This is a genomic window from Dysgonomonas mossii DSM 22836 (assembly GCF_000213575.1).
In the GTDB taxonomy this organism is placed as follows: Bacteria; Bacteroidota; Bacteroidia; order Bacteroidales; family Dysgonomonadaceae; genus Dysgonomonas; species Dysgonomonas mossii.
Genome location: NZ_GL892008.1, coordinates 63255 through 120925, shown reverse-complemented (window position 1 = coordinate 120925; position 57671 = coordinate 63255). Strand labels below are relative to the sequence as shown.

General features: G+C 39.7%; 41 protein-coding genes and 2 tRNA genes (2 of these 43 cut by a window edge). 13 read left to right on the top strand and 30 right to left on the bottom strand.

The features are described 5' to 3' along the window. Together dnaN and HMPREF9456_RS12295 are read left to right on the top strand one after the other, a co-directional pair. Nucleotides 1–191, top strand: the 3' portion of a protein-coding gene (gene dnaN, locus HMPREF9456_RS12300; RefSeq protein ID WP_006843861.1) for a DNA polymerase III subunit beta. The gene continues 934 nt to the left of window position 1, outside the view; the window shows 191 of its 1125 coding nt (coding positions 935–1125); the start codon falls outside the window, past its left edge; the stop codon is at nucleotides 189–191. A 91-nt stretch (nucleotides 192–282) separates the two neighbouring features. Continuing rightward, entirely contained in the window at nucleotides 283–1053 is a 771-nt protein-coding gene (locus HMPREF9456_RS12295) for a 3'-5' exonuclease (RefSeq protein WP_006843860.1), read from the top strand. A gap of 148 nt (nucleotides 1054–1201) precedes the next feature. Here HMPREF9456_RS12295 and HMPREF9456_RS12290 read toward each other — a convergent pair whose 3' ends face one another. The 8 genes from HMPREF9456_RS12290 to HMPREF9456_RS12255 all read right to left on the bottom strand — a co-directional run bounded on the left by HMPREF9456_RS12290 (nucleotide 1202) and on the right by HMPREF9456_RS12255 (nucleotide 15755). Continuing rightward, nucleotides 1202–3145 carry a glycoside hydrolase family 97 protein gene (locus HMPREF9456_RS12290; protein WP_006843859.1) on the bottom strand — a complete coding sequence of 648 codons (1944 nt, stop codon included), beginning with the start codon at nucleotides 3143–3145 and terminating at the stop codon, nucleotides 1202–1204. Between the two features lie 78 nt (nucleotides 3146–3223). Continuing rightward, the gene (locus HMPREF9456_RS12285; RefSeq protein WP_006843858.1) at nucleotides 3224–5872 is read right to left on the bottom strand and encodes an alpha-L-rhamnosidase; all 2649 of its coding nucleotides are present in this window, start codon (nucleotides 5870–5872) and stop codon (nucleotides 3224–3226) included. Nucleotides 5873–5880: 8 nt separating this feature from the next. Then, nucleotides 5881–7359 (bottom strand): glycoside hydrolase family 125 protein, encoded by a 1479-nt coding sequence (locus HMPREF9456_RS12280; RefSeq protein ID WP_006843857.1) that lies wholly within the window; start codon nucleotides 7357–7359, stop codon nucleotides 5881–5883. A 23-nt stretch (nucleotides 7360–7382) separates the two neighbouring features. Then, entirely contained in the window at nucleotides 7383–8570 is a 1188-nt protein-coding gene (locus HMPREF9456_RS12275; RefSeq protein ID WP_006843856.1) for a glycoside hydrolase family 76 protein, read from the bottom strand. 6 nt (nucleotides 8571–8576) lie between these two features. Continuing rightward, on the bottom strand, nucleotides 8577–9728 hold the full coding sequence (locus HMPREF9456_RS12270) for a glycoside hydrolase family 76 protein (protein ID WP_006843855.1): 1152 nt from the start codon (nucleotides 9726–9728) through the stop codon (nucleotides 8577–8579). 86 nt (nucleotides 9729–9814) lie between these two features. Continuing rightward, on the bottom strand, nucleotides 9815–10942 hold the full coding sequence (locus HMPREF9456_RS12265) for a SusE domain-containing protein (RefSeq protein ID WP_006843854.1): 1128 nt from the start codon (nucleotides 10940–10942) through the stop codon (nucleotides 9815–9817). A 39-nt stretch (nucleotides 10943–10981) separates the two neighbouring features. Further along, complete coding sequence (locus HMPREF9456_RS12260) at nucleotides 10982–12610, bottom strand: RagB/SusD family nutrient uptake outer membrane protein (RefSeq protein WP_006843853.1); 1629 nt, start codon at nucleotides 12608–12610, stop codon at nucleotides 10982–10984. A 19-nt stretch (nucleotides 12611–12629) separates the two neighbouring features. Then, nucleotides 12630–15755: a SusC/RagA family TonB-linked outer membrane protein gene (locus tag HMPREF9456_RS12255; RefSeq protein WP_006843852.1), complete on the bottom strand. Its 3126-nt coding sequence runs from the start codon at nucleotides 15753–15755 to the stop codon at nucleotides 12630–12632. 373 nt (nucleotides 15756–16128) lie between these two features. Between HMPREF9456_RS12255 and HMPREF9456_RS12250 the strand changes: the two genes are divergently transcribed. Next, the gene (locus HMPREF9456_RS12250) at nucleotides 16129–20175 is read left to right on the top strand and encodes a two-component regulator propeller domain-containing protein (protein WP_006843851.1); all 4047 of its coding nucleotides are present in this window, start codon (nucleotides 16129–16131) and stop codon (nucleotides 20173–20175) included. Between the two features lie 84 nt (nucleotides 20176–20259). Here HMPREF9456_RS12250 and HMPREF9456_RS12245 read toward each other — a convergent pair whose 3' ends face one another. From HMPREF9456_RS12245 to dut, 16 genes are all read right to left on the bottom strand, one after another. Next, nucleotides 20260–20763, bottom strand: a complete 504-nt coding sequence (locus HMPREF9456_RS12245) for an OmpH/Skp family outer membrane protein (protein ID WP_006843850.1) — start codon at nucleotides 20761–20763, stop codon at nucleotides 20260–20262. 55 nt (nucleotides 20764–20818) lie between these two features. After that, nucleotides 20819–21334 (bottom strand): OmpH/Skp family outer membrane protein, encoded by a 516-nt coding sequence (locus HMPREF9456_RS12240; RefSeq protein ID WP_006843849.1) that lies wholly within the window; start codon nucleotides 21332–21334, stop codon nucleotides 20819–20821. A gap of 90 nt (nucleotides 21335–21424) precedes the next feature. Further along, nucleotides 21425–24100, bottom strand: a complete 2676-nt coding sequence (locus HMPREF9456_RS12235; RefSeq protein WP_006843848.1) for a BamA/OMP85 family outer membrane protein — start codon at nucleotides 24098–24100, stop codon at nucleotides 21425–21427. Between the two features lie 66 nt (nucleotides 24101–24166). Continuing rightward, a complete protein-coding gene (locus HMPREF9456_RS12230) occupies nucleotides 24167–24916 on the bottom strand; it encodes an isoprenyl transferase (protein WP_006843847.1) in 750 nt (249 codons plus the stop codon). A 17-nt stretch (nucleotides 24917–24933) separates the two neighbouring features. Further along, nucleotides 24934–25638, bottom strand: coding sequence for a type IX secretion system protein PorG (gene porG / locus HMPREF9456_RS12225; protein ID WP_006843846.1), 705 nt, complete (start codon nucleotides 25636–25638; stop codon nucleotides 24934–24936). An 88-nt stretch (nucleotides 25639–25726) separates the two neighbouring features. Further along, complete coding sequence (locus HMPREF9456_RS12220; RefSeq protein WP_006843845.1) at nucleotides 25727–27109, bottom strand: DUF6242 domain-containing protein; 1383 nt, start codon at nucleotides 27107–27109, stop codon at nucleotides 25727–25729. A gap of 93 nt (nucleotides 27110–27202) precedes the next feature. Then, a complete protein-coding gene (gene ribD / locus HMPREF9456_RS12215) occupies nucleotides 27203–28249 on the bottom strand; it encodes a bifunctional diaminohydroxyphosphoribosylaminopyrimidine deaminase/5-amino-6-(5-phosphoribosylamino)uracil reductase RibD (RefSeq protein WP_006843844.1) in 1047 nt (348 codons plus the stop codon). 74 nt (nucleotides 28250–28323) lie between these two features. Next, nucleotides 28324–28701, bottom strand: a complete 378-nt coding sequence (locus HMPREF9456_RS12210) for a RidA family protein (RefSeq protein WP_006843843.1) — start codon at nucleotides 28699–28701, stop codon at nucleotides 28324–28326. Nucleotides 28702–28727: 26 nt separating this feature from the next. Continuing rightward, nucleotides 28728–29468: a 23S rRNA (guanosine(2251)-2'-O)-methyltransferase RlmB gene (gene rlmB / locus HMPREF9456_RS12205; RefSeq protein ID WP_006843842.1), complete on the bottom strand. Its 741-nt coding sequence runs from the start codon at nucleotides 29466–29468 to the stop codon at nucleotides 28728–28730. A gap of 77 nt (nucleotides 29469–29545) precedes the next feature. Continuing rightward, the gene (locus HMPREF9456_RS12200) at nucleotides 29546–31231 is read right to left on the bottom strand and encodes an amino acid permease (RefSeq protein ID WP_006843841.1); all 1686 of its coding nucleotides are present in this window, start codon (nucleotides 31229–31231) and stop codon (nucleotides 29546–29548) included. A gap of 83 nt (nucleotides 31232–31314) precedes the next feature. Continuing rightward, complete coding sequence (locus HMPREF9456_RS12195) at nucleotides 31315–32250, bottom strand: GNAT family N-acetyltransferase (RefSeq protein ID WP_006843840.1); 936 nt, start codon at nucleotides 32248–32250, stop codon at nucleotides 31315–31317. Then, nucleotides 32240–32968 (bottom strand): sugar 3,4-ketoisomerase, encoded by a 729-nt coding sequence (locus HMPREF9456_RS12190; protein WP_006843839.1) that lies wholly within the window; start codon nucleotides 32966–32968, stop codon nucleotides 32240–32242. The genes HMPREF9456_RS12195 and HMPREF9456_RS12190 overlap by 11 nt, the downstream gene beginning before the upstream one ends. Nucleotides 32969–32974: 6 nt before the next feature. Then, nucleotides 32975–34273 (bottom strand): murein hydrolase activator EnvC family protein, encoded by a 1299-nt coding sequence (locus tag HMPREF9456_RS12185; RefSeq protein ID WP_006843838.1) that lies wholly within the window; start codon nucleotides 34271–34273, stop codon nucleotides 32975–32977. Beyond that, nucleotides 34270–35115, bottom strand: a complete 846-nt coding sequence (gene lolB1 / locus HMPREF9456_RS12180; protein ID WP_006843837.1) for a lipoprotein insertase outer membrane protein LolB1 — start codon at nucleotides 35113–35115, stop codon at nucleotides 34270–34272. Before lolB1 ends, HMPREF9456_RS12185 begins: the two co-directional genes overlap by 4 nt. Continuing rightward, complete coding sequence (locus tag HMPREF9456_RS12175; protein WP_006843836.1) at nucleotides 35112–36893, bottom strand: tetratricopeptide repeat protein; 1782 nt, start codon at nucleotides 36891–36893, stop codon at nucleotides 35112–35114. Before HMPREF9456_RS12175 ends, lolB1 begins: the two co-directional genes overlap by 4 nt. Before the next feature lie 19 nt (nucleotides 36894–36912). Beyond that, a complete protein-coding gene (dut, locus tag HMPREF9456_RS12170) occupies nucleotides 36913–37347 on the bottom strand; it encodes a dUTP diphosphatase (RefSeq protein ID WP_006843835.1) in 435 nt (144 codons plus the stop codon). A gap of 200 nt (nucleotides 37348–37547) precedes the next feature. Between dut and ribH the strand changes: the two genes are divergently transcribed. From ribH to HMPREF9456_RS12145, 5 genes are all read left to right on the top strand, one after another. Further along, a complete protein-coding gene (gene ribH, locus HMPREF9456_RS12165; protein ID WP_006843834.1) occupies nucleotides 37548–38045 on the top strand; it encodes a 6,7-dimethyl-8-ribityllumazine synthase in 498 nt (165 codons plus the stop codon). Between the two features lie 35 nt (nucleotides 38046–38080). Then, a tRNA-Tyr gene (locus tag HMPREF9456_RS12160) sits at nucleotides 38081–38163 on the top strand. A gap of 25 nt (nucleotides 38164–38188) precedes the next feature. Continuing rightward, nucleotides 38189–38261, top strand: a tRNA-Gly gene (locus HMPREF9456_RS12155). 741 nt (nucleotides 38262–39002) lie between these two features. Further along, nucleotides 39003–39440 carry a hypothetical protein gene (locus tag HMPREF9456_RS12150; protein ID WP_006843833.1) on the top strand — a complete coding sequence of 146 codons (438 nt, stop codon included), beginning with the start codon at nucleotides 39003–39005 and terminating at the stop codon, nucleotides 39438–39440. Between the two features lie 165 nt (nucleotides 39441–39605). Beyond that, on the top strand, nucleotides 39606–39947 hold the full coding sequence (locus tag HMPREF9456_RS12145) for a hypothetical protein (RefSeq protein WP_006843832.1): 342 nt from the start codon (nucleotides 39606–39608) through the stop codon (nucleotides 39945–39947). A gap of 95 nt (nucleotides 39948–40042) precedes the next feature. Here the strand turns inward: HMPREF9456_RS12145 and HMPREF9456_RS12140 are convergent, their stop codons facing one another. Further along, nucleotides 40043–41293 (bottom strand): DUF5018 domain-containing protein, encoded by a 1251-nt coding sequence (locus HMPREF9456_RS12140; protein WP_006843831.1) that lies wholly within the window; start codon nucleotides 41291–41293, stop codon nucleotides 40043–40045. A 404-nt stretch (nucleotides 41294–41697) separates the two neighbouring features. On the opposite strand from HMPREF9456_RS12140, the gene HMPREF9456_RS12135 reads away from it, so the two are divergent. Both HMPREF9456_RS12135 and HMPREF9456_RS12130 read left to right on the top strand, forming a co-directional pair. Continuing rightward, a complete protein-coding gene (locus HMPREF9456_RS12135) occupies nucleotides 41698–42960 on the top strand; it encodes an ABC transporter permease (protein ID WP_006843830.1) in 1263 nt (420 codons plus the stop codon). 13 nt (nucleotides 42961–42973) lie between these two features. Continuing rightward, a complete protein-coding gene (locus tag HMPREF9456_RS12130) occupies nucleotides 42974–44239 on the top strand; it encodes an ABC transporter permease (RefSeq protein ID WP_006843829.1) in 1266 nt (421 codons plus the stop codon). 115 nt (nucleotides 44240–44354) lie between these two features. On the opposite strand, the gene HMPREF9456_RS12125 is transcribed toward HMPREF9456_RS12130, so the two are convergent. Together HMPREF9456_RS12125 and asnA are read right to left on the bottom strand one after the other, a co-directional pair. After that, a complete protein-coding gene (locus HMPREF9456_RS12125) occupies nucleotides 44355–46022 on the bottom strand; it encodes a nucleoside kinase (protein WP_006843828.1) in 1668 nt (555 codons plus the stop codon). Between the two features lie 112 nt (nucleotides 46023–46134). Further along, nucleotides 46135–47172 carry an aspartate--ammonia ligase gene (gene asnA / locus HMPREF9456_RS12120; RefSeq protein ID WP_006843827.1) on the bottom strand — a complete coding sequence of 346 codons (1038 nt, stop codon included), beginning with the start codon at nucleotides 47170–47172 and terminating at the stop codon, nucleotides 46135–46137. 752 nt (nucleotides 47173–47924) lie between these two features. On the opposite strand from asnA, the gene HMPREF9456_RS12115 reads away from it, so the two are divergent. The 3 genes from HMPREF9456_RS12115 (at nucleotide 47925) to HMPREF9456_RS12105 (ending at nucleotide 53831) form a co-directional block, all read left to right on the top strand. After that, nucleotides 47925–51329, top strand: a complete 3405-nt coding sequence (locus HMPREF9456_RS12115; protein WP_006843826.1) for a SusC/RagA family TonB-linked outer membrane protein — start codon at nucleotides 47925–47927, stop codon at nucleotides 51327–51329. An 18-nt stretch (nucleotides 51330–51347) separates the two neighbouring features. After that, a complete protein-coding gene (locus tag HMPREF9456_RS12110; protein ID WP_006843825.1) occupies nucleotides 51348–53255 on the top strand; it encodes a SusD/RagB family nutrient-binding outer membrane lipoprotein in 1908 nt (635 codons plus the stop codon). A 144-nt stretch (nucleotides 53256–53399) separates the two neighbouring features. Next, nucleotides 53400–53831, top strand: coding sequence for a hypothetical protein (locus HMPREF9456_RS12105; RefSeq protein ID WP_006843824.1), 432 nt, complete (start codon nucleotides 53400–53402; stop codon nucleotides 53829–53831). Between the two features lie 66 nt (nucleotides 53832–53897). Here the strand turns inward: HMPREF9456_RS12105 and HMPREF9456_RS12100 are convergent, their stop codons facing one another. The 3 genes from HMPREF9456_RS12100 to gcvP all read right to left on the bottom strand — a co-directional run. Further along, a complete protein-coding gene (locus tag HMPREF9456_RS12100) occupies nucleotides 53898–54332 on the bottom strand; it encodes a copper resistance protein NlpE (RefSeq protein ID WP_006843823.1) in 435 nt (144 codons plus the stop codon). Beyond that, nucleotides 54329–54652, bottom strand: coding sequence for a heavy-metal-associated domain-containing protein (locus HMPREF9456_RS12095; RefSeq protein ID WP_245531020.1), 324 nt, complete (start codon nucleotides 54650–54652; stop codon nucleotides 54329–54331). Before HMPREF9456_RS12095 ends, HMPREF9456_RS12100 begins: the two co-directional genes overlap by 4 nt. 170 nt (nucleotides 54653–54822) lie before the next feature. After that, nucleotides 54823–57671: the 3' portion of an aminomethyl-transferring glycine dehydrogenase gene (gene gcvP / locus HMPREF9456_RS12090; RefSeq protein ID WP_006843821.1), read on the bottom strand. Its footprint extends 4 nt past the window's final position; the window shows 2849 of its 2853 coding nt (coding positions 5–2853); its start codon lies off the right edge, out of view — the gene reads right to left on this strand; its stop codon occupies nucleotides 54823–54825.

The following is a 57671-nucleotide window of genomic DNA, read 5'->3' as shown; positions in this document are numbered from 1 at the left end:
ATTATACAGGAACTCCGATGAGCATAGGTTTCAAATCAAGTTTCCTTATCGATATTCTGAATAATATCCCATCGTCTGATATCTCACTCGAACTGTCAGACCCTTCACGTGCAGGACTTATTATCCCTGCCGAAAATGAAGAGAACGAAGATTTGTTGATGCTGCTTATGCCAATGATGCTCAACGACTAAGGAACGTTCTAAATAACAAATATAGATATATGACAACTTTATCATTCTTCTGTAAAAGAGAGGGATGATAAAGTTTTTTAATAAAAAGCTTATGGAACTAAATCTGAGGAATCCGATAATATTCTTTGACTTGGAAACCACCGGAACGGATACGGTGAAAGATCGTATTGTAGAACTATCCTACCTGAAGGTATATCCCAATGGGAAAGAAGAGATGAAGACCAGACGTATCAATCCTGAGATGCCAATCCCCGCAGGTGCAACTGCTATACATGGTATATCCGACGAAGATGTGAAAGATTGCCCGACCTTCAAGCAGATCGCTAAATCTTTGGCCGATCAGATGGAAGGTTGCGACTTGGCAGGGTTCAACTCGAGCCGTTTCGATATTCCTCTCCTTGCGGAAGAATTTCTTCGTGCTGACGTGGATATCGACTTCTCCAAACGTAAAATGATAGATGTACAGATCATCTTCCATAAAAAAGAGCAACGTACGCTCGAGGCTGCATATAAGTTCTATTGCGACAAGGACTTGGACAATGCTCACTCTGCTGAGGCAGATACACTTGCTACTTACGAAGTGTTGAAGGCGCAGTTGGATAAATATCCTGATCTGGAAAATGACATGGAAAAGCTGGCTGCGGAATTTTCTTTCTTTAATAACAATGTAGACCTTGCGGGACGTATTATAAGAGACGAGAATGGCATAGAGGTGTTCAACTTTGGCAAACATAAAGGAAAGCCGGTAGCTGAAGTACTCAAGAGAGAGCCTAGTTTCTATGCGTGGATGATGGATGCCGATTTTCCATTGAATACTAAGCAGGTATTGACTAAGATTAAGTTGAGGGAGATACAAAAGTAATCGCCTCACTCAAAAGATATTAAAAAGGCTGTCTCTTCTAACAGGGGCAGCCTTTTTGATCGTTTAAGTATGGAGCCATCCTTTTGGGACAGCTCCTTAAATAACCAATATCGCTCTTTATTTACAAGAGTTACCTAAATAACTCGTCTTATTCTATTACGGCGGCAAATCCTCCGTTTCTAGCCATTTTTATTTGTATCTTATCACCCGATTTTACGTGTGATTCTTTTCTGCAATAGTCCATAGCCTGACGGCCTGCATTGATTCCGTCTTCGAACGAAGTCATCTTGTATGATGTTCCGGCATTGAGGAAATCAAGGCTTATCTCAAGTTGTCTTTCTGTATTATTTGTCATACCGCCTATATACCACTTATTGCCTTTGCGCTTTGCCACGACCGCATATTCTCCCGCTTTGGCTTGCAGTGCACGGGTTTCGTCCCATGTAACGGGCACATCGGTGATAAATTTGGTACAATCTTCATTTCTGTAATACAGAGTAGGATTGTCTGCCAACATTTGAAGTCCGCTTTCGAAAATGACGAACAGTGCCAACTGGTAAGCTCTGGTTCCTATGCTTGCCGAGTTAGGGCGATTACCGCAGTATCTTTCGGGTTGCATGCTGATCATTGCCCCCGGTGTGTAATCCATAGGACCTACAGCATTGCGCATGAAGGGAAAATAGACACTGTTTTCAGGGGTACAACCTTCCATTTGCTCCATGCCTCTTACTCCTTCGTACGAAAGGATATTCGGATACTTGTATTCGATTCCGGCAGGCTTGAACGAACCATGATAATCAACCAGAATATTGTATTTTGCGGCTTCTTTGGCTATGCGTTCGTAGTAGTTCACCATCCATTGATCGCTTCTATCCATAAAGTCGATTTTAACACCCTTAACACCCCATTCGCTGAATGTTTTGAATATATCGGGATTGTTTTCTACCACTAACCACGTTAGCCATAGTATGATGCCTACATTCTTTTCTTTTCCGTAGCGGATAAGTTCGTGTACATCTACTTTCGGATTTGGAGTGTAAGGGTCGCGTGTGCTTTTAGCCCAACCTTCGTCCATAATAATATACTCGATACCGTATTTGGATGCAAAATCGATGTAATATTTATATGTATCGAGATTGAATCCGGCTACGAAATTCACATCCGGGCCATAAGGTGATGCTTCGTTCCACCATTCCCAACTGACTTGTCCCGGCTTGATCCACGATACGTCTTGCAGTTGGCTTTTGGTAGCTAGCCTGTATGTCATTGTGTTTTCTATAAGCTGCTTGTCGTCTTTTGTAATGACGAAGTAGCGCCACGGAAAATTTCTTTTTCCTGTTGTTTTAGCTATATAATCCGCTTCCTTCACAATCTTCAAGCTACGGTCTCCATCTTCTCCAAATTCGAGTGGAGCTTTTGGAAATGTAGATTGTACTCCGTTTGCTCCATTCCCTTTAAGGAACATGCAAGGATAATCCGACAGGTCTGATTCGGATATCAGTATTTTGTATTTTTTCTTTGTATCTATCAATACCGGCAATACAGACATTCGGTCTGTTGCTTTCCACTCATTGCTCTCAACGTGTGTATACGGTTCTTCGTAGGCTGTTTTAAACCCACCGGGCTGCTGTAAATGAAGTAAATAATTTGCAGGGAAATTGATAGTAAAATCTTCTCCTAAAACTTCTACGTCTCCTTTTTTATTGGTTATAAAACGGTAGGCAATACCATCATCAAAGGCTCTGAATTCGACAGAATAATCTCCATTGAAAGTGAGCAAGAGTGAATTGTACTCATTTTTTACAGATGAGTATTTTAAAGGAACAACAGGAGTAAGAACCTCGTTTACTTTGTTTGCTTTTTGTCCCGATAGTTTGGGATTCAGTCCGAGCGTCTCACTTCCCAAGTTCAGGCTCAAATGATTCTTTTCTAATAGTACATCATTGCTATAAGATATTGTGTAATATATCTTATCTGAGATACTAAGGGATACTTTTATTTCTCCGCTAGGCGATTGTAATTCAGCCTTTTTCTGGGCACTTAGGACGAATGTAATACTGAGAAATAGTAATAATAACAAGTTGCGTTTCATGTCTATTATAGATTAATGTTTAGTTTGTTTTATTATCCCAACAGGAATTCGAACGGGCATTTATCTCCTGCTTATATCTTATTTATTTTCTTTTATTATATATTGGTGAACGCCTGAACCTACAGTATATTCTTTGTCTGCATATATCGTTGCGGTAGATCCGGCAGGAATGGTTACCGAAAGATTTATCTTATCTCCCTCTCTCTCCCACTCCGATTTTATCAAACCTCTCACAGAATTATATTCGCCCTTAACCCATTCCAAGTCTTTCACAAAATGAGGTCTGATGATTACGTTCTGAAATCCGGGTTGGTCTCTATCGAGATTGATTCCCGCCAACGTGTTGTACATCCATGCACTGATATCTCCCATAAATACATGGTTGATAGATGCATCGCGAAACTCAGGGCTAAGTGTCCATGTTTCGGCAAGGGTGCTGTATCCCTGTGTTTCTACCCAGTAGCCCCACGATGGAGCTTCGGTCTTGGTAGCCATTTTGTAAGCGTCTTCTACATATCCGTATTTGGTAAGCATAGCAGGAACGGTTTTGCTGCCCAATAGTCCAAAGTCGAGGAAGTAATTATTTCCTGAAACGGTTTTGTGCAAATTGTCGGCAACGAGCTGTTCTTTTCCTTCGGGAACTATTCCCATATACAGAGCTACCGCCTGAGCTGTTTGAGTACCATTGGCATAAATACCTGTTTCGGCATTGAAGAACTTGTTGTTTATCAGTTTTTTAAGCTGCTCTGCTTTTTGTTGATATGGAGTGGCATTTTTTCCTAAGAGTTTGGCAAAGCGTGCCATCAATACATAGTCGTGATAATAGTAGAGTGTCGATGTATACTCATTCGGTGTTTGAGCTTTATAAAACACCCAGTCTCCCAATCCAAAGTTCAGGTATCCTCCGTCTACTTCTTTTGTTTTCAGATAATCCAGATATTTGACCATAGTAGGGTAGAGGTGTTCTATGCTTCGGGTCTCGCCATAGTAGTCGTACAGCGCATTGGGAATGATAAACATCGCAGCATCCCAAACAGGTCCCGGCCAGTCGCCGAATCCCCATCCCGAAGATGGAATAATACCGGCAATCACACCGTCTTCACGTTGGTTGTCGATGAAGTCGGTCATCCATTTTTCGTATAAGGTGATTCCATTAAAGTTGAGTAATGCCAAGTCGATAGCAACATGTGCATCTGCCGTCCATCCGTTCTTCTCACGCTGAGGACAATCGGTAGGAATACTGTGTAAGTTACCTTGATAACTTTGGTTTGTTGCAGCCCATATCTTGTTCAACAGGTTGTTTGAACTGCTAAAATTACCCACTTGTGGTATATCTGTGTGCAGAAACAATCCTGTCAGGTTATCCACTGTAAGTGTTACAGGGCGATCACTCTCCACTTCTATATACTGGAAACCATGATAGCTGAACTGAGGTGTAAATTCTTCTTCTTTTCCTGTTCCTTTCAATATAAAAACATCTTCTTGAAATACTTCTCCTTTTTTCTCAGGACGATAATAAACATTGATGTTGCCTTGCTCGAGTCGTCCGTCTGCTTTTAGGAGTTCTCCGTGGCGTAGTGTGAATGTCGTACCGGCTTCTCCTTTTACCGAGAAACGGCAAACCCCTGCAATATTTTCTCCCAAGTCGAAGAGGTATATCTTATTTCCGAATGATTTTACCGATTTTGGCTTGATTTCTTTTACAGCACGGATTCCCGGCATTTGCTGAGCTGCCAGTATCGGGGCAGGTTCTTTTGACAGTTGTACTTTGTTCCACTTCGAGTCGTCAAATCCGGCAGAGTTCCACCCTGTTTCTTCGAGGCGGGCATCGTATCTGTCGCCACTGTATATATTGTTGTATGTGTAAGGTCCTGTGTTGGTTTTCCACGTTTCGTCTGTGGATATAATGTCGGTAGAGCCGTCATCGTATACAAGCCTTAGTTCGCTCAACAGCCTAGGGCGTTCGCGCCAGCGGGCTCTTTCGAAGTCCCATACGGCTTTGCTCTGGCAATTGTAAAAACCATTTCCGAGAACTGCCGCAATGGCGTTGTCTCCTTCGGTGATAAGTGATGTTACATCGTGGGTAACATATAATATACGTTTGTCGAAATGTGTGTAACCCGGATCAAGAAAGTTTTCACCTACTCTTTTTCCGTTTATAAACATCTCGTAATATCCTGTACCGCTGACATAGACACGGGCTGAAATTAATTTCTTTGTCGTCTTAAATTCTTTTCTGAATAATGGTGCAGGTTCAAACTCTTTGTCGTGCGAATCTGTGATCCATTTTGCCTGCCAATCAGCTTTCGACATTTTAGCCATTTCGAAATAGCTGACAGGTGATGTGTGGTTTTTTCCTTTCTTGTCCCATACTGTTACAGTCCAATAGTAACGAGTGTGTGAAGTGAGTTTTGTGCCTCCGTTGTATATGGCACGGGGTGTTGTGCTTTCTATTTTGTTGGAAGTCCATATATCCGCTTTGCCCGAAGCAAGTAGTTCTTCGCTGCTGGCTATATGTATCTGGTAAGCTTCTTGCCTGAAATTTTCGGTATCACTACCGAACACCCATGTGAAACGCGGATGTTCGGCATCGATACCTATAGGAGAATCTAAATACTCGCATTGAGCTTTTACGATTTTAGTGTTTTTTGAAACACTGCCACAAGCACTTGCTAAAAAGGCTAAAATAACGGAGACTGCAATTAGGAGCTTTAGATTCTTTTTCATTAAAGGTTTTATTTTATTGCGTTTAACATATCAATTCTACCTTCGTTTACCTGCTTTAAGATCAATTCGCCAAAAAGTGTGTTTTGCCATGCAAACCATGCGCGGGTAAACTTCTCAGGGTTGTCTTTATTGAACGATTCGTGCATAAATCCTGTTCCGGCATCGGTATCCATAAGCATTTTTATACATGTCTGAATTTCTTTTTCGTCACGGCTAGTGAATGCTTTCATCATGATACTCATAGGCCATATCATATCATATCCGATATGGGGACCACCAATACCTTCCCCTGCTGTTCCTTTGAAGAAATATGGATTATCTTTACTCCACACATAATTTCGTGTGTTCTGATAGATAGGGTCATTAGCATCCATATCTCCTAAATAGGGCATTGCCAATAAACTGGGCACATTGGCATCATCCATAAAATACTGGTTTCCAAATCCGTCTACTTCGAAAGCATAGATCTGACCGTATTTAGGATGGTTAAAGATAGCATATTTTTTTAAGGCTGTCTCAACTTCCTGTGCCAAATTTTTACATTTCTCTGCTAACTCAGGCTTCTTGTTTACTGTTGCCAATATTTCGGCTGCTTTTCTTAACGAACTAACAGCAAAAAAGTTAGACGGAACTAAAAACTGAAATGTTGTGGCATCGTCTGACGGGCGGAAGGCCGATGCAATAAGTCCTACGGGATTGACAGGGTTGCCCCATCCGTCGTTGTTCATTGTATCCAGTTGACGCTCTGTTTTGCGTTGGAATTTATACGGGCCATTGCCATTCTTACGTTGTTGTTCGTGGAACGTTTGTAATACCAGTTCGATCGCTTGTAGCCATTCTTCATCAAAAATGCTTGCATCTCCTGTTGTTTTCCAGTAATGGTATGCCAGACGAATTGGGTAGCAAAGCGAGTCTATCTCCCATTTGCGCTCGTGTAACTCCAGCTTCATGTCCGTCATGTCGCTCATCCATTGGTGATCGGGATTCGGGTCGTGCGGATCAAGAAAAGCATTGGCGTATGGGTCGATAATGATACATTTAAATTGTCGGCGGATAACTCCGGCAAGCATTGCCTTCAGTTCGGGATCACTGTTTGCCAATTGCACATAAGGCCACACCTGAGCACCTGAGTCGCGAAGCCACATGGCGTGTATATCTCCGGTGTAGACTACAGTATCGTCTTTACCGTTGGTCTTGCGATAGCGGACAGTGGTGTCCAGCGTGTTTGGAAAACAGTTTTCGAACATCCATGCCAGTTTCGGATTTTTGATCATTTTCTTAATCCGTACTATCTCACTTTCTACAGCCTTCGATTTGAATAATCTTTGATCAACGGGTGGGCGGTTGCTTTTAAAGTCGGTAGGAACGTTATAGCTTACCACCGTATTATCCTTTCGGATAGTCATGTCATGAGCCGCTGCTTTTCCTCCCATTAGTAATGTTGCAGCCGCTACGGCGCATAATCCAATGTTTTTCTTTCTTTTCATACCTTATTTATGTTGATTTTTTTTCATTTGTTGATAGACGCAAGCTTGCCATACATTTCTACCATTGCGGCTTGTGTAAGCAACCACTTCTTTTCATCTTTTTGCTTTCCGCTCCAGTCTGTGTTGAACAGTCCGTTGCCTTCACGCATGTTGTTCCATGCATAGTCCATATTTTTTTGGAAAGCATCTATATATGTTTTGTCATTATCCAAATGATATAATTCAACAAATCCCCTCAGCATAACAGCAATAAACCACACATCACTTTTCTTCAACAGTTTGAATTGTTGTCCGTCAGATGTTGTAAAATCTGTAAAGAAATAATTATATGCAGATTTTGCAATATTTTGGGCATCGGTAAGATAAGCTTCGTCTTTTGTGAGCTTATACAACAGAGCAGCAGATTGTAGCATTTGCCCGCTATTGTATGGAAATTTAGCCTCACCTATTTTTCCGTCCAGCCTTATGTTGTCAAAATACAAGTAGTCGGAAGGGTCTTGCAGGTGTTTTTTTGTCCACTCGTACAGGCTTTTTCCTTGTTTAAAATAAGTGCTGTCTTGGGTTGCTTCAAATAGTTTGAGCGCAAAAACTGCTCCGGGTGCATTGGAACATGTGTTTTTTGACTCTCTTTTTTGTTCGCACCAATAGATTCCGCCGCCGAGATTGTCATCGATACCACTGGCTACGAATTCCCATATCATTTTGGACTTTTGCAGATATTTGTCTTCTTTGGTTAGCGTGTAAGTATCTGTAAAGTCGATACCCAACCATACATTGTCGTCATAAAACCGGTCGGACTGAGGTGCGGTGTTTATGTATGACGCATACCCCGACGGATTCCGCTTCTGATCGAAATACTCTTCCAATCCGGGGAGCACTTTCGAATCAAGGATTTCCTGATATTTCTTATCCTTGGTGGTTTCAAACAAGGCGTTTACAGCAGAGAATGTTCCTGAGTAAGGCCATAGGTACGAATATTGGTTTGGGATATTCGCTTGCTCTTGCGATGCCAGATACGTAGCCGTATACTTGTCATCGAAGGGATAGTTTTCACGCAGCAACCGGGTATCGGGTGCCGAATAATTTTGATACAGAGAGTCCAGCGTTAGCTGGGCTCTCTGTAGGTTAGAACTCGTATTGCCTTTATCTTTTGGGCTACACCCTATGGTGGCAACACTAATTGCAAATAAAAAAATGTACGTAAGTTTCATTATCTTTTACTTTTTCAAATTCTCGTATGCAGCTTTTGCCTCTATCAGCATACAACCACTAGCCTGTGATGTAAGTTGGGTAAAGCTTACCGGAGAAGAATCCCACGAAGAACCAAACAGAAGGTTGTCTTCATATTCTCCTTTTTTGTATACACCGGTAGTCCAAAGTACATAGGCATTGTTGTTTAAGAAAGTGACAAATTTATGACGGTATGCTTCATCCAAGTCGTTCACTTTGATAAGCTCGAGGAAGTAGCGCATGAATATTCCTTTAAACAGACCATTGTCTCCGGTTCCTTCGTCTCTCAATACATTGCTGCTTGAGTTTATAAGCGTAGAGATGGTATAATTTGCTGCTCTTTTTGCATCATTCAAATATACGATATCTTTGGTAATATTATATAATTCTACTCCCGCTCCTACGTAAGTACCTTCGTTGTATGTAAGAGCCGAGCCTTTTACTTCACCCGATTCGACAATGATATTGTCTTTCACCTCACCTGTCGAAGATACTACCAGCGTTTGTTTTTGCCAGTCGTATATTTTCTTCGCCCATTCGAGGTCTTCTTCGTTCTGAGTTATTTGATACAGACGTGCTCCGATAATAGCTGCGGGAGCATTTGAGCAGGCATTCTTTGTGAATGTTACCCACGATCCGGTGCACCATCTGATACCACCGCCAACATCTTCAGACCAGGCATCTTTGATCCAGCCCCACAACTGCTGAGCAGCATCTAAGTATTTTTGATCTTTTGTGATATTATACAGGCGGATCATAGTCAGTGCGTTCCACTCCATATCGTCGACATAGGCATTCTCATAAGTATTTCCGTTTTTTATCTTAACGCCTGCAAACCATTTGTCGAAGTAAGCACTATATTTACTGTCGTTTGTGCGCAGATAAGCATCTATCACTACATCCATTGCATGAGCATTGGGCCAATAGTGGAATGTTAGTTCCTTGTCGTCGTTTCCGTAATTGAAATAGTTGCCTGTTTCGTTCCAGAATTTATTTATCAAAGCATTAGATGCACTATCGGCTGCGGCATTCCAATCGTATTCTATCAAAGTTCCGTACGAATACTCATCCTTGGGATCGCTGCAAGATGATAGGGCTAGCAAAACAAATGCTATAAATCCGAAATATATATTTTTCATAAGTTTCATATTCTTTATATCTAAGGAGATTGACCCTACGGTTTTCTTTCGGGTCAACCTTCCCGATTAATATCAGATTTTATTTATCAGAGAGAAACCTCATGTGTATAAGTATCTCCTGTCATTTTTACAGTAAGAGTTACAGTTTTGCCATTAAATTCGTTTGCAAATTTCCATTTTGGATCAAATTGTCCTGTCGAATTGTATACATTCAGATTATAATATTTTGCTGTCCCTGATGGTTTGCCATCTTCTCCGTAGTTAGCAGGTCCCCAGTCTTCTTGAGACACCTTTCCTTTCGAATCTTTGGTTGTTACTCTAAATTTATAACGTTCATCAAGCCCCCAACCTTCTTGTTTGAAATTTACAGGGCCTGATCCTTTCCATATTCCTTTTCCTTGATAAGTTAACTTCCACTCTATAGTATTATTTGGGCAGAACCAGAAGCCTACTTCTGTTATTTCCACAGGAGTCGATGCAGAAGCAGTACTAAAATCAATTTTGAAGCGATATATGCCGTTTAAAGTGTTAGCTGTACCTTCGGAGCCTTCTTGTAATTTACCATCAGCAATATAATATTCAGCAGGAGTACCAGACTTAGAGTCTACAAATTTGTATACTCCACCCGCAACAAGTCTAACATAGGCTTCGTATTCCCCATCTCCTGATCGATGTAAAGCTATGGCATTAGATAAGTTGCTTCCGGCTTCAGAACCACTTCCTGTGATATAAACCTGTCCCGGATCTTCCAATCCTTGGATTCTTGTAACTGTTATTTTGTTACTTTCTTTACACATTTTCTGATTAATACCTCGAGATGAAGCCACTGTCCAGACCAAGCTAATAGTTTCTCCCGGCTCTGCTCCGGCTAATTTTGCTATTTTATTTAGAATTTTGTGAGAGATATCTGCTCCATTGGAATATCCATTAAGATCTGATGGAAGTACGTAAAGTGGGCTTGAAAAATCTCCTCCTTCTTTGTCAAAATATACTTCGTACAAAGGTGCTCCGCCATCTTGGGCAATGGCAGGTTTCCAAGAGAAGTAAAGAGAACCGCTTGATGTGAGGTTTATTGCTTTTTCCAAAACTGGTTCATATAGCTTTGTGACTTCGGTAACATCTGCGTTTTTAAATTCCATATCGTCTGTTCCGCAGGCAGACATTAGCATAACAAATGAAAGCAATACGAATATGTTGTAAAATATCTTTTTCATAATAGTATGTTTTTTCTATTTAATTAATCTTTAGGTTATTTATTCGGAGTAACCGGGATTGTTTGGTTTTAGATTCGGGTTCTTAACTATTTCTTCGATAGGCACCGACCATAGATAGTCTTTTCCTTCATTGAACTTTCTTGAATCCAATGTTATATACGAAGAATTGTTGTTTGCGAATTTAGCTCCGTTCACTACTCCATTCAGATATTTTGTTCCTTCTTTCCATCTTACGATGTCGTAGTAGCGCAGTCCTTCGAATACTAGCTCTATGCGGCGTTCGCGGTGAATTAATTCACGCATTTCGGCTGTAGATAATGTAGAAGGATAATTCAAGGCACTGGCTGCTGTAAATCCTGCTCTTGTGCGGATTTTCTTAATGGTAGCATCCCATACCGATTGGTTCATCTTGTTTTGTTCAAGCATTGCCTCTGCGTACATTAATAAAACGTCGGCATAACGGAACATGATAATGTTGTTCTCTTGTGCATAGTCTTTTAATGTTTTTCTGGATTGCGGATCAAAATACTTACGTGTATAATAACCAGTTACCGACTTGTTGGAGCTCACACTTTCCCATGAGTCTTTAGTGCCTGTCCCGTAAGCGGTACGTATAGTTGATACCTTTCCGTTCTCATCTACCCAATTGAATCCATCGTAAACAACACTGGCTGTCAGGCGTGGATCTCTGTTGGTATATGGAGAGTTTGGATTGTAAGCAGGGTCTTTGCTGATTGTATAACCATTGATTGTCCAATAGTCGTCTACAAGTGCTTGTACCGGTGCGCATGAGTTTAAGAAAGCACCCAGAGTCATCGGCACGCGGGCATACATCTCAGACCATGTGCGGTTTGTAGTTGCATAGCCATAGTCGAGAATAACCTCGTTGTTGTACTTGTTTTGAGATTGGAACAGGCTTTCGTAATCGCCAAACAGTTCGTAAACACCATATTTGCCTTGCTGATTGATAAGCATATCGGTATATTTTTCGACCATTGGCCAATTGTTTTCATACAGATAAGCTCGTGCCTGAAATGCAACAGCGGCAGCATTGGTTATACGTCCTTTGTTGGTTATCGCACCTTTTGAAGGTAATATGTCAATGATTTCATCAAGCTCGTCATGTACAAACTGCAAAACAACAGACTTTTGTGTGCGTGATATGTTCTTTGCCTGAGCCAGCGTAATATCTTCTGTGAAGAAAGGAACGTCACCGTAAAAATAAGCCAAGCGGAAGAATAGAAAGGCTCTGATGAAGCGAATCTCTGCTTTTCTTGTTGCTTTAAGATTTTCGTCCATGCCGGGTACACGATCTACATTTTCTAAATATTTATGACATGTTTTTATTCCCTCATAAGCCCATTTCCATTCGCTGGCAAATAGCCCGAGAGAAGGTGTTGCCAAGCCATTACGGATTTTGCGCGGATCATTGTCATCTCTGGCCTGAATAACATTGTCGCTCAAGGCTTCGTCTGTCCACATTTTTCCTGCACCATACATTTGGTTGTATGCCATATTGACCAATAGTTCTGAATTTTCAACGGATTGCCAGTATGTTTCATCTGTATGCTTGTCGTAAGGCATTTGGTCGAGGTTGTTACACCCTGTGAATATAAACGCTCCCATTGACAATAAGAACAGATATTTTATTATATGTCTTTTTTTCATTTTTGTATCGTTTCTTTTGTTAGAATTCAATGTCTAATCCAAAACCAAAATACTTGAGGGTAGGATAGTTACGTGCACTGTTGGCACTTCCTCCCATGTTTGAATCAAATTCGGTAGATTCGGGATCGATCCAAGAGTTTTTACTTAATGTAAACAGATTCTGAGCATTTACGTATGCACGTACTCTTTGCAACATCAGTTTATTTGTCAGGCTTTTAGGGATGGTGTATCCTAGTTGTATATTTTTCAGTCTTAGATATTTTCCGTCAAATCGGTTGATTTCCGACCCCATACCATAGTTGTTAGAATTGGAAACCGATCCTATTCCTGCCAAACGAGGGTAAGTGGCATCGGTATTTGTTGGAGACCAAAAGTCTAGCTGATGTTTGTAGATAGCATACGAATAATTGGAATGGAATGGTTCTACCAACTCGCCACGTACCATCATATCACGTTTTCCAACACCTTGAATAAAGAAGTTAAAGTCAAAGCCTTTCCATTCTAGGTTGTAAGTGAATCCGAATGTGTAACGAGGGAATCCATTTCCTAAGACGAAACGGTCTTTTTCGTCGATCACCCCGTCGTTGTTACGGTCTACATATTTTACATCGCCCGGGCGAAGGTCTGAAGATGAAATACCTGCCGGTAAGGCTGATGTTTGGATTTCTTCCATTGTTTTAAAGTAGCTGTCGATTTTATATCCGTAATAAGAACGGAATGGTAGCCCTACTTCTTTCATGATGAAGTATTCGTCAGCTTTCGAAATTTCCCTACCTCCTACAAGTTTTGTGACTTTATTTTGAGAATCTCCTATATTTCCCGAAAAATCATGGGAAAACTCTCCTGTTTTCAGATGATAGTTTAGTGTAATTTCCCAACCGTGATTTTTCATTTCTCCGATGTTTTCGGAGCTAAGAGATGTTCCAAATACAGTAGGTACTTGTGGTGCTAAAAGGATATCTGATGTTGTTTTGTGGAAATAATCGAATGTTCCCGATAGAGCCCCTCTAAGGAATGAGAAGTCTGCTCCGATGTTGAATGTTTTTGATTTTTCCCATTTCAGGTTCTCATTACCAAATTTATATCCTGCTCCACCTACAACGTCATTGTCAAATGCGTACGTGTTTGAGTATAAACTGTAGGTAACAAGGGTTTGATACGGATCTATATTTTGGTTTCCTAAGATACCATACGATCCACGAATTTTAAGATCACCCAGTTTGTCTTTATAGAAGCCCATGAATGATTCGTCGGATATTCTCCATCCCAAAGATAAAGAAGGGAAGAAGCCCCAACGATTTGCTTTCGCAAACTTTGAAGAACCGTCTTCACGGAAGCTAAATTCAGCGTAATATCTCTCCAAATAATTGTAAGAAGCACGTCCGAGTATAGAAGTAATACTTTCTTTTCTTCTGCCTTCAAGCGAAGACTTTCCTGATTCAGGAGTTTCTGTCGGAACGCCTAAGATAGGGTCTGTATTAATGAATTTTACTTCATTGCTTTTGAATGTATACGACTCGTTGGTTGCACCGAATAATAGGGATAGATTGTGAGAATCGTTGAATGTCTTTTGATAATCCGCCAAAAGCTGATAGTTCATCAAGCGTTTATTCTCGTTGTAATCTTCTGTATTTCTTTTGGCATTCATTTTCATATCAGGTGTTGTATTGTTCTCGTTGTTATACAAATCCACCTCTTTTCTTCTTATGAAACGATGAAAAGCGTATATATCAGCGCCTACAACTCCACGCAACTTCAATCCGTCGATGATTTTTACTTCAAGATTAATGTTTGCATTAATGTAGTCGGTATTTCCTTTCTCGTATCCCGATTCTTTTAATCCTGCCAATGGGTTCTGGTCTGTAAGCAAGCTGTTTACAAGGTATTTGCCATTGTCGGCTTGCATTTTAGTCCAGTAGTACGAAGGTATACGAGACGAGTTGATAATCGCATTTCCATCAACTGATTTCTTTCCGTCGTCGCGGGTATATGATAAGATTGAAGAAAGTTTGAATCGTCCTACTTCTGTCGAAAGATTTGAACGCAGATTGTAACGTTGTTTTCCGTAGTTAGGTCCAACAAAGTTACTCTTCTGATCAAAGTAAGCTCCGGAGAATAGGTAAGTTGTATTCTCGTTACCACCCGAAACGCTCATGTTGTACGACTGTTGCATTGCCGATTGTATAATCTTGTCAAAGTTCCAGTACTCTTCGCTTCGGTGATCGTATAAGTCACGTACTTCTGCGGGCGAATACATTGCACTTTGTCCTACATTTGTCAATGACAGGTTCTTCAATATCGCATTTTGGTATCCTTCTACGGGTCTGTACAGAATGGTAGGGTCTTGTGTACCAAGCTGCATTCCGAGACGAACGGTAGGGCGTTGATTTTTCTTCCCACTCTTGGTTGTAACCAATATAACACCATTTGCAGAACGTGACCCATAGATGGCAGCCGTTCCCGCATCTTTCAGTACCGAAACATTATCAATATCGCCGGGGCTTAGTTTGTTCAAACTGGAGTTGTCGGTTACTAATCCATCGATAACGATCAAAGGAGAATTGTTATTCATGGTAGATAGCCCTCGAATGTTGATATTCATGTTGTTGTCATTCGGGTCCATGCTGCGTTGTTGGATTGTCAAACTAGGTGAAGCTCCTTGTAAGGCTTGAGTAACATTGGCCACCGGACGTTCTTCTATCGTTTTTGCCTTTACCTGATCAACGGCACCCACTGCGCTTTTGCGGGTAGTAGTACCGTAACCGATCACAATAACTTCATCCAGAACCTTTTGGTCTTCCTTCAGTTTTATCTGAAAGTTGGAGTTGTTTCCTACTGTAATATCTTGTGTCAAAAATCCGACATAGGATATTTGTAATACATCATTTTTGTTACACGAAATAGAAAAATTACCGTCCAGGTCGGTCATTGTTCCATTTGTTGTCCTTTTTATTACTACACTAACACCAACAAGAGGCTCTCCTGTTTCATCTTTCACAGTTCCTTTTACTGTGATTTTTGCAGAAGGTGATTGTTGATGCTCATTGATATTGCCAGTCTGGGCATTTAAGATGCATGGTGTCCCGATGAATAACAGGGACAAGGCTAAACTGACAAAGTTTTTTTTGTACTTTCTCTTAATCATACCATAGTTAGATTTAAATAAAAGATTGTTTTTGATTAATTCGCTTTAGGTCTAAATTTAGAATAGACATTCTGAGCATTTTGATTAAATTAGATTCGGATTAGGTTGATCACTCTTTAGGTTATATTTTTCATTTTTACAGGTTTTAGAGGTTAGTGGTATTAGTCATCTTTTCCGAAAGCAAATATATCTTCTTCTTAAAACCTGCAGCAATTGCAGAATATTAATTCTGGAGCCATGTCTTAAATCTATACTACATTGTCTCAAATTTATATATGTGGCTTCTGTTAATGCGGATTTGTTTCTCGTTTACTATCTGTAAGATATTTATCTTTGTCATAATCTTATATCAGAATTAGGACAAAATACATCCATGAAAAAAATCGTATTAAACGCTTCATTTTTTCTGATCGGTCTTATATTGTGTCAGAATATAAACGCATATAACCTACGCCAGATATCCAACCATGATGGATTGTCAAACAGTGCGATACTTTCTATTTGTCAGGATAAAGACGGCTTCTTGTGGTTTGGCTCTTGCGATGGACTCAATATGTTTAACGGTCTTAGCATTCGGGTATACAAGCCAACGGATGAGAAGAACAACTTGTCGGGTAATCTTATCGAAAATGTATTGGAAACGGAGGATGGTATCCTTTGGGTGTACACAAACTATGGGCTTAACAGGTTGGATAAACGCACCAAAAAGATTGATTCTTTTAATCAGTTCAAAGGGCGCTATCTGATACAAAAAGATAAGAACAACCATATCTTTATTATAAAAGAGGATGACTGTATCTATTATTATAAAAAGGAGGCCAAAACCTTTGAGAAAATAATATTAAAAGGATTGAAATATGATGATATTCTCAATTTTGTGATCACTTCCGATAACAAGCTTCAGGTGTTTACAAAAGATCAGTCTAATCCGGCATACATGATAAAAGAGAGTAGGGAAGGAGATATAAAGCTGGAAAAAGAAAAGCTGTTTTATCATAATGAAAATCTCCTGTATTGCTTCTACGAAAGAGACGTTTCGGATGTCGTGTACTTTATAGACAATACCTACACCTTGTATGAATATCATTTCGCCGATAAGAAAAAATACTATGTCAGGAATCTGAAAGAGATTATACAGAAGAATGGCGAGATATCTTCGGTAATAAAACATCACAACGATTATTTTATCGGATTCAAGACCAATGGGTTGTTGAGATTGAAATATGTATCCGATAAGCTGGATAATTACCAGCCTGAAGATATAGGTATCAAATCGGGTATTTTCTGTTTGATAAACGACCGCTATCAGGACTTAGTTTGGATAGGTACCGATGGACAAGGGGTGTATATGTATTCGAATGATATGTACTCGATCAGGTCTGCGGTGTTCAATACATTTACGGCGAATATAGAAAAACCGGTGAGAGCTTTGTTTTTAGATAAAGAAAAAACATTGTGGATAGGTACAAAGGGGGATGGGATTGTGAAAATAAAGAATTATGATTTCAATCAGGCTCCTTCTAAATTCTCACTCGAGTATAGTAATACAGGGAATTCTGCCCTGACAGATAATTCAGTATATGCCTTTGCCAAGAGTAAGAAAAACATACTGTGGATTGGTTGCGAAGAAGGACTAAGTTACTATTCGTACAGCGACAGGTCGATAAAGCGAGTACCCCTGATAGCCAACGGAGAACCTGTAAAATACATACACTCTATCTGTGAACTTAACGACTCTACGCTATGGCTGGCGACAGTGGGTACAGGAATTGTAAAAGTGTCAGTGGCAGGAACACAGAATGCTCCTGTATTTACGAAAGCAAGCCGTGTTACGATAAGGGACGGGAGGGACTCTCAGAATTATTTTTTTACAATCTATCAGGAAAACGATTCTATTTTATGGTTCGGAAACCGTGGATATGGCGCATATAGCTTGAATACAAATCAACACAAACTAGATACGCTTGTGCCCGATAAGGGTATAAATCAAACGCTAAATGACATATTCTCCATTATTAAGGACTCGAACAATGCGTTTTGGTTTGGTACCAGTTTTGGTTTGGTTAAGCACGTTTCGGGTAGAAGCGACAAGATATTTAACGAAAGGAACGGTTTCCCTAATAATACGATTCATGGTATATTGGCCGACGAGAGAAATAATCTTTGGCTGAGTACCAATAGAGGAATTATCAAATTTAATATAGAACAAGATAATTTTCAAACATATTCAAATCTTAATGGCTTGCAGATTATAGAGTATAGCGATGGGGCTTATTTCAAGGATGAAGAATCCGATATTTTATTCTTTGGCGGTATCAATGGCTTTGTGGCTATCTCGGAGACGGGTATGGCTCAGCCTGAGTATTTTCCTCGCATTCAGTTTGACAATCTGATGATTTTCGGTCAGGAGAAAAACATATTCGACTTTTTACAATCGAATGGAGAAAATGAGACGCTTGAGCTTAATTACAATCAGAACTTTTTCTCTATATCTTTTACTGCACTCGATTATGTAAATGGGAATAACTACACGTATTATTACAAACTGGATGACCTGAGTAAACAGTGGATTGATAATGGAACGTCTAATAATATTTCGTTTACAAGTTTATCGCCCGGAGAATACACATTGTTTATAAAGTACATGAACCGTCTTACCGGCAAGGAAAGCCCCGTATATTCGATAACAATAAAGATAACACCTCCGTGGTATCTATCCCCGTTGGCGTATGTTTTGTATGCAACAATGATGATATCTGTTATATATTTGCTTATACGAGCAGCTATCATAAAAGACAAGAAGAGAAAATATAAGGCGATGATGAAAATAAAACAACGTCATCAGGAGGAAGTACACGAGTCTAAGCTGCGTTTCTTTACCAATATCGCCCATGAATTTTGTACTCCGCTGACGTTAATATATGGGCCTTGTAACCGTATCTTGTCGCATACGGGTTCCGATAGTTTTGTGAGGAAATATACACAGCTTATACAACGGAATGCCGAACGCCTGAATGACTTGATTCAGGAGCTTATCGAGTTTAGGCGGATCGAAACCGGTAATAAGTCTCCTCAGATAGAAACGCTCTCGATCACAGATATAGCGCATGATATAAGCGACTCTTTCAACGACTTGGCCGAATCGAAAAACATACAATTCAGTAAGGACATTGAAGACTCTTTGGTTTGGAATTCAGATCGGGGATTTATATATACAATCTTGTCCAATTTGGTATCCAATGCATTCAAATATACGGCTACCAATGGGTTTATACAGGTTGAAGTATATCAGGAGAACGATGAGCTGCTGATGATTATATCCAATACAGGGAAAGGGATTAAAGCCGAAAATATAACAAGGATTTTTGACAGATATAGTATCCTCGACGACTTTGAGAATCGTGAAGGCAAGAGAGAGTTCTCCCGCAATGGTTTGGGGTTGGCCATCTCTTATAGTATGGTAAAGCTGCTGGATGGCACGATTGAGGTAAATAGCATACTCGATGAGCGTACCGATTTTATTGTGAAACTACCACAAAAGGAAGTTTCCGATATATTGATTGATAAGAATCAGGCTTTACCCGAAATCACTATCAGAAAAGATTATGAACCGATGATGGAGCTTCCGAAATATGCATTTGATAAGTTGAAGCCAACAATCTTTATTATCGACGATGATGTGGAAATCTTGTGGTTTATCAGCGAGATATTTGCCGATGAGTATAATGTAATTCCTATAGATAAGCCATTGCTTGTAGATGAGTTGCTGACGCAGATACATCCCAATATTATTATTTGTGATGTTATGATGCCCGGCAGAGATGGAATCTCTCTTACGAAGGAAATAAAATCGGATAAAAAGACCGCCCACATTCCGATGATATTGGTTTCGGCAAAACATACCATCGAGGAACAAATAGAGGGATTATCGTCGGGCGCAGAGATGTACCTTGCCAAGCCTTTTAATGCAGATTATTTGCGAACATCTGTAAAGCATCTTATTTCGCGCAAAGAGACGCTGAAGGACTATTTCAGTTCACCGTTAAGTGCATTTGACCTATCGGAAGGTAAGATGACTCATAAGGAGAATACAAAGTTTATTCAGGATATCTACAATATCATCGAAAAGAATATAATGAATAGCAAACTCTCGGCTCAGTTTATTGCCGCAGAACTGAATATGAGCCCACGTCACTTGTATCGTAGGCTGAGCGAAGTAGAAAGCGATAGTCCGGCAGATATGATAAGGGAGAGCCGTTTGTACATAGCCCGAAACTTATTGCTAAATACCAAAATGACAATCGATGAGATAATCTATAAATCGGGATTCTCCAACAGAGCCACCTTCTTCAGGCAGTTTGCTCAAAAGTATGGCTGTACGCCTAAGGAATATAGAGATAGGGAAATGTATGATGTGTAGTGTGAAAATATAAAGTGAAGTCACAATAAAAAAGCTCTGATAAAACTATCAGAGCTTTTTTGTATGATTTATAACTAACGAAGATTAGTTAGTAATGCCTAATTTAGCTTTTACTTTAGGTGAAGCATCTACAGCAGTTGTAGGGCTTGTATAAAGAGTTGCCGCAAAATTAAAGATATAAGTATAGCCATTTTCGTCGCCAACATCTTTGATCGCTTTTCTCAATTTTTCTTGCAATGGAGTGATCAATGCTTGTTGTTCTTTTTCGTATTCTTGTTGGCTTGTTTGCAAGAATGTTTGATATCTGTTTTGCAGATCTTCCAACTGTTTTTGTCTGTCAAGTACGATTGATTCGGTAAGCCCGGTTGTGTCTCCCTTGAAAGCCTCAACTTTATCGTTGTACTCTTTTTCTAAAGCTGTCAGATTTTTTCTTATCGTTTCGCTTTTTGTTGCAAGTTTAGATTCAACTTCTTTTAGTTCCGGCATTTTAGAGAACACTTCTTCTGCATTTATAAATGCCAATTTATCTTGTGCAAATATTGAAACCGGAGCAACAATCAGCAGCAATAAAAATAGTTTTTTTAACATAGTGTATAAGTCTATTTGATTAGTTATTCTTTATTTAGGTGACAAATATAAATAATTATTTTGAATATCCGAGCTTTGCTAAAACTTCATTACTTATATCTATCCTGGGGGAAGCAAAAATAACACTTTCGGCTGATGATCTGTCCATCACTAGCTGATATCCTTTGGCTTCCGATATCTCTTTTATTGCGTTGTAAATGTCGTCTTGTATGGGTTTTACAAGGGCTTCTCTTTTCTTGAAAAGTTCGCCTTCGGGCCCGAAATATTTACGATTCAATTCTTGTAAACTCTTTTCTTTTTCTACAATTTCGTTTTCTCTTTTAGTCTTTTGTTCTCCCGATAGAAAAACAAGGTCAGACTGATACGACTTGTACATGTTTTTTACTTCCTGCTGCACCTTGTCAACTTCTCCCTGCCATTTTTTAGACATTACGTTTAGTTGCTCCTGAGCAGTTTCGTACGTACTTATATTTTTTAATATATATTCCATATCTATCAATGCAAACTTCTGTGCATAGCTTCCGGCTGCAATTCCGATAAATAGAGCAAATAGTAATAATAATCTTTTCATAACTGTCAAATTTAATGTGTTATATCTATTAGACGCACAGTTAATCTTTTAGTTTAGTAACTCGCTTATAAATAATGTTAAAAAGGCTTTTTAGAACTCTTGTCCAATGATAAAGTGGAATTGGCTTCCGCTGTTATCACGAGATCCATTGATCGGGTCGAATCCGTATGCCCAGTCTATACCCATTAGTCCAATCATCGGTAGCATGATACGTGCTCCAAATCCTGCCGAACGTTTAAGATCGAATGGATTGAATTTATTCAGATCGCTCCAAGCGTTACCTGCTTCAACAAAACCCAGTAGATAGATCGTAGACGATGGTTCGAGGATAAGCGGATATCTCAACTCAAGAGCCAGACGAGAATATGCACTGGCCTGTGTGCCTAACGATCCGTTTTCATATCCACGAAGTCCGATTGTTTCTGTTGCGTATGTGCTCGAATACCCTGACATACCATCACCCCCCATATAGAATGTTTCGAATGGAGATTTCTTATTCTTGTTGAAATAACCCACAAATCCATACTCGGCACGAGTCATCAAAACAGGAGTTTTCACTACATCTGATAATGATGTATATGTTCTTGCTTTAAACTTCCATTTGTGGTATTCTATCCATGTGAATTTTTCGCTTGGCTCGTAATAACCATCGATTTTCTTCATCGACGCATAGTCTTTGCCATCCCACAACGAGAATGGAGGTGTTACCTGTAAGCTAAGAGATAGGTCTGTTCCGCGACGTGTGTATATCGGGTTGTCAGTAGATCTTCTGCTCAGTGTAAGATTCAAGCTTAGGTTGTTTGCAATACCATCTTTAACGATGAAGTATGCCCAATCCTTCATGCTATATCTTTGGTAAGACAACTCTGTTTGGAATGTAAAATAGTCATCAGGCCATGTCAAACGTTTTCCGTAACCTACCGATAGTCCGATCATTGTTATCGATTTGTTCGGGTCGGCTGCAAAACTGTAATCTCCGTAGCCACTGCCATAACCACTACCATAGCCACCATAATAGTTGCTTAGAGCAGAATAACCATAACTGTTGTTTATATAGCGGCTGTTTATATCTGTTTGACGAGAATAGTAAGCACCTACAGATAAAGAGTTAGGACGTTTTCCTCCAAACCAAGGATCGAAGAATGAAACGGAATAAGATTGATAATACTTAGCATTTGTTTGTGCGCTAAGAGTCAATGTTTGTCCTTCACCTTGAGGGATAATTCCTTTATATGTACCCGGGTTGAATAAGTTTTTCAGAGAGAAGTTTGTAAACTTCAAACTCAATTTACCTATAATACCTGTTTGTCCCCATCCGGCAGAGAACTCTACCTGGTCGTTTGCTTTAGATACCAACGGTAAACCTACATCAACTGTTCCTGAATCCTGATCCGGTTCTATTTTGGGATTATTTAATTGCTCAGGGTCGAAATGTCCCATTTGGGCAATCTCACGTATCGAACGGATAATGTCATCACGGCTGTATAGAGCTCCCGGTTTTATTCTTAATTCGCGGCGTACGATATCTTCATATACTCTATCGTTACCCGATATTGTTACTTTACGGATTTTAGCTACAGGACCTTCTGTAATACGTATCTCCAGGTCAATAGAGTCATTCTCTATGTTCACCTCTACAGGGTCGGCATTAGAGAATAAATAACCATGATTTTGATAGAATACATTCATCACAGCTCCTTCGTCTACCGAAAGACGCTCGGTTAGTTTTTTCTGATTGTAAACATCACCCGGTTTCATATTCAACTGAGTTTGTAATTGCCATGTTTGATACACGGTGTTACCTACCCATTTGATGTCTTTAATGAAGTATTGTTTACCTTCATCAACTTTTATGTCGATGTTTACCTTGTCAGGTTTGCCTTCTGCATCAGCTGTATATACTGTATCCCAAAGGATTGTAGCATCACGGTAACCCAATTCGTTATATTTGGCGATCAAGTTGTTTTTATCTTCTTCAAAGCTTTCAGGTACATACTTTGTAGAACGGAGGAAGTTGGCAAGCCAAGACTTAAAATTGCTTTTATGTCTGGTCTTTTTCATCGCTTTTTCCAACGTTCTGGTGGCTACTTCTTCATTACCTTCTATGGTGATTCTGTTCACCTTGGTCTTGTTTTTCTTAACCACATCAATGTTAAGAATAACATGATTTTCTTTCGACAAATCAGGCGTTTCAGTCAGAGATATCTCTGCTTTGTTGAATCCTTTTTCGTCAAAGTATTTCTTTATGATTGTTTTGGCTCTGTCCATTTGGTATGGGGTGATTTGCAGATTTTTCACCATCCCTACCTTAGCGGCGATATCCTGACGTTCCGACTTTTTCATTCCTGTATACACGATATCAGAAATACGTGGTCTTTCTTTCAGGTTGATTTCAAGCCATATTTTATTGCCTTCTATTTTTGTAGCGGCAATTTTTACATCCGAGAATAATCCTTGTCTCCAAAAGCGGCGAACTGCATTTGTTACTTCAGGACCGGGTACCTCTATTATATCTCCGACTTGTAGCTGAGCAAAACCAAACAATGTGTAATCTTCATACATCGGATTCACTAAACCGGTGAGTTTAAGGTCGGCAATTTCATACTTCTTACTGGAGTTGTATGTAATTAGCGGTAAATCCTGAACATTTGCTTCAAGAGCCTTATTCACATTTTTGATTTCGGTGCTGTCTACCCCTTGTGCTTGTATTCCTGTGGATACAAGGCATAGAATAACAGTCAGAAAGAATAAACCTTTATTTAACATATTTGGTCTAAGAATTATTATCGAAAATATTTTTATTAGTATTAATGCTACTCTTGTTTTGTGAACTTATGGTTTTGTTGATACCTGTTCACTGGTTTTACCAAAACGGCGTTCCCTGTTTTGGAAGTCTACAACGGCCTTGAATAACGATTCTTCGTTAAAGTCGGGCCAAAGCTCATCTGTGAAATAAAGTTCGGAATAGGCTATTTGCCAAAGAAGAAAATTGCTGATGCGCAACTCGCCTCCGGTTCTTACTAATATATCAGGATCGGGAATTCCTTTCGTAGACAAATACTGTGGAATTAGAGATTCTTCGATGTCTTCCATTTTTATTTTTCCGGCTTCTACATCAGTCGCTATTGTCTTCATGGCCTTTGTCAATTCCCACTTCGAAGAATAACTCAGAGCCAGCACAACTGTAGTACCTGTACATACCGATGTTTCTTTCAAGCAGTAATCCAGCGCTTTCTGTGTGTCGGCGGGCAAACGGTCTATATCACCTATCACCTTTACCCGTATATTGTTTTTTATCAGATCAGGGGTTTCGTTGGCTACAGCCTGTATCATCAATGCCATCAGTGCCTTAACCTCTTCTTCGGGTCTCTTCCAGTTTTCGGTAGAGAATGTGTAAAGGGTTATATAGGCTATTTCGGCTTTGGCCGCTGCCTCTATTGTTCTGCGTACAGCAACAATGCCTTCTTTGTGCCCAAAAGAGCGATCCAGATTTTGACTTTTCGCCCAACGCCCGTTGCCATCCATGATTATGGCTACATGTTTGGGTATTCTAGTTTTATCTATTTGGTCAAAATATGACATTTATATTTTATTTTAAATTAATCAGAATTTAAGCAAGGACACACTCTACGTCCAAAATCCCATGTTATAGTAAACATCGTAAGGGAATACCAATCGTTGTTTTTGAATATACTGCCTTTTATCCCATAAGGGCTATCGAGGTCAAATTTACTGTTTTTCTCGGTGACGTCAAATGAGTCGCTGAATAATTTCCTGAAAGAGAACTCAAATCCTATATTCAAACGGTCTTTCATCTTGTATTTCAGTCCGATGCCTATAGGTATATTTGCATCCAAGAATTTCTTCTCTCCCGAAGCAAAAGTTATTCCTACACCTGTAAACACGTATGGTGTTATCCGTTTGGTGCCAAGGTAACTGAACTTATCACTATAATTAAATAAATTGAACTCAATCTGGCTTCCTAATTCATAAAACATCCTGCTGAAGGATGCTTGCTGATCATGCGGAAATTTATTTCCCATGTTTTTGGTGTCGCCCGATACTTTGCCTATTACAAAGTTGTTTTTTACAGACCATCTTAAGTCTTTATTATATCTGAAAATAACACCGGCCGATAATCCCGGATTCTGATATAATTTCGTCTTATTGGCATCTCCCATATAGAAAGATGTGCCTGCCATTCCGCCAATCTCATATTTGTAGTCGTCTTGTGCGTAGAGTGTGATAGACGAGAAGAGAGAGGCTGAAATAAGTATAAAAATTAGAAGTATCTCTTTTCTCATTATAAATTTATTATTCAATATCTATCTTTATCTAACGCAAAAGTAAGACAATAAGTATATCGACTGCCAGTTTTTAACCTGGGGGAACTTACGGAATAAGACGATTTAAGCGACCTCTCCAGATCTCTTTGACTGGCGTAGATCCTGTTTTTGGTATTCCGCCGAATATCCAAACATAGTTCTCACTATCTACTATTACCGATTGCCCCGAGGCTTTAGGTATACTTGTACTTAAGCTTTCTTTGGATGGAGCTAAAATCCATTTAACCCCCATGCTCTCACTTTTATATAGTATATTTCCGGTTAGTGCAAACAAGTAGGTGTCGTATAAGAAACAACTGATACCGTCATTCGCACCGAATAGTAAGTTAACTTGGTTTGAACCTAGCTCCAGAAGATTATCATCTCCCGCACGTAAAGACCATGTGAGGTTCGATTGCTGATTGTCGAATCTTTTACCTCCTGTGATGGTTAGCACATTGCTGCTCAGATTTGTCCTGTTTACAAAAGTAACGGGAGAGAAACCTGAAGCCGGGAAGCTTTGGCTTATTTCGTTCGAGAATGGATTGCTGCTTAAGTGATTCACAACAACCAATGTTTGCATGTCTGCTGTTTTAGCGAAGTAGTATTTACCGCCTTGCTCTGTAGCTACCAAGAGTGAATCTTTTGCTGCAGTGGCTCCCGGCAATACGCCATAGATAGATTTTACGTCGTTGCTCTTGGCTGTCCAATTGATACCATCGTTAGAACTGTATGATTGATTGTTTTTGTCTACGACATAGAATGTCCCATTGAACAGTGTAACGCTTTCTATTAGAATATTTGCAGCCGAAGGTCCTGTTGTTATTGGATGTTTAGACCATGCAAGAGCGCCTTTTGAAGCTTTATATACAGCTAGATTACCGTCTGCAACAGTAAATGTATAGAAGTCATTGTCTTTCAATACTGTTTTTTGTTGTATGCCAACGGCATCGGGTAGAGTGCCTACCTTGTGCCATATAATTGTGTCGGGGTCTATTTTATGTATTCGTATATCGATTGTATACTCTCTACTGTCCAGACCATTTGCTGCATATACCTTTATTTTAGGATTTAATGCATAGTTGATAGAATCTGTACCGTTCCATTCTGCAATAGAATCGGGATATACAAGCTGAAGCTTACCGATACCGTAAGACGAATATGTGAGCGTTGTGGCAAATTTCTTTATTTTTGTTTTGTATGGCAATGAGTCAATGTTGTAAATGAGGTTTCGACTCTGATCGATTGAAAATTTGGTTTTTGCCATTATAGGATAGTTGACAGAGTCGATAGAAGATACCGGTATGGCTGACAACTTGAACGAATAAATCTGAGCATCGGCAGAACCGCCTTCAGTTGTAGTAGTCGTATTATTATCATTACACGAACTTAATGCAATGAGTGAAAAAGTTACGAAAAATAGTAGGTAAGAAAATTTCTTCAACTTCATTATTTTAATCAGTTTTATTCAATATCAATGTGCAAAAATAGAAAGAATTTCGGCTTATGCGTCAACAAATCTAATATTTATATAATTTTATGGTTAGGCTAAACGTATATGAATGTGTTTAGAAGCCCCCCAATTTATCTCATTTAAGACATGCCCCGCAATGATGGGAGCTCGTACTCCATTGTTGAACGTAATGCCCGAAATTTCAATAAAGGCTTCGTCCCACAATCGTTTATCTATAATACTTTGAAGCAGTTCTTGTCCTCCCTCAACGAGTACCGAAATGATTTTCCGCTTTTTAAGTGTCGTAAATATGTTTTCCAATATGTTTTCGTCGAATGGAATTTGGATGAAAGTAACCTTCTCCAGTTTCGGAGAAGACTCTTTTTCGGTAAATACAATCGTTTCTACTTTTCCATCAAAGATCGTATAATCGAGCGGTATGCGTCCTTGTCTGTCGAGTATAACACGTACGGGGTTTTTTCCATACCAATGTCGTGTTGTAAGTGACGGATTGTCTTTTATTGCTGTATTTGTACCTATCATAATAGCAGGAACAACAGCTCTTTTCTTATGTACAAGCATTTTCGAAAATTCATTCGATATCGGCGTTGGCTGAGGAATGTCTTTTTCGTCTCTGGCTTTGTCTATAAAACCATCCTGAGTCTGTGCCCACTTGAGGTATATATATGGCCTGCCTTTTGTTTGTATGGTAAAGAACTCTTTGTTTAGCTCCCATGCTTCCCGCTCTAATATTCCTACATCAACCTTTATGCCTGCATCTTGCAGCATCTTTATTCCTCGTCCCGAAACAGCGGGGTAGGGGTCGAGACATGCGATTACTACATGCGGAATCTGGTTGTCGATGATCAGTTGCGCACATGGAGGTGTTTTCCCTTGGTGTGCACATGGCTCGAGTGATACATAGATGGTAGACTCTTTGAGCAATGATTTGTCTTTCACGCTGGCGATGGCGTTCACTTCGGCATGGGCTTTGCCATATTCACGGTGGAAGCCTTCTCCTATTATCTTATCGTTGTGAACTACCACAGCACCCACCATGGGATTGGGACTTACAAATCCTTTTCCATTGAGTGCCAGTTGCAGGCAACGATACATATATTTTTCGTCAACAGTCATTCTTTTGAGTTTCTACAACAGAGAAACGCAATTATTACGAGGTTATTTTACTGTAAAGGTTTTTTTATAAAATATTATTTGGCTGCGATTACTTCTATTTCCACCAATGCTCCTTTTGGCAGGTCTTTGACAGCAAAAGCCGAACGTGCGGGGAATGTTCCCGAAAATTGTGTAGCATACACCTCATTCATTGCTCCAAAGTGAGCTATGTCGTTTAGCAATACGGTAGTTTTTATGATATTATCGGTTGTAAGACCTGCTTCGGCAAGGATCGCTTTAATGTTTTTGAAACATTGTTCGGTTTGTTCCTTAGCACCACCTTCGGGAAAATCACCCGTTGCCGGATCGATAGGAAGTTGTCCCGAAAGAAATACCATACCATTTACTTCTACAGCCTGACTGTATGGCCCTATTGCCGCAGGTGCATTATTCGTTGAAATTATTTTTTTCATTGTACGCTGAGTTTGAATGATGAAAATTATTTTATGCCCTTCTGGCGTATAACTTCATAGATCAGTACTCCGGCGGCAACAGATACATTGAGTGAGCCTATTGTGCCGAATTGAGGTATTTTTACAAGATTGTCTGCTATTCGCAAATTGTCGTTCGATACTCCGGTGTCTTCCGCACCCATCACGAAAGCTATAGGACCCGAGTAGTCAACAGCTGTATAGTCGTCAGCACCACGCTCGGTGGCTGCAACTACTTTTATTCCGCTATTTTTCAGGAACTGAATTGCATTGGTAAGGCTTTGCTCCTTGCATACAGGTATTTTGAGCAGTGCTCCTGCTGATGTTTTTATGGCATCGGCATTTACGGTTACACTACCCTTTGCAGGTATAACGATTGCATCTACACCCGCTACTTCACACGTACGTGCAATAGCTCCGAAGTTGCGCACATCGGTGATTCCATCCAGTACCAGAATGAAAGGGTCTTTCCCCTGCTCGTACAAGAAAGGAATGATATCTTCGATATGCTCGTACGTGATAGCCGAAAGGAAGGCAATTACCCCCTGATGGTTTTTGCGTGTAAAACGGTCGAGGCGTTCGTTGGGTACACGTTGCACTGCAATGTCTCGTGATTTTAGCAATGCAAACAACTCCTTCGAAAGGTCTCCTTGAAGTTCACGTTTTACAATTACTTTATCTATTTCTTTTCCGGCTTCTATGGCTTCTATTATAGCACGTATGCCGAAAATCATTTCTTTCTCTTTCATTCTGTTATATTTAGGGTCGCAGACCTATTTGTTATTTTTGTATGTATGGCAACACTGGTTCGTTGAGACTGATAATGTTACATTAAATCTTTCGGGTTGCTTATCCGTTCTCTTTGCAATGCTAATTTACTTTTTTTGTATCCATATCCAAAATATATGAGCAATCCGATTGAAAGCCATATAAGGAACATTACCCAGTTTGACCATCCCAACTCTGTCATCAGATATAAATTGGTAAGGATTCCCAATACGGGCAGCAACGAAAACTTATACCTGAATGCCGCAACAGACAATCCCAACCATACAGCCCAGAAGACTATCAGTAAGGGTTTGCTGAGAATAACCTCTGTATAATCGGTTTTACCAATAAACAAAGATACTCCAACTATGAATAATATGAAAATGATATATTGTCCATTTATGTAGGGAACCTTAAATTTAGCCTTTTTACTTTCTCCTTTATGATCGAGAAACAGTATTCCCGAGCACACAAGGATGAATGCAAAAAATGTGCCTACACTGGTGAGGTCGACCACAAATTGCATGTCGAGAAATAATGAAGGTATACAAACTACAACGCCTGTAATAATAGTGGAAAAGGACGGAGTTTTATATTTGGGATGAATTTTCGAGAACTTAGGCCACAGCAATCCGTCACGGCTCATTGTCATCCATATACGGGGTTGTCCGATCTGGAAGACGAGTATGGCGCTTGTGATGGCAATTATCGCTGTAAAAGATATTACTCCTGCCACAAAATCCATATTTACTAAGTGGAATACGTATGCCAAAGGGTCGTCTACCCCTAAGTTCTTATAGTTTACCATTCCTGTGAGTACAAGTGCTATCGCAACATACAATATGGTACATATTCCCAAGCAGTAAAGCATTGCACGAGGCATGTCCCGTTGTGGGTTTTTGCTTTCTTCGGCTGTGGTAGATATTGAGTCGAAGCCGATGAAGGCAAAGAAGACAGCCGCCACACCGCCAAGAACCCCTTGTATGCCATTTGGCGCAAAAGGAGACCAGTTTTCGGGTTTTACAAAAAATGCTCCGATAAGGATTACGGCAAGTATTATTCCTATCTTGAGATATACCAGCAGATTGTTGAGCGCTTTAGATTCCTTTATCCCCAAGAAGACAAGAAAAGTAAGTGCGGTAACTACAAGTCCCGCAGGGAGGTTGATCAATATTTTTGAGCCGAATAGTTCGGGAGCATTCTGGTATATTTGGGCGGCCTTTAGTATGTGCTCCGGTAGGTCTGTGTCTCCATGCAGCACTGCATTATGGGCTTTGTATGCGGTGGCGTATCCTATGGCAAGCCAGTCGGGCCACTCGATATTGAATCCTTGCAGCAGGGTGGTGAAATATTCCGACCACGAAATTGCTATCACCATATTGGAGACGGCATATTCGAGTATTAGTGCCCAACCTATCGTCCATGCGAATATTTCGCCTAACGATACATAGGTGTATGTGTATGCACTCCCACTCACTGATATCATAGATGCAAACTGAGCATAACACAACGCTGTGAAAATACAGGCTATGGCAACAAAAACAAAAAGGAGCGACACTGCCGGTCCTCCATGAAAAGCTGCACGTCCTATCGTGCTGAAAATGCCTGCGCCCACAATGGCGGCAATACCGAAAAGCGTCAGGTCTCTCACACCGAGTACTCTTTTCATTCCCGAGCCGATAGAATCGCCCCCGCCGGAGATGCTGTCGATGCTCTTTTTTCGTATAAAAGAATTTAAATTCATCTATGTAAATATTCTTTTTCTATATTAAGGATTTGTAGATATATCAGGAAGCGTAAATATATCGCTAATTATAATTTTGATTTTTATAAATTGATCGTATAAATGTCATATACTGTGGCTCTCGCTCCAAAGCCTTCTTTTTGCTCTATCAGTCCTTCGTTCAGATACAGTCCGTTGTCTTCGGTGGAAACGCCATAGTCGAAATATTTCTTGTCGGGATATGCTTCACTTATTATGTGATCTACCAGCAAATCTGTAGCTCCCTTTTTCTTTCCTTCGTCCGATGCTGCAATGTATTGAATATGTGCAACTGTTTTGGTTTCGAAAATAAGGCAGCCTGCAACTATATCCTTATCCGCATTTTTTACGGTAAAGAGATGTATGTTTTTCGGGAATTTCTTTTTCAATAAAAGAATTTCCTCTAGAGAATGTATCGGCTGCTTGTTGTATCGTGTTTGCAGATTGTGCTCCAAGATTTTCCAAAAACCTTCCCAGTCGTCAGATTTCTTTACTTTCAGATCGCTCTTTTCGGCTTTTTTTATTCCTCGTTTTCGTAGTTCCGAATATTTTATTTTTTCGGAGATGAGTATCGATGATGATATATTTCGTTCTGTAAGCTCTGCTTTGTTGCGAAAAAGGGCATACAGGTCTTCTTCTGCGGGTTGCTGATGATAGATATGAGGGATAGCTTTGTAAACAATCTTCTTTATTCCTTGCCTGCGAAATGTGACGGTAAGGTACTCAAATGCAGATAATATGTTTTTTGCTTTTGTGTCCTTACTCATTATCATGCCGCCGTATGTCAATCCCTTGTGAGAATAAAAAATTTTGTTTTCGAGATGTCCGGGCAAAAGGGCAATCAATTTCTCTTTTTCGAAGAAGAGTAAAGAATAGTCTCTAAAGCGGTTGCCGTGATATTCTATAAAATCCCGATATAAAAGAAATGTCCCGTTTTTCGAATTGCGAACAAAATTATCCCATTCGAGCTTGAAGTCGGACGTGTATATTTTAATTTCCATCCTGACGGTATTTGATGAAATCTGAATAAGAATGAATGTAATTCATAGGATCATATTCGTCGGATGCTAATGCCATACATCTTGCGTTGGGCGAATACTCTGTCTCTGCCGCCCATATGCCGGGAGGGATATGAAGCCCGTAAGAAGAGCTATCAAGGGTAACTGTTTTTTTATTTACCCCGTCATTCAGTTCTACTTCGAAGCTGCCATTTATAGCAATCAGTATTTCGTGACAAAGCTTATGGGCATGCATCCCTCTTCTTTCTCCTTCGGGGATATCATAGATATAGAAAACACGCTTTACGGCAAAGGGGATATCGTTTGCTATATTTATATTCTCCTCCAGAGGGATCAGCGCACAATCTGATACTGTATATTTATTTGACGAAGAAGCTTTTTTAGCGGAAGCTTTAGTATTCTTTTCTGATGAAATAATCAAACCAACAGCATTGTTGGATATGTTTTTTATCTCGCTCTTGTCTTGAATATAAAGCGCTTGGTGAGGCTTGTCGAGTGTATATCTTCTATCGTGAACGGATATTTCTACAGAGCCTTGCAAAGCAATCAAAATCTGTTCGTTCTCTTCTAAGTCTTGCTTTTGCGTAATCAGCGAAACAGATGAAATGTCGAAGGGTATATGCTGCCCTATTTCGGCAAAGGTAAGCTTGCCCCGATGGTCTGTGATGGTTGGTAATTCGATAAAACTGTCTCTCTCCATATCCAATTATCTTAGCCAAGGTTCAGGATTCATCTTGTTTGTACCTTGCCAGAGTTGGAAGTGCATTTGAGAGTAGCCCGTGTCGGGATCGGTATATACTTTACCCAACGACTGACCTGTTTTTACGGTATCACCTTGTTTTACATATATGCCCTGTATATTGCCATAGAAGGTGTAATAGTTTCCATGACGGACAATGATACAGGTATTGTATCCCGGAATTGCGGCCACATAAGTTACTTCACCATTAAAGACTGATTTGGCATCAGCTCCCGCCTGAGACCGGATGTCTATACCTCCGCTCGAAGTGGTTACATTCCATTTGCTGTGCTGGTGTGTACCAAAACGTGTGGTGATGGTTGCGTTTCCAGATATAGGGTAAGGAAGTCTACCCTTATTTGCCGCAAAGTTGTTCGACAATGTTATATTTTCGGGAGTAGAAGTGGCAACAGGAGTACGTGTTGTGGTTCTGCTTTCACTCGATCTAGTCCGAGTCTTATTCTTATTACTGGTTGTTGTATTGTTTCTTGCCGCTTCTGCACGTGCTTTTTCCTCAGCTATTCGTTTTGCTTCACGTTCCTGACGGGCTACCTCTTCGGCTATGAGCTTGGCTATTTGTCTGTCGAGGGTTTCGGCTTGATTTTTCTTCTGAGTCAGTATTTTTTGGAGGTCTTTCTGTTTGCTTTGTGCTTCGCTAACCTCTTGCTGATAATTTGTTTCTTCTTTCTTTAGCTTATCTTGTTCAGAAGAGCGAAGATTGATTAGCGTCACCTTTTCGGTCTTTACTTTCTTCAACGCTTCTTTTCTTTCTTTGAGCGTTTCGCTCTTTTCTTTTATCTCGTCAGCCTGCTGGCTTCTCCACTCCGAGTATTCTCTCAGGTAACGCATTCTTCGGTACGACTCGGTGAGTGATTTGCCCGATAGGATAAACAGTAATTTGTTTTCTCCTTGCCTGTTGCGCTGCATGGCATCGATGGCTTTAGCGTAATTGGCTTGCTTTGCTTTGAGCTCGGCTTCGAGGATTACAATTTCCTTCCCTATCTGTATTTCTTCGGCAGAGATACCACTCACCTCCTGTTCGAGAAGTCTTAATACTTTTTGGCGTGAAAATATTTGGTTAGAGATCAGCTTTATTCTGTCTAGCAGGTTTGTTGTTGTTTTCTTGGTTTCACGCAGTAGCTTGTCTGTGTTTGAAATCTCACGCAGGGCATCTTTCCTTTGCTGCTCCAGTTCTTTTATTTTGGCTGTTTGAGCAAAAGAAGAAATACTAATGACGAGTGTGAGTAAGAGAAGTGTTTTTCTCATTTCAATTTTATGTAAGCTCCTATAATATCCGAAAATCCAACTTTTTTGTATTTTGAAGGAATGGATGTATCTACATTAAAGTCTTTATCTATATCCAGATTGTCGTATGAAATATTGATGTTGGCTTGTTTTTTTGCAAAGCTAACCTTTGCTTCCATATTTGTGGGGTATACACGATTGTTATCTTTGATAAAGTTGCTGTAATCCCATTGGATGGAAACATTCTTTTTCTCCTGACTGATAAGAGTAGATATAATTCTGTCGGATGCATCAACTTGGAAGTTGTACAACAAATCGCTTTTGCCTTTTGTTTGCATCAGATACGTATCGTTTGTTGGAGTAACTTTAAATTTGCCGAAGTCTTTATTTACTACCTCTTTGTATCCGGGGATAAACAACCTGTTGGTAAACAGTGCCTGAAGGTTGTAATAATTGAAGTCGAAGCCTGCAACTACTTTCGAGTCTTTGTAGCGTTCGGCCATGTATTGTTTTTTCAGGCGGTCTATGATAACTATACTGTCGGGTGTGAAGTTGATGCGCATAGCCTCTCCCCCTATAAACGGTATTCGTACCGAAGCCTGAAGTATACTGTCTTTTATTATTTTAAATACCGCAGGAACTTTTTGTGACGATTTGCCCGACTTAAACTCGATACTGCCTTTTGTGGTCAGCGTTTTATAATCGAGCTCCGATTTCAGGGCGTCGGCAATCACTTCATTGTTGTTTTTCTCGGCCAATGTGCCTCCTGTAGTCAGCGTCTTTTTCGATCCGCAACTGCTGATAGCAAAGGGTATCGCCAAAGTGACAAGTACAATAAGTATATATCTGTTGGATAGTTTCATTTTTCGACAAAGTAAGTTTTTGTTTCAATTTTTTTGTCCAGCGTTTTCGATTTGCTGTCACCTTTCTCTTTTGCCTTTATCCAGTATTCCAGTGCTTTTTCGGTCTCTCCGGTTTTGTATAGTACATCGCCGTAATGCTCGAGTACTTCACTGCTGATTTCTGTCTTTTTTTCTTCGCTATACTTTATGGCGTTTTCGATATATATTTTTGCCATTGTATAAGCTCCTTGCTCAAACAATACCCATCCGTAGGTATCCAGATAAGTAGGGTTTGTAGGCTCTGCTTTTACCGTAACGCTACTCATTCTCTCCGCCTTGTCTAAGTTTTTTCTGGCTACGGAAAGGAAATAGCTATAATTGTTGAGCACACCCATATTGTTTGGATTGTATTCTAACGCTTTGTCGTAGGTAAGGAATGCGCTGTCGAGCTTGTTGAGGTGGTAATATAAGTCACCTATTTGCCCGTAGAAATCGGATAGAAGAGATACGTTTTCTTCGTCTACATATACAACTCCTTTTTGCAGTGTTTTTAGCGCATTGTCATAATCATCTTTCATATACTCCGAAATACCCAAGTAGAAGTAAAACTGAGGTTGTTCGGGGTTATATGATATGGCTTGCTTACAAACTCTGATTGTCATATCTAAGCTATCGGGGAATGCTGTGCTCAGTAGTTGTTCCCATCCTACCGGATTTGTCGGATTGGCTTCTGCAAATACCTGATATTGGAATCGTGCTTCCTCTTTTTTGTTTTGCATCATTAGCAGATTGCCGTACATGAGGTTCAGCTTCGGCTCTTGCGGATGTTGTACCATCAAGGAGTCGAACAGCTGATTGGCGACCTTCGTATCCTGTCTGTTTTGCTGCAAAGTGCCTACATATTGAGCCAGAATAGCCAACTTGGTGTCGATCTCCATCTTGCGGCTCATAAGGGCTGTGTGAAGTTCTTCTTCGGCAGCCTCTTTATTGTTTGTTCTTTCGTAATACTCGGCAAGTGACGATATCAGGTACGGATCTTCGGGGTCGATGGATTTTGCTTTGCTGTAGACCAAGTACGCCTCATTGTTTTTCCCTGCTTGCAAGTATAAGTTGGCAAGCAATATCTGATATTTTATTTCGTACGGATATTTGTCTATATATTTTTGAATCTCGGCGAAAGCCTTGCTTTCTTGTTTTATCGTTGTATACAGTTGATACTTATGCAGGCTGATCTTCTCATTCAGTCCTACTATTTGTTCCAGCTTATCGAGAGTAGATATTGCCTTGTGTATGTTTCCATCGAGGCGATAGGCTTCCGACAGGTATACATATAAGTCCGAGTTGTCGGGATTGGATACAAGAAGCTTTTCGAACTGTTCTATAGCGTCGCTATATTGCTTAAACTCTAGGCAAAGGCTTGCATAGGCCATGTTGTAATAGAAGTTGCCTCCGTCGTAACTTGTAGCCTTACGATAGAAATCCAATGCCTTATTTTTATTATCCAGCGAATTGTAATAATTCCCCAATTCGTAATACACATTGGCATTGGTAGAGTCGATAGCCAAGCAGTATCCCAAAAGGTCGAATGCCGAGTCAAATTTACTTGTCGCTTTGGCATTCATAGCCTCGTGAAAGTAATAATCAAACTTGCGCTTGTCATCTTCCGGCAATTTAGCCATTGGCAAGTCTTTAACTTGAGATACGGCACTGTTTTTGACAGTTTTCTTCTGTGCAGATAGATCGCAGGGTGCTGAGATAACAATTAAGAAGAGAAGGACGCTGTATATAGTTCTTTTCATATAAGAATATAGTTCTTTTTTATTTTTTTCCTGTGTGCCCAAATCCTCCGTCGCCACGCTCAGTCTCACTGATCGAGTCCACTTCTTCCCATACTACTTGCGCATGTTGGGCTATAACCATCTGGCAAATTCGTTCGCCATTGTTTATAACAAAGTTGTCGTTGGATAAGTTGACTAAGATAACACGGATTTCGCCCCGATAGTCGGCATCTATTGTTCCCGGAGAGTTCAGTACAGTCAATCCGTGTTTAGCTGCCAATCCGCTGCGAGGACGTATTTGCGCTTCGTAGCCTTGTGGTAGCTCCAGATAGAGCCCTGTAGGAACCATCGTTCTTTCGAGGGGTTTTAGTGTAATCGGATTTTCTATATTAGCCCTGAGGTCTACTCCTGCTGAATAAGGGGTAGCATACTCGGGAAGGGGATGTTGCGATTTGTTTATGATTTTTACTTTCATTGCGATGATTTGTAATACCTTATTATATAGTGTGCGAAATTAGTTAAATCTTTGCAATCTACTTCGCTAATTGATAAAAATTAAGAATTAAAGAAGCTGTTTAAAGTTTTTAGATAAAGCTTTTGATCGATAAAGCTTTTTTGAGTTTTGGATATTTGTTTACAATCGGTATCTTTGCAGCCTAACAAAATATATAAAAAATGGCAACAGCATACCATAATTTATCATCGTACGATCCGGCTACAGTGCCCAGTGGAGCAGAAATGACAGTCGGTATCGTGGTATCGGAATGGAACGAGAATATAACAAAGCCTTTGCTCGACGGAGCGTATAGCACATTGAAAAAGCATGGGGTAAAAGAAGAAAATATTCTGATCGACTTTGTTCCGGGCAGTTTCGAGCTTGTTTTTGGCGCAAAACATCTGGCAGAAAACAAGCCGGTGGATGCCGTTATCGTTATCGGATGCGTAGTAAGAGGAGATACTCCACATTTTGACTATGTATGCAGTGGCGTAACTCAAGGTGTCGCGGATATGAATATTCGCTATGATATTCCATTCATATTCGGACTTTTAACTACCGACGACATGCAGCAGGCTATAGACCGTGCCGGAGGCAAGCATGGTAACAAAGGGGATGAATGCGCAATAACTGCGATAAAAATGATAGATTTTTACCGTAGAAATTTGGAGGAATAAATAAAAGTATTACCTTTGTATCCGCAAAGCAAAAAGGGCAGTTACCAAAGCGGCCAACTGGGGCTGACTGTAACTCAGCTGACTTACGTCTTCGGAGGTTCGAATCCTTCACTGCCCACTTTTTGAGATGCAAATTATACATTGCGGAAGTAGCTCAGTTGATAGAGCATTAGCCTTCCAAGCTGAGGGTCGCGGGTTTGAGCCCCGTCTTCCGCTCTGATAACAGAAAAGCAATTACAGAAATGTAGTTGCTTTTTTTGTCCTAAAAAATACTGCTTTTAGCTATAAAGTTAGCAGGGTATTGTAAGAACGTTAACACAACCACGATTATGGGTATTGAGATTGTACATGAATTTTACAAAAAGCAGATCGCTTACTACAGATGTGTGAATAAAGTTGTCAATGTTTCTGTCTACAGAAATTCTTCCAATATATCAAATTCAGTATTTAAATAAGGGGGGGGTCTTCTGTTTGGAGATGTGACTTTTTGTGTGAAATTGCAAGTAAAATAAAGAATTATAAGGAAGCGTATAGCCAACTATTTGTTCATTAGTGAATGTTGATGTGATAATTTAACAAATTCGTTTTTTATCGAAACTATTGATTTGAAATATTTTGAAGGGTCGCGCATTTCGTCTAAATTTGTGTTAATTCTAATCTGTCAGCGGATTGTATTGGGATTATATAGATTTTAAACGAGAAGTGTTAAGGTATTATCCCATATTCGGAAAATCGCCAAATTTTAGTCGCATAGGGGTAGTAGCAATTGGCTCTCACGTTCATTTGGTTTATACGTTTTTTAGTATGAATTATATATGAGCGTGGGGTTAGTTGTCTATCTATGCGATGGGTGTTTGGCGATACCTCTGAATGTGATAGTACGGCTGATTCCCACGCTTCTATATATATATTTATCCTGTCTTTCGAGGGGAACAGAAAGGCGCAAATAAAACAAAAATGGACATTAAAAATGAATTCTACAATTGTTTACAAGAGAGAGGTTTATTTCCTGAGTGCCATGTTGATCGCTTTATTACTTTTACTTATAACGGAAATACATTTAGTATTCGTCCGCTTCATAATGTTGTTGGAGCAGATATTGAGAATATAGTTTGTATACCTTTAGAGACTGAAATGTTTAGCCTGATCCTTTATAACCTGCACAGCTACGAACTACCCGAAGACAAGAGAGGGGAGATGCTTAATATTGCGGCAAATATTAATTTGAAATATAAAGGTATTAAAACAATTCTGGGTATTGATGACGATTGCCATGTTGAAATTCATCTGCAATTATTGAATAGTTTTTCGAGAGAATTAAAGAATAATTTGGAGAAATTTCTTGATAACATGATATTGGCGAATAATGAAATTTCCGGATTGTTAGAATCATAATAATATAATCCCAAAAGGGTTTGTTATATCTTATAAGAATCAAAACAAACTGAAAGGATAAATTCTTGTTTGTTTTTTCTTATTCTATTTTTAAAACTTTTACAATTAAACCTTTTCTTCGTATTTTTGTCTTAATAACAAGGATACATCATAAAAACGCATGCTATGAAAAGGATATTGCTGAATAAATTCTTCCTGTTTATTTTATTCTGTACGGTTACTCTATGTTCTTGTGGAGTGTGGAGTTTAGACTCGAAAGTAAAACAACTCAGATTGGGTATGACCAAGCAAGAGGTTGTGAGTGTGTTGGGTACGAGTTATACACACCTAGAGGCTATTGCCGTGCCCGAGGGTGACTTGGAAACAATCGCATACTCCGACAATTTGTATGGAAATAGCTACACAATTCGTTTTCTGAATGATAAATTAGTAGAGTGGTTTGCCGGTACTCCCGATAGGTCTCCTGTACCTGTTGTTGTGCCTGTACCTCATTCCGGGCATAATTAATTGTATGCGATGCGGCCTTAGCTTCGGCGGTTAAGGATTGGAGACATATCAAAAGCGATTACATTTTTGGTTTGCAATCGCTTTTGTTGTATTTATTATTCGTAGAAGAAACTGACGCTTGTTTTTACACCTTCACTTGTATAAGAATAGTGATAGAGGTTGTATGTGATGTTGTATTGATTTTTATAATTTATTGTTTCTTTGAGTTGTCCGTCTTTGGTGTATGTAGTTACAGAGGTAATCTGCTGAGGATTTGCTTTGGCTGGTGATACTGTAAACAGGGATAACCATTGTTGCTTGAAACTGTCTTTGAATGCACCGTTTCTGTTTTCGAAAGTCATTATTTCGAAGTCTCCGTTTGCGTGCGTATACTTTGTTATATTCCCCTGTTTGTCATATTCAAATTTTTCGGTATCTCCATTGCTTTTTGTATACTCGGTTACTTTTCCCCAATCATTCAATTTTATTTTAGAGACCGCATTTGTTGCTTTATCAGTGAGGTTAACCGTCTTATTGTCCGGATAGGTAACATTTAGATCGGATATAACACTTATTATTTCCGGCTCATTTTCTTCAGTAATGAGTATCTCGGTTACTTTTCCTTTGTCGTAGATAAATTTGGTTATAAACCGTGGTGCTGAATGTCCTGTGGCATACTCTTGTATTTCTCTTGCCCAGTTGTATGAAAAATAATAGCGGGTTGACTCTTTATCTACTGTTTCTATCATTGTAGATACTGCAACGGGTGTGGCTCTTGAGATGGCATCATATATTGTCACCACATATTCAACCTTGCTGCCATCTTCTGCTGTAACAATATATTTTACGGGATTCGTAAAATCAACTTCTGTTCCCGAAGCAGGATATATCGTCGCACCTTCCGACACGGTTATTATAGGCGTTACTTTAGTCCAATCTGTATCCACAGGAACTTCGGCGTCTACCGTATTTTTTTGCCAATCTACGTCGCCCGAGTTCTGACCGATCTTGAAAACAAGGATGTATTTATCTGTTGATTTCGCTGTGGTTATCGTCACCAGATACTCTTGCTGAGAGCCATCCTCTGCCGTTACTATATATTTTACAGGATTGGTGAAATCCAGTTCCATATCTGAATTCGGGCTGACAGATGATTTGGGCGATACTTTAATCGTTGGCTTTATCTTTTTTAAGTCACTTCCCTTCGGCAGGGTTAGTTTTACTGTTTTATTTGTTTGGTCTATTGTAGCTTCTATTGCGTTTACGCTAAAAGCTCGGATTTCTTTAATGCTGCTTTGAGTATCATCGTCGCAGGCTGTAGCTGTTGCGATCAATAATATTAGATACAAGATTTTTTTTAGTCCCATGATTAGAAAATTTAAATTTTAGAAGTATTAGGCTCTGCTAATTACTTTGCTCTTAATTCTCAATTAGCGGTTAGGTTGTCGGGTACTTTTGTGTATCTGACATGAACGATGGTTATGCAAATTTAAAATTTTAAGGTTGTTTAGCGAACTATTTGTGCATTTATTTTTATTATAATTTTCGAATTTGATAAAGCATAATCGTACAAAGTGTCCGAAAATGAACACTGATTTATTGCTTATTCATTTGTTTATTAGATGTTTATGCTTTTGGCAGGACGTTTGATTATATACTTTGGAATAAATGTATTGACCGATGATTAAGTTATAATGTATGAGGATAAATATAAGCAACTCTATTTTGTTGTTCGTTTTACAGAGCAGTAATAAAATAAAAAGCATTGAGTATGTATAAGCAGTATTTTAAACAAGCAATCGCCGGTCTGAGGGAAAATCCTCTCGTAGGCTTTTTTACTATTTTGGGTACTGTTTTGGCTGTAGCCACAATGATGATTTTGGTCTTGACTTATCAGATAAAAACCGCTTCTTTCGCACCGGTTTCGGAGCGAAATAGGATGCTTTATATAAATGTAATAGAAGGTCTTAATAAAGATAATGCAGGGTATAGCGGTGGCGGAATGGGATATAATATCGTGCAACAGTGTTTTTATAAAATGACTATTCCGGAGGTAGTGACAGCCGTTACCTCGAATGTGACACAAAAGCAGACCTCGGTGCAGGGCAATAAAAAGATCAGGCAATGTGATGTAAGGGGGACAGATGCAAACTTCTGGAAAGTGTTTGATTTTCATTTTATAAACGGAACCTCTTATACAGAGTCGATGTTTGCTTCGGCTATGCCGGTAGCCGTGATAAGCGATAAAGTGGCACGAGAATTTTTCGGAACAACAGAAGCTGCGGGCAGAATCATACAATTAGACTATGTAGATTATAAGGTTTTAGGAGTTGTGGCTTCTGTAAGTGATGCCGTAAGCGAAGCTTATGGTGAAATTTGGGCTCCTTATTCGCTGAATGAAGAAGCGATGGAGGCTGATTTTACCGAAGGTATAGGAGGTGAGCTTCAGGTATGTATTTTAGCTAAATCGAAGAGTGATTTTGATGCTATACGCCAAGAAGCTCAAAGCAGGGTGGCTACATTTAATTCGGGACAAAAAGAATTCAAAGCCAATATATGGAAACAGCCTATTACCAGTATTCAACGCATGTTTTATTATGTGCAGGGCGACCATTTGGATGGCAATTTTTCGGGAATGCTCATGCTTGCCACTTTATTTCTTTTCTTGCCTATATTTAATCTCTTGGGGATTATGTTTTCTCAAATAAAAAAGCGAAGTCCCGAGATTGGGTTGAGAAAGGCTTTTGGGGCAACCTCTACAAAGATTATCGGGCAACTTATTATAGAGAATTTTGCAATCACTTTTATTGGAAGTGTTATTGGAGTGGTAGTGTCTATCATATTCTTATATGTGGTAAAAGATAGTTTGTTTGGGTATCCCGATGTTAAGCTGCACTTGTCTATGATTCTGAAGCCTACTCTTTTTGTTGCAGCCATATTAGTTTGTCTGCTGATTAATATCCTGTCTACCATCTTGCCTGCATGGAGAATAGCCAAAGCCGAAATCGTAGAGTCATTAAATACTGAAAATTGAAAAACAATTGACGATGATAAAGAATCTTTTTAAACAAATATGGATAGAACGTCGGCATAACGGTTGGCTGATATTGGAGCTGATTGTTGTGTTTCTCTTTCTACTGCTTATGTCCGACTTTTTGTATGTCAGGGCTAAAAACTATCTGGAACCTAAGGGCTTTGATATAGATAATACTTATGTGCTGAACCTAAAAGCATTATCTCCTATTGCCCCTAACTATGTTGCACCCGAGCAGATTACGCAAACCCCAATGGAATCATTACTCAACTTGCTGGATAGAATAAAATTATATCCTGATGTAGAAGCTGCGGCAATATCTTTTCATTCGGCGCCTTACTCGATGGGAGGTGTGTGGGCTTCGTTGAAAGTGGATTCTATTACCACAAAAGCTATTCGCGATAGGAATGTTACTCCTTCTTACTTTGATGTATTTCGTATCCGTACGGCTGATGGTAAGCCTATTCGGGTTCAAGAAAGCGGGCAGAATCAAATTATTCTGACACCAGATGTTGCAGAGCAGCTCTATGGGAGCACAAATGCTGCTATAGGAAGGGATGTTTTTTTTCCCGAAGAGGGAGGTCGGGGAACGAATCCCAATCGGGTTATAGCTGTTAGCAGTATGATGAAGCGTCAGGAGTTTTTCCCATACGAGGGAGCTTTCTTTGAGATTATAACAAATTTGAGGCTCGAAGATTGGATTAAAAACAATGATGTAACCAGAGTTGATATTTCTATTCGTGTTAAGTCGGGGAGTGCACAGCATTTTGAAGGTAATTTTCAGAATGAAATGGGCGACCGTCTGCGAGAGAATAATCTTTATGTAGCCTCTGTTACTCCTTCTTCTAAGCTTAGAGACGATATTGTAGGAAAAGAAATCCGAGAATCTATCCTTCCTATGATATATGTTGTTGTTTTTGTGCTTATTACTGTGTTTTTGGGTGTTTTCGGTACATTTTGGCTACGAACATATCAGCGTCGAAGTGAGATTGGTATCCGTATGGTGGTAGGAGCAGACAAGGGAAAAGTGCGTCTCCACATGATACTGGAGGGGCTGTGTCTGATGTCCTTGACCATTATTCCCGCATTTATTGTGTATATAAATATGCTTATCGGTGATGTGTTGGACGTTTGGCGAGTTCCTGTTTCTATCGAACGTGTATTGATTGCGTTGGTAGTTGCACTCATGGTGATGATATTGATTATTGTAGCAGGAATATTATGGCCTGCCAATCGGGCAGCTTCTATACAGCCTGTTGAGGCTTTGAGAGCTGAGTAGATATTAGGATTCGTATTGTATTGATAATAAAAATAGTCGCAAAAGGGAGTGTGTTCAATCAGAATGACAAAGTAAGTAGTACTAGCCTTCCTTTTGCGACCATTTATTTTATATCTTAATACTTGAAGCTGCTTCCTCCAAGAAACTCCCTCAATAAAGATGTAGGAGGTAATTCTTTGTCGTTGATGTAGTTGAAGTATCTCAGGAACTTAAGTAGTCGATGGGCCTCTGCATATTCAGGGGCACTGTTTGGTACTTGCATCAATACAGGTTCGGCATGACGGCGCAAGGCTGCCAGCTCATACATCATAGCCGAATTGAACATTACATCGGCATTTTCCTGATATGGGAAAATCCATTTATCTTCACCTCGGCGTACACTTTGCCAGCGAGAAATAGTGTCGATTGCCGAATAGTTTCGATATTTATAATCTCGTATTAGTCTGCGTAGTAGTCGGTTATCTGCCGTTGGTATCCAGTTGTGATTATCTAGCGAAATAGTAGTAAGGGCAGATACATATATCTTGTATTTTTGGTTCTCAGGTATATCTCTTGTCAGTTCGGGGTTAAGCCCGTGGATACCTTCGATCACGAGGATTGAGTTTTCTTCAAGCAGAAGTTTGTCTCCTTTGTATTCTCGTTTTCCCGTTGTAAAGTTGAATGTCGGTAAATCTATTTCCTCCCCTTTCAGTAATTTTTGAAGGTCTTCGTTAAACTTGGCTATGTCTAACGCATATAACGATTCGAAGTCATAATCCCCATCTTCGTCTAAGGGCGTTAATTCCCTATCTACAAAATAATTGTCGAGCGATAGCCCTACCGGTTTTAAGAGGTTAACCATCAACTGTACTTCCAGCCGCATTCGGAATGTTGTTTTTCCCGACGATGAAGGGCCGGATATAAGTGCTACTTTGACTCCCTCTTTTGCCCGTGCTGCTATTTCGGTAGCGATGTTTGCTATCTTTTTCTCCTGATAGGCCTCCGATACTTTTATTATATTAGGCATTGTGCCCATCTTATTCGCTTTGTTCATATCGCCCACATTGTCGAGCCCGATGATATTCAGAAACTTGAGATGCTCTTTATATACATTGTACATTTTCTCCTGCGAAATAATCGGCTCAAGTTCAATCGGGTTGCTTCGGTTGGGCACACGTAGCAGCAAGCCATCATTGTAGAGTTCGAGTCCGAAGAGGTGAATGTATTTTGTAGAAGGTACGAGGCATCCGTAAAAATAGTCGACCGACCCGTTGAGCCTATAATACTTAGAATACAATTCTCCCGAACTTTCGAGAAGCAGGGCTTTGTCTTCAAACCCTCTGTTTCGGAACATTTTTACTACCTTGTCTGTTTCTTCCTCAACGGCTTCGAAGCGCATATCTGCCTCGATATACTGTTGCATTTTTGTTTTTATAGCCTCTATTGCCTTTTCGTCGATCGTAGCCCGATCACTGATTCTGCAAAAGTAGCCCAATGATATGGGATGTTCGATATAAAGCTGAGCTTCGGGGAAAGTTTCAGAAACAGCTTTTGCCAGCAGAAAGCAAAGCGAACGTACGTAAGCCCGCATGCCCGATGGGCTTGTTAGGTCTACGAAGGTTACCGTTTTGTTGTGATACACGCAATAGTCGAGAGGTTCGGTTTTATTATTGACTTTTGCGTTTACGATGGTAGACTGTGACTTGACGTCAAAGCCTTCCAATATTTTTATGAGGTTGCTTCCTGCAGGAAAGTCCTGATATGTATTTGTGTTTGTACAAAAAATCGTTACTTTTTTCTCCATAATCTGAATGTAAGTTATAAACATATCGAAGGGTGTTCTTCGTTATAAAAAACATCCTCCAGATTATAAAGTTAAGTAAAAATATTTATTAAAAAAACATGCCTGTGCAGAACTATATTAATGGCATGCCCAGCTTTAGTGCTTCAGAGCACATTTCTTTAGGCCATAGTCCGGCTTGTATCTCTCCTATATGTCCTTTTCTGAGGTAGAACATACATAGTCGCGATTGTCCTATTCCTCCGCCTATCGATTGTGGGAGCTCTCCATTTAGCAAATGCTTGTGGAAATAAAGCTCTTTTCTCGATTCCTGTCCTGATATTTCAAGTTGCTCCAATAGTACTTCTCTATTTACACGTATTCCCATCGATGATAGCTCCATGCCTTGTTCCAAAACTGGATTCCATACGATAAGATCTCCGTTGAGTCCTTTGTATCCGTTTTCGGACTTGGTAGTCCAGTCGTCATAGTCGGGAGCTCGTCCGTCGTGTGGTTTGCCATTGCTAAGCTCTCCGCCAATACCAATGATGAATACGGCTCCGTATTCTTTTGCTATTTTGTTTTCTCTCTCTTTTACAGGGAGGTCGGGGTACTTTTGCAGTAATTCTTCTGCATGTATGAATTTTATGTTGCAAGGCAAAATAGGAGTGATAGCCGGGAATATCTCATATACTAAATACTCAGTTCTTACCAGTGCTGCATATATTCTGTTTACAATTTGTTTCAAGAATTCTAAGTTTCGGTTTTCGGGAGACATAACCATTTCCCAATCCCACTGATCTACATACAAAGAATGCAAGTTGCCCAGCTCTTCGTCTGCTCGGATGGCATTCATGTCTGTATATATGCCAAAGCCTTCATTTATATTGTAGTCGGCTAGGGTCAACCGTTTCCATTTGGCTAATGAATGAACTATTTCGGCACGTTCGTCACCCATATCTTTTATTGGGAAATTTACAGCTCTTTCTATGCCGTTGAGGTCATCATTGATGCCCATCCCTTTGAGAACGAACAGAGGAGCTGTAACCCTTCTTAAGCGTAGTTCGGAAGATAGATTTTGTTGGAAGAAATCTTTAATCTGCTTGATACCCATCTCTGTTTGCTGTAAATCTAAGAGGGCACGGTAGTGTTTGGGTTTAATTAAATAGCTCATTTTTATTAATTTGCCTGTTTTTGTATTAAATGATTTGCAAAGTTATGTTTTTCGTGTTAATATGAAAATTTTATTTGCTGAAAATATGCATTTTGATTGTCTTGGTGGTTTGCTGTTGTTTACTTTGTGAAGAGTTTATAGTTAAATTATCTTACATTATTTTCTGTATATTCTTAATATTGCGTCTAATAGACAAGCCTCTCTTATGTCGATATTGTCTTTATTTTTGGTTGTCCTCCTACTTTGTGTATTATGTATGAGTAATCTTGTGTATCTTTGCTGTTTGAACTTTATTTAGATAATTTTGTTTAATTTTTATACAATACATGAAGTCGATATAGTGCTATCAACTTGTCGAAATCTTGTCATTTTTAATGAAATTTAACTTCTATTTTTGTGTTTATAAGTTGATCTTAAATAATTGTCTCAAAATGTTAAGATGCTTTATTTTTGATAATTGACTGTTGTATTGTTTTTTATGAAGAAATAAGTATTGGAGAGACGGCTTAGGAGGGGTGTTCTGGAATGGATTTAATAAGTTGTATCGGAGACATACAGCTTTATATTCCTCGAGAAAGCATTATAACTAGTTGTTTTATGAAATGGGAAAACAGTATGTAGGTGAAATTGTTTTCGTGAAATAAAATCGGATAACCTTTTTGTATTGCTTATTTAGAGGCTTACTCAGAGCTTTTGAGCAATCAATTTTATTACTTCTTTATTATTAGTGAGGAACTTTAATTTTTTTTATTATGAATGATTACCTAAAGGAAAGGAAAGTTGGTAAGGGCATATACAAAATATTGCTATTGTGCAGTATTTTATTTTGTTCTTTTACCATTGTTCAGGCTCAGACAGTTACGGGTATCGTAAAAGATGCTAACAATGAGCCTATTATTGGTGCTAGTGTTGCGGTAAAAGGTACTACTACTGGTACTTTGACGGACACAGAAGGGAACTATAAAATATCAGCAGGGTCTAACTCTGTTTTGGTGTTTTCGTTCATAGGGTATAAATCGCAAGAAATACCGGTAGGATCAAAAACGCACATCGATGTAGTTCTTCAGGAGGGCGATCAACAACTGGATGAAGTTGTTGTGACAGCACTTGGTATGAAAAGATCTACAAAAGCTTTAGGGTATGCGATGACGGAGTTGAAAGGGGATGATTTAGCGAATAACTCAAATAATCCGATTGATGCTCTTCAAGGTAAAGTTGCCGGACTTGAAATCTCAGGATCTGACGGCGGTATGTTTGGATCATCTAAAATTCAACTTCGTGGTATTCCAACATTAAATGGAGTTAATAGACCTATTTATGTTGTGGATAATGTTATTTTGAGTAACTCAAATGCAGACGCAGGCGACGCTGACTGGAGTTCAGGCGCTAACGACTGGGGTAATGAGCTTAAGAATCTAAATCCAAGTGACTTTGAAACAGTGTCTGTTCTGAAAGGAGCTGCTGCTACTGCTCTTTATGGATCTAGAGGTTTGTTTGGTGCGATCGTTATCACTACAAAAAGTGGAAAAGCTACAAAAGGATTTGGTGTTACATTCAACCAATCTTTTGGTATAGATCATGTGTATAAACAACCGGATCTTCAAAATGTGTATGGTGTAGGTGCTTTATCCGGTTATGTAGACTATGGTAAAACCAACTCAAGTGGTGGTTACTACGGATGGGATAACCAACATCAGTTTAAATACAATGGAGATGGAAAGGCTATGTTCAATGATTGGGGTATGGGATATGGACCTCGATTTGACGGAAGCGCTATCCTTGGATATGATAATGAGGAAACTACTTACAGAGCGATAAAGAATAACTATAAAGATATGTATAATTTGGGTTTCACTACCAACTCTAACCTTACAGTGCAGGGTGGTAATGATAAAACAACATTTTATACATCTCTAGCCTACAGACATCAAACAGGAACATTGCCTAACAATGAGTTCAATAGGTTGACCTTGTTGACAAAAGCATCTCATAAGATTTCTGACAAAGTAATGCTTGATGCTTCTGTAAACTTTGGAAAATCAAATCCTAAAAATGTTCAGCCAAACGTGGGTGAATACTTTGCAAGCGGAACATTTACGCGTGAATATGATCCTTCTTATTATCGTGACAAATATAAAGGAACACATGGCGGTTTGGCTAACTCTTCTTATGATGATAAATATGGAAATGTACCGGGACGCGACTTGTGGTGGAGTATCTATGAGAATAATACGACACAGGAAGAAGTATCGATCCGTCCAAGCTTAGCATTAACTGTTGATATCTTGGATTGGTTGAAGTTCAAAACTGAAGGTAATTATAATTACTATTATACAAACCGTGAAACAAAGAATCCTAACTATGGATATGCTAGAACTTATGACGGCGGTAACGGTTACTACGCTATGACTAGCACAAAGAAAAGACAAACAAACTTGAATGCTAGCGTATTATGGGATAAGCCTCTAAATGCAGATTTCAATTTTACCGGATTTTTGCGTGGTGAGTACTATGACAACTGGCAGAGCTATATGACAACCAGTACAGATGGAGGTTTAGTTGTTCCGGATCTTTATTTTATCAAAAACTCTGTAAAAGCAGCTAAAACTGAGGCTTATACATTGGGCACAAAGAGAATGTTCTCTGTAGCCGGACAAGTTGGAGTGAGCTGGAAAAACAAATTATATCTAGATGTAACAGGACGTAACGACTGGTCTTCCTCATTGGTTTACTCTGATGGAACAGGTAACTTCTCTTACTTCTATCCGTCAGTAAACGGCTCAGCTATTCTTTCAGAATTGATAGACTTGCCTGAATGGGTTTCGTTTGCAAAACTTCGTGCATCATGGGCACAAGTAGGTAATGATACCGATCCTTATAGTTTGAATAATGCTTATTTCTTGAGAACTACAGTAATGGGAGACAGATATATAAGCTCTTTACAGATAGAAAATCAGGACGGTGTTGATATTCTTATCTCTAAAAACTTGAAGCCGGAACGTAAGAATGCATGGGAAGTAGGTATCGATTGGCGTTTCTTCAACAATCGAATAGGTATTGATGCGACATACTATAAAGAGAATACTAAAAATCAGATCATGACAATTGCTGTGCCTGAGGTTTCAGGTATATCTCGACAAATAGTAAATGCCGGTAATATTCAAAACTCAGGTCTAGAATTAGCTCTTCACACTGTTCCTATCGAAAGCAAAGACTGGCAATGGGAAGTAGATTTCACTTATACACGTAACCGTAATAAGATCGTATCTCTTCACGAGAATGTAGCAGACTATATTAGCCTTAAAGGAAATACTAACTATGGTAACTACCGTGTTGGTTCAGTTGCAAAAGTAGGTGCTGAATATGGTTTGTTGATGACAGACTCTAAACCTAAAATTGATGAGGCTACAGGCTTAGAAGTTTTAACTTGGTCTAACGGTAGACGTATGGCTTATGCACAACGTAGTGGAAAAGAAGAAATCATAGGTTCTGTTAATCCGGACTTTTTAGGTTCAGTTTCTACAACATTGCGTTACAAGAAAATGTCTTTGAGAGTAGGTTTAGATATGCGTTTTGGTGGTTATGTAGCATCTTATAACTCTCGTTATGGTACTGCATACGGATTTACAGAATCATCTCTAGCTTATTCTGATGCTAGCCATGGTGGTGTATCTTGGCAATCGAAATTTGATGGAATGACTTACACTGACGGATATATCCCTCAAGGTATTTTCCCTGCAGGAACTGTAATCAATCAACCGAATGGAGGTACATATACTGTAGCTGCAGGAGGAGAAACATTCCAAGACCTATATGATAGAGGATTGGTAGAGCCGGTACATGCTTCAGCGTGGACTTATTTCAGAAACAGCTGGGGACAAGGTGTGGTTAACGACGATTGGTTCAAGAAGCTGAATTATATAGCACTTCGCGAGATATCATTCAATTATGCATGTCCTACAACTTTTGCGAATAAATTAGGAGCAAGAGCTTTGTCGGTTGGAATTACAGGAAGAAACTTAGGATACCTATTGAACAGTATGCCTAATCATGAAAACCCTGAAGGGCTTCGTGGTACATCTGCTGCTGAATTCCGCTATCGTTCTTTCGCTGGATTTACAGCAAGTTATATGTTGAATATATCAGCCACATTCTAATTTTTAAAAAGTACAGATATGAAATTTAAATCTATTATATTTATTTCAGCTATAGCCGCCTTATCCTTTGTTACATCAGGGTGTAGAGATGATTTTGCTACAATCAATACAGACCCTCAAACGGTGGCTCAAGGTGATGTTAACTTTTTGTTGACAGAAGGAATACGTAAATTTGAACCTTCGGGGTATCTTTTATGGTTCTATAATGCTCCTATGATGGTTAAGTGGGCTCAATTGGGTGCTGCTTCCGGAGGATTTTCTTCTAACTATCATCTGACTACAGCTACTGGAGATCAAGGTCAGATGGCATATAGAGTTTTGAAATATCTTCGCGATGTAGAATATATTCTTTCTAAAAAATCAGAAACAGAAGCTGCTACTTACAAACAACATGTGGCTGCTTTGAATGTTCTTACTATCTATATGGGTATATTCGATACCGATATGTACGGAGATATGCCTTATAAAGATGCTGTGAAGGCTCGTTATTCAGATCCTATTATCCTTACTCCTGATTATGATAAAGTAGAAGATTTATATAATCTTTGGTTGACTCAGTTGGAGGAAAATATGGCTACATTTGCCGATCAGGATATTACAAAGAATAGAAACAAATTGTTTAGCCAACAGGACCTTATCTATAGTGGTGATGCTGCTAAATGGGCTAAATTGGCAAACTCTCTACGTTTGAAAATAGCTGTTCGCTTATTGTCTCAAAACAAAGCAAAAGCACTCGAAATTGCTGCTTCTGTAGCTAAAAGCCCGGTGGGTGTACTTGATGGATCAGGTGATAACTTTATTCTAAACAAGGGTACAACTGCTATTTCTGACAATGATAAAGATTTTGTATACCACTTCGGTAATGGGGTGTTTGGTAGTTCTTTATGTCCTTCGGCAACCGTTTTAGACTTTATGCTTTCTAACCAAGACCCTCGTGTTCGTTTCTTCTATAAGAAAAATGGTTACAATTCTAAAGTTGTACAGGCATTCTTCGATCAGGGCAAAGACCTTCCTAATTTTATAGCAGCCAATGTAGAATATACTACAGTGGATGGTAAGAAGAAATTCTCTAAATGGAAAGGTCTGGGTGAACCATGGGTACGTTACTATGGATTGCCGGTAGTATTAGATGCAAATCAGAATAGTGCTTATGATGGTTATTTCAAAACAACTCCATATACATTAACTTCTGCGAGCGGTACTCAATATACATATAATGCTGTTGCTCAGTATAATGAGGAAATGGTAAGAGGACGAGTAGATTATACTATTCCGGTAGCTCCTGGAGACACACCTCCAACTGATACGAATGATAATCCTTGGTACGGAATGTACATGTCTACTGCAGAGGTGAACCTTTACTTGGCTGAGTTTGCTTTGTTGGGTGCTGATTTGCCTCAATCGGCTGAAGTATATTACAATAAAGGAGTTAGAGCTTCGGTAGAAGAATATAACCGTTTGGCTTCATTGAATAAGATTCCATATTATGGTACAACTTATGGTTATGACCCTAATGAAAAGGTAATTGATCTACAAAGTGGAGAAATTGATGCGATGATGGCTAATGCTGGAGTTAAGCTGGAAGGAACAACTGCAGAAAAACTTGAAAAAGTTTATATACAGGAGATTCTTCACCTTACATTCTTCCCTTCTGATCAGTTTAGCGTAGTGCGTCGCTCGGGTATACCTGCAAGAAATAGCTCATTGTTCAAATGGGTAGATTTCTCAGAACCGAAAGCTACAGAAATACCACGACGTTTCGAAATAGCTACACCGTCTGTTACAGATCTTATGTACAACAAATCAAAAGCTGCTTACGAAGCTCAAGGATTTACTACAGGAACAAGTATCTCTACATCGTTGCTAAACAGCGAACGTGTATGGCAAGATAAAGGCGCTCCAAACTTTGGAGATGGCCCTAAGTAAGTTGTTCAAACACTAATTTTAATAGAATGACCCTAGGCTCTTGTGAGTCTAGGGTTATTTTTTTAAGTAACTTCTGTAGTAAATAGGTTAGTATATATATATTCACTATATTTAATATTGTGTTTAACCTATAAATTTTGTGTTATGAAAAAGTTTAAATGTTTTTTGTTTTTGACCATTTCCTTCTTGTTTTTTTCAGTAGGGAATATATCATTGTCTGCTCAATGTAATGGATCTTATGATTGCTTGGGTATTATGGATACAGGCTTTAATTGTCCTGAAAATTCTCGATATTTAGTTGACTATACATTTCTGTCTCCATACAAAATATTAAATGTGGATATTCCATTTATGCATGAAGTGAGGATAACTAATGACAATGTTTTAAATATTAAATTGCTTAAATCAAAGCCCTTGTGGGTTGATCTTAATACTTTTTGTGAAAACTTTCAAAAGCCAATACCGCTTGTTGTAGAGGTAGAAGTCGATAAAGAAGCACCTTTTGGCGGAAAAATGAGATATTATATTAATATTCATTGGTCATGTCATAGTTCATTTTTAATAACAGGAAAATAGGATTTATTATAACTAAAAAAGCCTCTTGGAAATTTCCAAGAGGCTTTTTCTATTGTGATATTTACATTACTGTTTTTTCAGTACATACAACTCTGCCATGTCTCCTGTTATTCTGTTGCCCTCCATATCCAATTGGGTCAAGGTATTTTCACCAACAAAATATTTGCTCGGAGCATCCTTTATTCCGTCCAGGATCACAGTATTGCCTTCGTTATTCCAGCTATACTTGCCTTTTTCCTCAAAAGTTTCTTTCTTGCCAACATATTGAGTCTTCTTAACGAATGTGCTGTCACCCAGCTCGATCGTTATATTCATACCTTCTCCGCTGGCTGTAGGGAGCTTACCTGTGTAAGAGCCCATATAGTCTAACGAGGTTCTTGCATTGTGTGTATCAGCTATCAGTGTGCTGTCAGCTTTGGGTTCCTCCTGTGGCTTTTGGGAGCTGCCTCCACAACTGTACATTAGTCCCACTACTGCAATAGCTATTAATAGTTTTTTCATTTTTTCGCTTCTATTTTCTTATCCGTCTTTACTGCTACTTCATATCCCAGCTTCTCGATAGCTGCCTTCAGTTTATCAACAGTGGTTTGGCTATTCTTAAATTCGATAGTCACCGTTTTGTCATCAAGGTTAACCTTCATATCGGTTACCCCTTTTTCAAAAGCAATATTCTTTTCGATACGCTTTTGGCAGTTTTCGCAAGTCATCGACACTGTGAAAACTACTGTTTCTTTGTCACTCTTCAAACCTTTCTTATCTTGTGCATTTAGTGTAAAACCGGCACTAAGCATCAATATAAAAGAGATTACAAAAATTTTCATATTCATAGTTCTAAGTTTAGTACTCTGTTATAAAACAGATGTTTATTTATAAAGTTTAAAATAATAATACTTTTTAGAATCTGTTAAAATTTATACAGACTCTTCGTCGCTGATAAAGATATTATATTCTTTGCCTATTCAGCAACTACAAAAAGTATCTCAAATATCTTTTATCCCATGTCGCAAAGACATGTCACCAAATTTCTATCACCATACGCATTATCTACGCGTGCCACATTGATCCAGAATTTGTTTTGTTTTACAAATTCGAGCGGATAAGCAGCCTTAGAGCGAGGATAAGCATGTTTCCATTCGTCGGCACATACTTCATATTCGGGGTGAGGTGCATTCACAAGAACATTGTCTTCTTTCGAGTATGTTCCGTTTTCTACCTCCTTGATTTCTTCCCATATCTGGTTCATTGTATCCACAAAGCGGTTTAGCTCCGATAGGCTTTCGCTTTCGGTAGGCTCTATCATCAATGTGCCATGCACAGGGAACGAAAGAGTAGGAGCATGGTAGCCATAATCCATCAATCGTTTTGCGATATCCGATTCTGTGATACCTGATGTCTCCTTCAGCTTACGGCATTCAAGGATAAGCTCGTGGCCTACTCTGCCTGTTGTACCTCTGTACACTATTCCATAGGTGTCTTTGAGGCATTCTGCCAGATAATTGGCATTTAATATAGCAATTTTTGTGGCATGAGTCAAGCCCTCTCCACCCATCATGCGGATATAACCGTAAGTGATAGGCAATATTCCTGCACTTCCGTATGGTGCAGATGCTACCGTATTCACGGTGCTGCCATCTACTTCGGGGTGATGAGGAAGGAATGGGATAAGGTGTTCTGCAACGCAGATAGGGCCTTCGCCCGGACCGCCTCCACCGTGAGGAATGGCAAATGTTTTATGCAGGTTCAGGTGACAAACATCAGCTCCGATAAAGCCCGGATTGGTAAGTCCTACCTGTGCATTCATATTCGCCCCGTCCATATATACCTGTCCGCCTTTTTCGTGTACAATTTTGCACATCTCTCTGATCTCTTTCTCGAAGATACCATGAGTAGACGGATACGTGATCATACAACCCGCCAGATGATCTTTATGCTGATCAGCCTTTGCTTGCAGGTCTTCTACTGCTATATTTCCGTGGCTGTCGCACTCTATCGTCACGGTTTCGTATCCTGCCTGAATTGCCGATGCCGGATTTGTACCATGCGCCGATGCCGGGATAAGGATAATATTGCGATGCCCTTGTCCGATGCTTTCCAGATATTTGCGGATTGTCATCAATCCTGCATATTCTCCTGCTGCACCCGAATTAGGCTGGAAGCTTACGCCGGCAAAACCTGTAATCTCTTTCAGGTATTCGCCCAACTCTTCTATCAGTTCGTTGTATCCCTGAGTTTGCGATTTAGGTGCTAGAGGGTGAATGTTTTGGAATCCCCCCAGCGAAAGAGGAAGAAGTTCCGACGCTGCATTCAGCTTCATTGTGCACGACCCCAAAGAGATCATCGAATGAGCCAAAGAAATATCTTTCCTATCGAGGCGTTTGATGTAACGCATCAATTCTGTTTCGGTATGATAAGAATTGAACACCTCGTGTTGAAGGAATTCGCTCTTACGGAGGAACTCGTCTTTTATCGTTATTTTTTCAGGAAGGTCGTCTATCATAAACACTTCCATACGTCCTGCTGCCATAGAGAATACGGCAAGCAATTCGTGCGCCTTGTACTCTGTTATTGTTTCGTCTATGCTGATACCTACTTCTCCTGCTTCGTAATAGCGCAGGTTGATGTCACGCATTTCGGCAAATTCACGAACGGTGTATTGCGATACTCCGCTCGGTAAACCTATTTTGAGGGTGTCGAAATATTGCTCGTTCAGTATCGTATAGCCCAGTTCTTTCAGCTCGTCTGCTATGAGTGATGTAGCCGAGTGTATCTGAGTAGCGATATTCTTTAAGCCTTTTGGCCCGTGATATACAGCATAGAATCCTGCCATCGTGGCCAGTAATGCTTGAGCCGTACAAATATTGGATGTTGCTTTTTCACGTTTGATATGTTGTTCACGAGTTTGCAGTGCCATGCGATAGGCCGGTTTACCATAGGCATCTTTCGATACGCCGATGATACGTCCCGGTACATTACGTTTAAACTCCTCCTTCGTTGCAAAGAACCCTGCCGAAGGACCTCCGTAAAACATAGGGACACCAAAACGCTGGCTGCTGCCGAATGCGATGTCTGCACCCCATTCTCCGGGAGGAACAAGCAGTGTAAGCGCCATCAGGTCTGTAGCTACAGATACCTTGCAGTCGAGGCTATGTGCCTTTTCGGCAAATGCTTTGTAATCTACAATATTCCCGTTCGAGTTGGGATATTGGATAATTGCGCCAAAAAATCCGTCTGAAAGATCGACCGTATTATAATCGCCAACTATTACCTCAATACCCTGTGGCTCCATGCGTGTGTTGATCACAGCCAAGGTTTGCGGGAATATATTTTTATCAACAAATAGTTTATTTACATTATTCTTTATCTGGTCGCGCGTGCGGAGATTGAACATCATTGTGGCAGATTCTGCTCCGGCTGTGGCTTCGTCGAGTAGCGAACAGTTGGAGAGAGGTAATCCTGTAAGATCGCTTACGGTGGTCTGGAAGTTCATCAACGCTTCGAGTCGTCCCTGCGAAATCTCCGCCTGATATGGAGTATATGAAGTGTACCATACCGGGTTTTCGAATACGTTGCGGAAGATGGGGGCAGGGCATACGGTATCGTACCATCCCATGCCGATGTACGATGCGCAAATACGATTCTTCGATGCCATCAGAGCCATTTCCTCAGCATATTCGTATTCGCTTAATGCTTCCGGTAGATTAAGACCGTTCTGCAATCTTATATTTGCAGGGATGGTTTGATCTATTAGTTTATCCAGCGAATTGACGCCGATTTTAGACAACATTTTTTTTTCATCTTCTGCATTGATGCCGATGTGGCGGTGTTGAAATTTTTGGGTCT

Excerpts from the sequence above, each read along its gene's own strand:
- HMPREF9456_RS12295 (WP_006843860.1), top strand. The coding sequence starts at position 283 with ATGGAACTAAATCTGAGGAATCCGATAATATTCTTTGACTTGGAAACC.
- HMPREF9456_RS12290 (WP_006843859.1), bottom strand. The coding sequence starts at position 3,145 with ATGAAACGCAACTTGTTATTATTACTATTTCTCAGTATTACATTCGTC.
- HMPREF9456_RS12285 (WP_006843858.1), bottom strand. The coding sequence starts at position 5,872 with ATGAAAAAGAATCTAAAGCTCCTAATTGCAGTCTCCGTTATTTTAGCC.
- HMPREF9456_RS12280 (WP_006843857.1), bottom strand. The coding sequence starts at position 7,359 with ATGAAAAGAAAGAAAAACATTGGATTATGCGCCGTAGCGGCTGCAACA.
- HMPREF9456_RS12275 (WP_006843856.1), bottom strand. The coding sequence starts at position 8,570 with ATGAAACTTACGTACATTTTTTTATTTGCAATTAGTGTTGCCACCATA.
- HMPREF9456_RS12270 (WP_006843855.1), bottom strand. The coding sequence starts at position 9,728 with ATGAAAAATATATATTTCGGATTTATAGCATTTGTTTTGCTAGCCCTA.
- HMPREF9456_RS12265 (WP_006843854.1), bottom strand. The coding sequence starts at position 10,942 with ATGAAAAAGATATTTTACAACATATTCGTATTGCTTTCATTTGTTATG.
- HMPREF9456_RS12260 (WP_006843853.1), bottom strand. The coding sequence starts at position 12,610 with ATGAAAAAAAGACATATAATAAAATATCTGTTCTTATTGTCAATGGGA.
- HMPREF9456_RS12255 (WP_006843852.1), bottom strand. The coding sequence starts at position 15,755 with ATGATTAAGAGAAAGTACAAAAAAAACTTTGTCAGTTTAGCCTTGTCC.
- HMPREF9456_RS12250 (WP_006843851.1), top strand. The coding sequence starts at position 16,129 with ATGAAAAAAATCGTATTAAACGCTTCATTTTTTCTGATCGGTCTTATA.
- HMPREF9456_RS12245 (WP_006843850.1), bottom strand. The coding sequence starts at position 20,763 with ATGTTAAAAAAACTATTTTTATTGCTGCTGATTGTTGCTCCGGTTTCA.
- HMPREF9456_RS12240 (WP_006843849.1), bottom strand. The coding sequence starts at position 21,334 with ATGAAAAGATTATTATTACTATTTGCTCTATTTATCGGAATTGCAGCC.
- HMPREF9456_RS12235 (WP_006843848.1), bottom strand. The coding sequence starts at position 24,100 with ATGTTAAATAAAGGTTTATTCTTTCTGACTGTTATTCTATGCCTTGTA.
- HMPREF9456_RS12230 (WP_006843847.1), bottom strand. The coding sequence starts at position 24,916 with ATGTCATATTTTGACCAAATAGATAAAACTAGAATACCCAAACATGTA.
- porG (WP_006843846.1), bottom strand. The coding sequence starts at position 25,638 with ATGAGAAAAGAGATACTTCTAATTTTTATACTTATTTCAGCCTCTCTC.
- HMPREF9456_RS12220 (WP_006843845.1), bottom strand. The coding sequence starts at position 27,109 with ATGAAGTTGAAGAAATTTTCTTACCTACTATTTTTCGTAACTTTTTCA.
- ribD (WP_006843844.1), bottom strand. The coding sequence starts at position 28,249 with ATGACTGTTGACGAAAAATATATGTATCGTTGCCTGCAACTGGCACTC.
- HMPREF9456_RS12210 (WP_006843843.1), bottom strand. The coding sequence starts at position 28,701 with ATGAAAAAAATAATTTCAACGAATAATGCACCTGCGGCAATAGGGCCA.
- rlmB (WP_006843842.1), bottom strand. The coding sequence starts at position 29,468 with ATGAAAGAGAAAGAAATGATTTTCGGCATACGTGCTATAATAGAAGCC.
- HMPREF9456_RS12200 (WP_006843841.1), bottom strand. The coding sequence starts at position 31,231 with ATGAATTTAAATTCTTTTATACGAAAAAAGAGCATCGACAGCATCTCC.
- HMPREF9456_RS12195 (WP_006843840.1), bottom strand. The coding sequence starts at position 32,250 with ATGGAAATTAAAATATACACGTCCGACTTCAAGCTCGAATGGGATAAT.
- HMPREF9456_RS12190 (WP_006843839.1), bottom strand. The coding sequence starts at position 32,968 with ATGGAGAGAGACAGTTTTATCGAATTACCAACCATCACAGACCATCGG.
- HMPREF9456_RS12185 (WP_006843838.1), bottom strand. The coding sequence starts at position 34,273 with ATGAGAAAAACACTTCTCTTACTCACACTCGTCATTAGTATTTCTTCT.
- lolB1 (WP_006843837.1), bottom strand. The coding sequence starts at position 35,115 with ATGAAACTATCCAACAGATATATACTTATTGTACTTGTCACTTTGGCG.
- HMPREF9456_RS12175 (WP_006843836.1), bottom strand. The coding sequence starts at position 36,893 with ATGAAAAGAACTATATACAGCGTCCTTCTCTTCTTAATTGTTATCTCA.
- dut (WP_006843835.1), bottom strand. The coding sequence starts at position 37,347 with ATGAAAGTAAAAATCATAAACAAATCGCAACATCCCCTTCCCGAGTAT.
- ribH (WP_006843834.1), top strand. The coding sequence starts at position 37,548 with ATGGCAACAGCATACCATAATTTATCATCGTACGATCCGGCTACAGTG.
- HMPREF9456_RS12150 (WP_006843833.1), top strand. The coding sequence starts at position 39,003 with ATGGACATTAAAAATGAATTCTACAATTGTTTACAAGAGAGAGGTTTA.
- HMPREF9456_RS12145 (WP_006843832.1), top strand. The coding sequence starts at position 39,606 with ATGAAAAGGATATTGCTGAATAAATTCTTCCTGTTTATTTTATTCTGT.
- HMPREF9456_RS12140 (WP_006843831.1), bottom strand. The coding sequence starts at position 41,293 with ATGGGACTAAAAAAAATCTTGTATCTAATATTATTGATCGCAACAGCT.
- HMPREF9456_RS12135 (WP_006843830.1), top strand. The coding sequence starts at position 41,698 with ATGTATAAGCAGTATTTTAAACAAGCAATCGCCGGTCTGAGGGAAAAT.
- HMPREF9456_RS12130 (WP_006843829.1), top strand. The coding sequence starts at position 42,974 with ATGATAAAGAATCTTTTTAAACAAATATGGATAGAACGTCGGCATAAC.
- HMPREF9456_RS12125 (WP_006843828.1), bottom strand. The coding sequence starts at position 46,022 with ATGGAGAAAAAAGTAACGATTTTTTGTACAAACACAAATACATATCAG.
- asnA (WP_006843827.1), bottom strand. The coding sequence starts at position 47,172 with ATGAGCTATTTAATTAAACCCAAACACTACCGTGCCCTCTTAGATTTA.
- HMPREF9456_RS12115 (WP_006843826.1), top strand. The coding sequence starts at position 47,925 with ATGAATGATTACCTAAAGGAAAGGAAAGTTGGTAAGGGCATATACAAA.
- HMPREF9456_RS12110 (WP_006843825.1), top strand. The coding sequence starts at position 51,348 with ATGAAATTTAAATCTATTATATTTATTTCAGCTATAGCCGCCTTATCC.
- HMPREF9456_RS12105 (WP_006843824.1), top strand. The coding sequence starts at position 53,400 with ATGAAAAAGTTTAAATGTTTTTTGTTTTTGACCATTTCCTTCTTGTTT.
- HMPREF9456_RS12100 (WP_006843823.1), bottom strand. The coding sequence starts at position 54,332 with ATGAAAAAACTATTAATAGCTATTGCAGTAGTGGGACTAATGTACAGT.
- HMPREF9456_RS12095 (WP_245531020.1), bottom strand. The coding sequence starts at position 54,652 with ATGAAAATTTTTGTAATCTCTTTTATATTGATGCTTAGTGCCGGTTTT.